Annotated in this window: 53 protein-coding genes (1 of these 53 cut by a window edge); 24 read left to right on the top strand and 29 right to left on the bottom strand. The window is 73.9% G+C overall.

Going from position 1 to position 57,130, the window contains the following annotated elements:
• Together B124_RS15630 and B124_RS15625 are read left to right on the top strand one after the other, a co-directional pair.
• On the top strand, positions 1 to 1,900 hold the 3' portion of the coding sequence (locus B124_RS15630) for a lysylphosphatidylglycerol synthase transmembrane domain-containing protein (RefSeq protein WP_496503438.1). It extends 809 nt beyond the left edge of the window; only the last 1,900 of its 2,709 coding nucleotides appear in the window; its start codon lies beyond the left edge, outside the window; its stop codon occupies positions 1,898 to 1,900.
• Positions 1,901 to 2,035: 135 nt separating this feature from the next.
• Positions 2,036 to 3,601 carry an alpha/beta hydrolase gene (locus B124_RS15625; protein ID WP_496503437.1) on the top strand — a complete coding sequence of 522 codons (1,566 nt, stop codon included), beginning with the start codon at positions 2,036 to 2,038 and terminating at the stop codon, positions 3,599 to 3,601.
• An 82-nt stretch (positions 3,602 to 3,683) separates the two neighbouring features.
• Here the strand turns inward: B124_RS15625 and moeZ are convergent, their stop codons facing one another.
• The 7 genes from moeZ to B124_RS15590 form a co-directional block, all read right to left on the bottom strand.
• Positions 3,684 to 4,862: an adenylyltransferase/sulfurtransferase MoeZ gene (gene moeZ, locus B124_RS15620; protein WP_496503436.1), complete on the bottom strand. Its 1,179-nt coding sequence runs from the start codon at positions 4,860 to 4,862 to the stop codon at positions 3,684 to 3,686.
• A 61-nt stretch (positions 4,863 to 4,923) separates the two neighbouring features.
• A complete protein-coding gene (locus B124_RS15615; protein WP_496503435.1) occupies positions 4,924 to 5,736 on the bottom strand; it encodes a spherulation-specific family 4 protein in 813 nt (270 codons plus the stop codon).
• On the bottom strand, positions 5,724 to 6,812 hold the full coding sequence (locus tag B124_RS15610) for an SDR family oxidoreductase (RefSeq protein ID WP_496503434.1): 1,089 nt from the start codon (positions 6,810 to 6,812) through the stop codon (positions 5,724 to 5,726). Before B124_RS15610 ends, B124_RS15615 begins: the two co-directional genes overlap by 13 nt.
• Positions 6,813 to 6,858: 46 nt before the next feature.
• Positions 6,859 to 7,059, bottom strand: coding sequence for a hypothetical protein (locus B124_RS15605; RefSeq protein ID WP_496503433.1), 201 nt, complete (start codon positions 7,057 to 7,059; stop codon positions 6,859 to 6,861).
• Between the two features lie 615 nt (positions 7,060 to 7,674).
• Positions 7,675 to 8,928 (bottom strand): glycosyltransferase, encoded by a 1,254-nt coding sequence (locus tag B124_RS15600; protein ID WP_496503432.1) that lies wholly within the window; start codon positions 8,926 to 8,928, stop codon positions 7,675 to 7,677.
• 175 nt (positions 8,929 to 9,103) lie between these two features.
• Positions 9,104 to 10,573 (bottom strand): DUF3152 domain-containing protein, encoded by a 1,470-nt coding sequence (locus B124_RS15595; protein ID WP_496503500.1) that lies wholly within the window; start codon positions 10,571 to 10,573, stop codon positions 9,104 to 9,106.
• A gap of 347 nt (positions 10,574 to 10,920) precedes the next feature.
• Positions 10,921 to 11,928, bottom strand: a complete 1,008-nt coding sequence (locus tag B124_RS15590) for an alpha/beta fold hydrolase (RefSeq protein WP_496503431.1) — start codon at positions 11,926 to 11,928, stop codon at positions 10,921 to 10,923.
• Positions 11,929 to 12,088: 160 nt separating this feature from the next.
• Between B124_RS15590 and B124_RS15585 the strand changes: the two genes are divergently transcribed.
• The 4 genes from B124_RS15585 (at position 12,089) to B124_RS15570 (ending at position 13,941) form a co-directional block, all read left to right on the top strand.
• Positions 12,089 to 12,340 carry a hypothetical protein gene (locus B124_RS15585; protein WP_496503430.1) on the top strand — a complete coding sequence of 84 codons (252 nt, stop codon included), beginning with the start codon at positions 12,089 to 12,091 and terminating at the stop codon, positions 12,338 to 12,340.
• Positions 12,341 to 12,502: 162 nt separating this feature from the next.
• A complete protein-coding gene (locus B124_RS15580) occupies positions 12,503 to 13,144 on the top strand; it encodes a TetR/AcrR family transcriptional regulator (protein ID WP_496503429.1) in 642 nt (213 codons plus the stop codon).
• A gap of 136 nt (positions 13,145 to 13,280) precedes the next feature.
• Positions 13,281 to 13,508, top strand: coding sequence for a DUF3107 domain-containing protein (locus B124_RS15575; protein WP_496503428.1), 228 nt, complete (start codon positions 13,281 to 13,283; stop codon positions 13,506 to 13,508).
• Between the two features lie 145 nt (positions 13,509 to 13,653).
• The gene (locus tag B124_RS15570; protein WP_496503427.1) at positions 13,654 to 13,941 is read left to right on the top strand and encodes a hypothetical protein; all 288 of its coding nucleotides are present in this window, start codon (positions 13,654 to 13,656) and stop codon (positions 13,939 to 13,941) included.
• 1 nt (position 13,942) lies between these two features.
• On the opposite strand, the gene B124_RS15565 is transcribed toward B124_RS15570, so the two are convergent.
• A complete protein-coding gene (locus B124_RS15565) occupies positions 13,943 to 14,770 on the bottom strand; it encodes a ferritin-like fold-containing protein (protein ID WP_496503426.1) in 828 nt (275 codons plus the stop codon).
• Between the two features lie 473 nt (positions 14,771 to 15,243).
• Here B124_RS15565 and B124_RS15560 point away from each other — a divergent pair, with 473 nt between their 5' ends.
• The 3 genes from B124_RS15560 (at position 15,244) to soxR (ending at position 18,391) form a co-directional block, all read left to right on the top strand.
• Positions 15,244 to 16,716 (top strand): DEAD/DEAH box helicase, encoded by a 1,473-nt coding sequence (locus B124_RS15560; RefSeq protein WP_496503425.1) that lies wholly within the window; start codon positions 15,244 to 15,246, stop codon positions 16,714 to 16,716.
• Between the two features lie 308 nt (positions 16,717 to 17,024).
• The gene (locus tag B124_RS15555) at positions 17,025 to 17,894 is read left to right on the top strand and encodes an alpha/beta fold hydrolase (protein WP_496503424.1); all 870 of its coding nucleotides are present in this window, start codon (positions 17,025 to 17,027) and stop codon (positions 17,892 to 17,894) included.
• A 41-nt stretch (positions 17,895 to 17,935) separates the two neighbouring features.
• Complete coding sequence (soxR, locus tag B124_RS15550; protein WP_496503423.1) at positions 17,936 to 18,391, top strand: redox-sensitive transcriptional activator SoxR; 456 nt, start codon at positions 17,936 to 17,938, stop codon at positions 18,389 to 18,391.
• 243 nt (positions 18,392 to 18,634) lie between these two features.
• Here soxR and B124_RS15545 read toward each other — a convergent pair whose 3' ends face one another.
• The 3 genes from B124_RS15545 to B124_RS15535 all read right to left on the bottom strand — a co-directional run bounded on the left by B124_RS15545 (position 18,635) and on the right by B124_RS15535 (position 21,144).
• Positions 18,635 to 19,480: a PHP domain-containing protein gene (locus tag B124_RS15545; protein WP_496503422.1), complete on the bottom strand. Its 846-nt coding sequence runs from the start codon at positions 19,478 to 19,480 to the stop codon at positions 18,635 to 18,637.
• A gap of 144 nt (positions 19,481 to 19,624) precedes the next feature.
• Positions 19,625 to 20,260, bottom strand: a complete 636-nt coding sequence (locus B124_RS15540; RefSeq protein WP_496503421.1) for a DUF6758 family protein — start codon at positions 20,258 to 20,260, stop codon at positions 19,625 to 19,627.
• Positions 20,261 to 20,502: 242 nt separating this feature from the next.
• Positions 20,503 to 21,144 (bottom strand): suppressor of fused domain protein, encoded by a 642-nt coding sequence (locus B124_RS15535; protein WP_496503420.1) that lies wholly within the window; start codon positions 21,142 to 21,144, stop codon positions 20,503 to 20,505.
• 504 nt (positions 21,145 to 21,648) lie between these two features.
• On the opposite strand from B124_RS15535, the gene B124_RS15530 reads away from it, so the two are divergent.
• Positions 21,649 to 22,758: a magnesium and cobalt transport protein CorA gene (locus B124_RS15530; RefSeq protein WP_496503419.1), complete on the top strand. Its 1,110-nt coding sequence runs from the start codon at positions 21,649 to 21,651 to the stop codon at positions 22,756 to 22,758.
• 39 nt (positions 22,759 to 22,797) lie between these two features.
• Entirely contained in the window at positions 22,798 to 23,319 is a 522-nt protein-coding gene (locus B124_RS15525) for a hypothetical protein (RefSeq protein WP_496503418.1), read from the top strand.
• Positions 23,320 to 23,380: 61 nt separating this feature from the next.
• Here the strand turns inward: B124_RS15525 and B124_RS15520 are convergent, their stop codons facing one another.
• Entirely contained in the window at positions 23,381 to 24,142 is a 762-nt protein-coding gene (locus tag B124_RS15520; protein ID WP_496503499.1) for a hypothetical protein, read from the bottom strand.
• 95 nt (positions 24,143 to 24,237) lie between these two features.
• Here B124_RS15520 and B124_RS15515 point away from each other — a divergent pair, with 95 nt between their 5' ends.
• On the top strand, positions 24,238 to 25,374 hold the full coding sequence (locus B124_RS15515; protein WP_496503417.1) for an Mrp/NBP35 family ATP-binding protein: 1,137 nt from the start codon (positions 24,238 to 24,240) through the stop codon (positions 25,372 to 25,374).
• Positions 25,375 to 25,468: 94 nt separating this feature from the next.
• Here the strand turns inward: B124_RS15515 and B124_RS15510 are convergent, their stop codons facing one another.
• From B124_RS15510 to sigE, 5 genes are all read right to left on the bottom strand, one after another.
• A complete protein-coding gene (locus B124_RS15510) occupies positions 25,469 to 26,116 on the bottom strand; it encodes a hypothetical protein (protein ID WP_496503416.1) in 648 nt (215 codons plus the stop codon).
• 163 nt (positions 26,117 to 26,279) lie between these two features.
• Positions 26,280 to 26,756, bottom strand: coding sequence for a sec-independent translocase (locus tag B124_RS15505; protein WP_496503415.1), 477 nt, complete (start codon positions 26,754 to 26,756; stop codon positions 26,280 to 26,282).
• 155 nt (positions 26,757 to 26,911) lie between these two features.
• Complete coding sequence (locus B124_RS15500) at positions 26,912 to 30,403, bottom strand: trypsin-like peptidase domain-containing protein (protein WP_496503414.1); 3,492 nt, start codon at positions 30,401 to 30,403, stop codon at positions 26,912 to 26,914.
• Between the two features lie 153 nt (positions 30,404 to 30,556).
• Positions 30,557 to 31,351 carry an anti-sigma factor family protein gene (locus B124_RS15495; protein WP_496503413.1) on the bottom strand — a complete coding sequence of 265 codons (795 nt, stop codon included), beginning with the start codon at positions 31,349 to 31,351 and terminating at the stop codon, positions 30,557 to 30,559.
• A complete protein-coding gene (gene sigE, locus B124_RS15490) occupies positions 31,348 to 32,148 on the bottom strand; it encodes an RNA polymerase sigma factor SigE (RefSeq protein WP_496503412.1) in 801 nt (266 codons plus the stop codon). Before sigE ends, B124_RS15495 begins: the two co-directional genes overlap by 4 nt.
• 354 nt (positions 32,149 to 32,502) lie before the next feature.
• Between sigE and B124_RS15485 the strand changes: the two genes are divergently transcribed.
• Positions 32,503 to 33,078 (top strand): O-methyltransferase, encoded by a 576-nt coding sequence (locus tag B124_RS15485; protein WP_496503498.1) that lies wholly within the window; start codon positions 32,503 to 32,505, stop codon positions 33,076 to 33,078.
• Positions 33,079 to 33,219: 141 nt separating this feature from the next.
• Here the strand turns inward: B124_RS15485 and B124_RS15480 are convergent, their stop codons facing one another.
• Positions 33,220 to 33,387 carry a DUF3117 domain-containing protein gene (locus B124_RS15480; protein ID WP_018834979.1) on the bottom strand — a complete coding sequence of 56 codons (168 nt, stop codon included), beginning with the start codon at positions 33,385 to 33,387 and terminating at the stop codon, positions 33,220 to 33,222.
• Positions 33,388 to 33,726: 339 nt separating this feature from the next.
• Here B124_RS15480 and B124_RS15475 point away from each other — a divergent pair, with 339 nt between their 5' ends.
• Positions 33,727 to 34,530 carry an enoyl-CoA hydratase/isomerase family protein gene (locus B124_RS15475; RefSeq protein WP_496503411.1) on the top strand — a complete coding sequence of 268 codons (804 nt, stop codon included), beginning with the start codon at positions 33,727 to 33,729 and terminating at the stop codon, positions 34,528 to 34,530.
• 126 nt (positions 34,531 to 34,656) lie between these two features.
• On the opposite strand, the gene B124_RS15470 is transcribed toward B124_RS15475, so the two are convergent.
• Positions 34,657 to 35,238: a DNA-3-methyladenine glycosylase I gene (locus B124_RS15470; protein ID WP_496503410.1), complete on the bottom strand. Its 582-nt coding sequence runs from the start codon at positions 35,236 to 35,238 to the stop codon at positions 34,657 to 34,659.
• Positions 35,235 to 35,750 (bottom strand): DivIVA domain-containing protein, encoded by a 516-nt coding sequence (locus B124_RS15465; RefSeq protein WP_496503409.1) that lies wholly within the window; start codon positions 35,748 to 35,750, stop codon positions 35,235 to 35,237. The genes B124_RS15470 and B124_RS15465 overlap by 4 nt, the downstream gene beginning before the upstream one ends.
• Before the next feature lie 209 nt (positions 35,751 to 35,959).
• Here B124_RS15465 and folP point away from each other — a divergent pair, with 209 nt between their 5' ends.
• Complete coding sequence (folP, locus tag B124_RS15460; protein WP_496503408.1) at positions 35,960 to 36,820, top strand: dihydropteroate synthase; 861 nt, start codon at positions 35,960 to 35,962, stop codon at positions 36,818 to 36,820.
• A 31-nt stretch (positions 36,821 to 36,851) separates the two neighbouring features.
• Here folP and B124_RS15455 read toward each other — a convergent pair whose 3' ends face one another.
• Entirely contained in the window at positions 36,852 to 37,592 is a 741-nt protein-coding gene (locus B124_RS15455) for an LOG family protein (protein WP_496503407.1), read from the bottom strand.
• A 189-nt stretch (positions 37,593 to 37,781) separates the two neighbouring features.
• On the bottom strand, positions 37,782 to 38,855 hold the full coding sequence (gene dapE / locus B124_RS15450; protein ID WP_496503406.1) for a succinyl-diaminopimelate desuccinylase: 1,074 nt from the start codon (positions 38,853 to 38,855) through the stop codon (positions 37,782 to 37,784).
• A 53-nt stretch (positions 38,856 to 38,908) separates the two neighbouring features.
• Between dapE and B124_RS15445 the strand changes: the two genes are divergently transcribed.
• Together B124_RS15445 and B124_RS15440 are read left to right on the top strand one after the other, a co-directional pair.
• Positions 38,909 to 39,844: a VldE C-terminal domain-containing protein gene (locus B124_RS15445; RefSeq protein WP_496503405.1), complete on the top strand. Its 936-nt coding sequence runs from the start codon at positions 38,909 to 38,911 to the stop codon at positions 39,842 to 39,844.
• Between the two features lie 286 nt (positions 39,845 to 40,130).
• Positions 40,131 to 40,502 (top strand): hypothetical protein, encoded by a 372-nt coding sequence (locus tag B124_RS15440; RefSeq protein WP_496503404.1) that lies wholly within the window; start codon positions 40,131 to 40,133, stop codon positions 40,500 to 40,502.
• A 133-nt stretch (positions 40,503 to 40,635) separates the two neighbouring features.
• On the opposite strand, the gene dapC is transcribed toward B124_RS15440, so the two are convergent.
• Complete coding sequence (gene dapC, locus B124_RS15435) at positions 40,636 to 41,742, bottom strand: succinyldiaminopimelate transaminase (protein WP_496503497.1); 1,107 nt, start codon at positions 41,740 to 41,742, stop codon at positions 40,636 to 40,638.
• A gap of 90 nt (positions 41,743 to 41,832) precedes the next feature.
• Positions 41,833 to 42,159 (bottom strand): ferredoxin, encoded by a 327-nt coding sequence (gene fdxA / locus B124_RS15430; RefSeq protein WP_027754067.1) that lies wholly within the window; start codon positions 42,157 to 42,159, stop codon positions 41,833 to 41,835.
• A 111-nt stretch (positions 42,160 to 42,270) separates the two neighbouring features.
• On the opposite strand from fdxA, the gene B124_RS15425 reads away from it, so the two are divergent.
• Both B124_RS15425 and B124_RS15420 read left to right on the top strand, forming a co-directional pair.
• On the top strand, positions 42,271 to 43,392 hold the full coding sequence (locus B124_RS15425; protein ID WP_496503403.1) for a GNAT family N-acetyltransferase: 1,122 nt from the start codon (positions 42,271 to 42,273) through the stop codon (positions 43,390 to 43,392).
• Positions 43,393 to 43,713: 321 nt separating this feature from the next.
• A complete protein-coding gene (locus B124_RS15420; protein ID WP_496503496.1) occupies positions 43,714 to 44,568 on the top strand; it encodes a transglutaminase-like domain-containing protein in 855 nt (284 codons plus the stop codon).
• A gap of 101 nt (positions 44,569 to 44,669) precedes the next feature.
• On the opposite strand, the gene B124_RS15415 is transcribed toward B124_RS15420, so the two are convergent.
• The 5 genes from B124_RS15415 to B124_RS15395 all read right to left on the bottom strand — a co-directional run bounded on the left by B124_RS15415 (position 44,670) and on the right by B124_RS15395 (position 50,903).
• Positions 44,670 to 45,806, bottom strand: coding sequence for an ABC transporter ATP-binding protein (locus B124_RS15415; protein ID WP_496503402.1), 1,137 nt, complete (start codon positions 45,804 to 45,806; stop codon positions 44,670 to 44,672).
• Between the two features lie 16 nt (positions 45,807 to 45,822).
• Positions 45,823 to 46,884 (bottom strand): ABC transporter ATP-binding protein, encoded by a 1,062-nt coding sequence (locus tag B124_RS15410; RefSeq protein WP_496503401.1) that lies wholly within the window; start codon positions 46,882 to 46,884, stop codon positions 45,823 to 45,825.
• Between the two features lie 10 nt (positions 46,885 to 46,894).
• Entirely contained in the window at positions 46,895 to 47,872 is a 978-nt protein-coding gene (locus tag B124_RS15405) for an ABC transporter permease (protein WP_496503400.1), read from the bottom strand.
• A gap of 100 nt (positions 47,873 to 47,972) precedes the next feature.
• On the bottom strand, positions 47,973 to 49,772 hold the full coding sequence (locus B124_RS15400; protein ID WP_496503399.1) for an ABC transporter substrate-binding protein: 1,800 nt from the start codon (positions 49,770 to 49,772) through the stop codon (positions 47,973 to 47,975).
• A gap of 90 nt (positions 49,773 to 49,862) precedes the next feature.
• On the bottom strand, positions 49,863 to 50,903 hold the full coding sequence (locus tag B124_RS15395) for an ABC transporter permease (RefSeq protein WP_496503398.1): 1,041 nt from the start codon (positions 50,901 to 50,903) through the stop codon (positions 49,863 to 49,865).
• 520 nt (positions 50,904 to 51,423) lie between these two features.
• On the opposite strand from B124_RS15395, the gene B124_RS15390 reads away from it, so the two are divergent.
• The 5 genes from B124_RS15390 to B124_RS15370 all read left to right on the top strand — a co-directional run bounded on the left by B124_RS15390 (position 51,424) and on the right by B124_RS15370 (position 56,782).
• Positions 51,424 to 52,362, top strand: a complete 939-nt coding sequence (locus B124_RS15390) for a hypothetical protein (protein ID WP_496503397.1) — start codon at positions 51,424 to 51,426, stop codon at positions 52,360 to 52,362.
• A gap of 195 nt (positions 52,363 to 52,557) precedes the next feature.
• On the top strand, positions 52,558 to 52,752 hold the full coding sequence (locus B124_RS15385) for a hypothetical protein (RefSeq protein ID WP_496495542.1): 195 nt from the start codon (positions 52,558 to 52,560) through the stop codon (positions 52,750 to 52,752).
• A 39-nt stretch (positions 52,753 to 52,791) separates the two neighbouring features.
• Positions 52,792 to 53,709, top strand: coding sequence for an N-acetyl-1-D-myo-inositol-2-amino-2-deoxy-alpha-D-glucopyranoside deacetylase (mshB, locus tag B124_RS15380; protein WP_496503396.1), 918 nt, complete (start codon positions 52,792 to 52,794; stop codon positions 53,707 to 53,709).
• Complete coding sequence (locus B124_RS15375) at positions 53,706 to 54,386, top strand: DUF6113 family protein (RefSeq protein WP_496503395.1); 681 nt, start codon at positions 53,706 to 53,708, stop codon at positions 54,384 to 54,386. The genes mshB and B124_RS15375 overlap by 4 nt, the downstream gene beginning before the upstream one ends.
• A gap of 308 nt (positions 54,387 to 54,694) precedes the next feature.
• On the top strand, positions 54,695 to 56,782 hold the full coding sequence (locus B124_RS15370) for a peptidoglycan binding domain-containing protein (RefSeq protein ID WP_496503394.1): 2,088 nt from the start codon (positions 54,695 to 54,697) through the stop codon (positions 56,780 to 56,782).
• The last annotated feature ends 348 nt before the right edge of the window (positions 56,783 to 57,130 follow it).

Here is a 57,130-nt window from a genome sequence, read left to right as displayed (position 1 = left end):
CCCCACCGGGCGCAACCTCCTCGCCGGCCTGCGCCGGGTCGGCTTCCGCCCGGTCAGCGCGCTGGTGCCGGAGGAGCAGCCGGACCTGGAGGGCGACGGCCGCGGGCGGCGGTTCGTCGTCACACTGGAGGACGGCCCGCCGCTGGACGTCACCGTCGTCGACCGCGAGCAGCAGGCCCAGGGCTTCTTCTACCGTGCCTGGCGCCGCCTGACCCTGCGCGGCGTCTACCAGCGGCGCAGCATGCAGTCGCTGCGGCAGGCACTGGAGCAGGAGGCGCTGCTGTCGTACGCGGCGATCGCCGCCGGCGCCAACGCCCCCAAACTCATCGCCACCTCCGACCTCGGCCCCGACGCGGTCATGCTCGTCTACGAGCACACCGGCGGCCGGCCGCTGGACACCGTCGCCGACGAGGCCCTCACCGACCGGCTGATGCGCGAGAGCTGGCGGCAGGTCGAGGCGCTCCAGTCGCGCCGTATCGCGCACCGCCGGCTCGACGGGAACGCCGTGCTGGTGACCCGCTCGGGCACGGTGATCCTCACCGACCTCAGCAACGGCGACATCGCCGCGGGCGACGTCGTGCTGCGCATGGACATCGCCCAGTTGCTCACCACCTTCGCGCTGCGCGTCGGCGCCGAACGGGCGGTCGTCGCGGCCGTGGACGTGCTGGGCCCGGACGCGGTCGCCGACGCCCTGCCGCTGCTGCAGCCGATCGCGCTGACCCGCGACACCCGCGCGGAGCTGCGCCGGCTCTCCCGCGAGCGGGCGGCGCGCGAGCGGGAGGCGGTCATCGAGGCATCGCGGGCGCGCAAGCAGCCGGCGGACGGGGACCGCAAGAGCAAGCGGGCCGCCAAGCAGGCCGAGAAGCGGGCGATCGAGGGCGCCCTCGACGAGGCCCGCGAGGAGGACGTGCTCACGCAGATCCGCCAGCACGTGCTGCTGATCCGGCCGCAGGCGCCGGTGGAGCCGGTGCGGATCGAGCGGATCAGGCCGCGGACGCTCGTCAGCATCATCGCGGGCGTCTTCGCCGCGTACTTCCTGCTGACGCAGCTCACCCACGTCCAGGTCGGCGACGTGCTGGCGCAGGCGAACTGGCGCTGGGCGGCGCTGGCCGCGCTCTTCTCCGCCGCCACCTACCTCGCCGCCGCGCTGTCGCTGCTGGGCTTCGTCCCCGAGCGGGTGCCGTACGGGCGCACGGTGCTGGCGCAGGTCGCCGCCTCGTTCGTCAAGCTGGTCGCCCCGGCGGCGGTCGGCGGGGTCGCGCTCAACACCCGCTTCCTGCAGAAGTCGGGCGTACGGCCCGGCCTGGCGGTGGCCAGCGTCGGCGCCTCGCAGCTCTTCGGGCTCGGCAGCCACGTGCTGCTGCTGCTGACCTTCGGCTATCTGACGGGGACGGAGCGGACGCCGTCGCTGTCCCCGTCCCGTACGGTCATCGCCGGCCTGCTCGCGGCGGCGGTGCTGATCCTGATCATCACCGCCGTACCGTTCCTGCGCAAAGCGGTGTCGTCGCGGATCCGGTCGCTGTTCGCGGGCGTGGTGCCGCGCATGCTGGACGTGCTCCAGCGCCCGCAGAAGCTGGCGGCGGGCATCGGCGGCATGGTGCTGATGACGCTGTCGTTCGTGCTCTGCCTGGACTCCTCGGTACGGGCCTTCGGCGGCGACCTCAGCTTCGCGAGCGTCGCGGTCGTCTTCCTCGCCGGCAACGCGCTGGGGTCGGCGGCGCCGACGCCGGGCGGTGTGGGCGCGGTGGAGCTGGCGCTCACGGCGGGCCTGACGGCGGCGGGGATGCCGAGCGACACGGCGCTGTCGGCGGTGCTGCTGTTCCGGCTGCTGACATTCTGGATGCCGGTGCTGCCGGGGTGGCTGTCGTTCACGCACCTGACCCGCAAGGGCGCGCTGTAGCGGGTACGGGGAGCGCCGCGCAGCGGTCCCGCGCACCGGCCCCCGGCCGCTCACCCGTACGCTGCGTGCAGCGCGCGGCGGTCCGCGCACCGCCGGACGATGGCAGTCCGCCACCGCCAAGACCGGGGAGCCGCTGTGCGGGCCACCAGACTGACCACCGCCGTCACCGCTGTCACCGCGGCCCTGCTGGCCGCCCTGGCCGCGGGCGGCTGCGGCATCGCGTCGTCGTCCGAGCGCGCCGGCGACCGGGAGACCGGGGCGGTCGCCGCCGGCATCGACTGGGGGGCGTGCAAGGACCTCCCCGAACCCGCGCCGGGGGCGCCGGTCACCAAGGCCGACTGGCAGTGCGGCACGCTCGACGTACCGCTCGACTACGACAAGCCGGACGGGGAGAAGATCGGCATCGCGATGATCCGCTCCGCGGCCACCGGGCCGCGGGCCGAGCGCATCGGCTCGCTGCTCTTCAACTTCGGCGGCCCCGGCGGCTCCGGCATCGACACCCTCCCGGGCCTCGCCGGCCAGTACAAGACGCTGCACAAGCGCTACGACCTCGTCAGCTTCGACCCGCGCGGCGTGGGCCGCAGCGACGGTGTGCGCTGCTACGGCGACCGCGCGCTCGACGCGTACTTCGCCGCCGACAACACCCCCGACGACCGGGCGGAGGAGAAGGCGTACCTCGACCGGATCCACGACTTCGCCGCCGCCTGCGAGAAGAAGGCGGGCAGGATCCTGCCGTACGTCGGCACCGCGAACGCCGCCCGCGACATGGACCTCATGCGCGCCGCGCTCGGCGACGACAAGATGCACTACTTCGGCATCTCCTACGGCACGGAACTGGGCGCCGTCTACGCCCACCTCTTCCCCGAGCGGATCGGCCGGGCCGTGCTCGACAGCCCCGTGGACCCGACGCAGAACAGCGCGCAGCGCTCACTGGCGCAGGCGAAGGGCTTCCAGCGGGCGCTGGAGAACTACGCCGAGGACTGCGCGAAGCAGGGCGATCAGTGCCCCCTCGGCGACGGCTCAGGCGACACGCCCGCGGTCGCCACCGGCGACGTCGCGGACCTGCTGAACCGGCTCGACGGCAAGCCGGTCCCGGGCACCTCGGGCCGCGAGCTGACAGAGTCGCTGGCGACCGGGGGCATCGCGCAGTCCCTGTACTCCAAGGAGCTGTGGCCGCTGCTGACGCAGGGCCTCACGCAGGCGGAGGACGACGACGGCGCGACCCTGCTGCTCCTGGCCGACGCGCTCAACGGCCGCGAGCCCGACGGGCACTACAACACGCTCCAGTCGTCGTTCCTCGCGGTCAACTGCGCGGACACCAAGGACCGCTACTCCACGGCCGACATCCGCGAGCGGCTGCCGGAGTTCCGCAAGGCGTCGCCGGTCTTCGGCGACTTCATGGCCTGGGGCATGGCCTCGTGCGACGGCTGGCCGGTGACGGGCAAGCGCTCGACGCCGCAGGCGGACGCGGTGGGCGCCGACAAGATCCTGGTCGTCGGCACCACCGGCGACCCGGCGACGCCGTACGAGGGCACCCAGGGGATGGTCGACGCGCTCGGCGGCGACGTGGCGGTGAAGCTGACGCGCGTCGGCGAGGGGCACGGGGCGTACGGCAGCGGCAGCCGCTGCACGCAGGAGGCGGTCGACACCTACCTGCTCGACGGCCGCGCGCCGCGGAACGACACGACCTGCCGGAAGTAGTCACCGCTTTCCGCGCCCAGACGCGCGCGTGCCGCCGCCGGAATCGCTCCGGCGGCGGCACGCTGTGTTCCTGCGCCGTACGTCAGTAGACCGGCTTCTCCGGCTCGATCTGGTTCACCCAGCCGACCACGCCGCCGCCGACGTGGACCGCGTCCGCGAAGCCCGCCGACTTCAGCACCGCCAGGACTTCCGCGGACCGGACACCCGTCTTGCAGTGCAAGACGATCTTCTTGTCCTGCGGCAGCCCCTCCAGGGCGTTGCCCATCAGGAACTCGTCCTTCGGCACCAGCCGGGCGCCGGGGATCGAGACGATCTCGTACTCGTTGGGCTCCCGGACGTCGATGATGTCGATGTTCTCGCCGTCGTCGATCCACTCCTTGAGCTGCTTCGGAGTGATCGTGGAGCCGGCCGCGGCCTGCTGCGCCTCGTCGGAGACGACGCCGCAGAACGCCTCGTAGTCGATCAGCTCGGTGACGGTCGGGTTCTCGCCGCAGACCGCGCAGTCCGGGTCCTTGCGGACCTTGACCTGGCGGTACTGCATCTCCAGGGCGTCGTAGATCATCAGCCGGCCGACCAGCGGGTCGCCGATGCCGGCGAGCAGCTTGATGGCCTCGTTGACCTGGATCGAGCCGATCGACGCGCACAGCACGCCCAGCACGCCGCCCTCGGCGCAGCTCGGCACCATGCCGGGCGGCGGGGGCTCGGGGTACAGGCAGCGGTAGCACGGGCCGTGCTCGGCCCAGAAGACCGACGCCTGGCCGTCGAAGCGGTAGATGGAGCCCCACACGTACGGCTTGCCGAGGAGCACGCAGGCGTCGTTGACCAGGTAGCGGGTGGCGAAGTTGTCCGTGCCGTCGACGATCAGGTCGTACTGCGCGAACATCTCCATCACGTTCGAGGAGTCCAGCCGCTCCTGGTGGAGCTGCACCTTCACGTACGGGTTGATGCCCAGGACCGTGTCGCGGGCGGACTCGGCCTTGGACCGGCCGATGTCGGCCTGGCTGTGGATGACCTGGCGCTGCAGGTTCGACTCGTCGACCTCGTCGAACTCGACGATGCCGAGCGTGCCCACGCCCGCCGCGGCCAGGTACATCAGCGCCGGCGAGCCGAGACCGCCGGCGCCCACACAGAGGACCTTGGCGTTCTTCAGCCGCTTCTGGCCGGACATCCCGACGTCCGGGATGATCAGGTGGCGCGAGTACCTGCGGACCTCGTCGACGGAGAGCTCGGGGGCGGGCTCGACCAGCGGTGGCAGCGACACGGGGACTCCGTAAGCGTGTGAGAGCACAGTGGTTCTTCCGGTAACAGTGCCACGCTCCTCCTCATTCCGAGACACCCTGTCCGAGACGCGAGACGAGGTCGTCCCAGTAGCCGGGCAGGGCCTCCCAGCCGGGCCGGTCGGTGAAGAACACGGAGGCCGCGCCCTGCCAGCGGGCGACCCGCAGAGCCTCGTCGAGATGCGTCGGGGGTACGCCGTGGACCAGGTGGCAGAACCGCTCGGCGGGGTGCTCCGCGGTCCACTCGGCCACCTGCGACCAGCGGTAGTCCGCCCACGCGCCCGCGAAGGTGACGAGCTGGTCGGCGGCCTCGGCGTAGCCGGCGTACGGGTGCGTGCCGATGCCGAGGACGACGTGGGCGCGCGGGGCGAGCGCGTCGAGCGTCGTCGTGACGCGCCGCACCTCCGCTAGCTGTTCGCGGCCGGCGGGGCAGCGGCCGAGGTAGAAGCCGTCGACGCGGTACCACTGAAGGAACCGGTGGGCGTCGCCGACCAGCGCGCCGAAGGGCCGCCGGCCGTGGCGCAGGTCGAGCCGGCCGAGGACGCGCACCCGCGCCGACTTCAGCCGGCCGGCGGCCTCCAGGCAGTGCGGGTCGGGCTGGGCGCCGGGCCCGCCGGCGACGTCGAGCACCGCCCAGTGGACGGCGCCGGCGGCGGCGGGCCGGGTCAGCTCGCCCCACTCGGCGGGGGCGACGAGGGGGTGGGCGTAGCCGGGGACGCCGAGGCCGAGGGGGGTCTCGGCCGGCTGCGGCGGGAGCCGCCACCGGCCCTCGGGCGCGGGCAGGGGCCCCGGCAGGTCACGCAGCACGGCGGCGCCACCGGCCGGTGCGCCGGCCCGGTCAGCTCTCAGATGCGGCATGCCGCCTCCATCCAGATATCCGCAAGGCTCTCCTCGATTCCGGTACGGGGCCGCCAGCCGAGGCGGTCCCGCGCCGTCCTGATGTCCGCCTGCTGCCAGGCGCCGCACCCGTCCGGATACGGATACGCCGCGGCGACCGCCGCCGGTTCCGTGCCGGGACCGCCGTTCGTGCTGTGGCCGGGGCCGTGCCCCGGTCCGTGCCCGGGTCCCGCGGCGTGCCCCACGTGGCCCATGCCGCCTCCCATCCCGTGCCCCGGGCCGTGGCCGCCGTGCCCGAGGCCGTGGCCGGCGCCCGCGGGCTGCGGGATCCGGCCGGTCAGCGTCGTGTCGTACTCGTGCAACTGGCCGCTGTACCCCGCGATCCGCGCCAGCGCCGCCGCTGCGTCCCGCAGCCGCACCGCGCGCCCGCCGCCGATGTTCACCACGCCCTGCGCCGCCGACAGCGACGCGGCGTGCACGGCTCGCGCCACGTCCCGTACGTCCACGAAGTCCCGCTGCGCGCCGAGCCCGCCGAGCTTCAGCTCGCCGTCGCCCTGCTGCATCGCCCGCCGCAGCGCCTCCGCCAGCCGGCCGAGCGGGGAGCCCGCGGGGGTGCCCGGGCCCGCGGGCGAGAACACCCGCAGCACGATCGCGTCAAGACCGGAGCCGAGCACCAGCTCGGTCGCGGCCAGCTTGCTCACCCCGTACGGACCGCCGGGGCGCGGCAGCGCGTCCTCGGCCGTCGACGAGCCGGCCGGTGAGGGCCCGTACTCCGAGGCGCAGCCCAGGTGCACCAGCCGCGCCGAGCACGTGCTGCGCCGCATGGCCTCGCAGAGGGTGGCGACGGCGACGGTGTTGTGCCGGGTCAGATCGCGGGCGCTGCCGCGGGTGGTGCCGGCGCAGTTGACGACGACGCCCGGGTGCACGGCGTCGAGGAACCGGGTCAGCGCGCCGGGGCTGCCGGACGACAGGTCGAACCGCACGTCGGCGTCGTCGCCGCGGCCGAGCGCGGTGAGCTGGACGGCAGGGTCGGCAAGCAGGCGGTCGGCGACGTAGCGGCCGACGAAGCCGGTGCCGCCGATCAGCAACACCCTCATCGCGCACCCCCGTCGTCCGAGGAGGGCGTGGCCAGTGGTGGTGCGGTCATCTCGTGTGCTCCTTGCGATGAGCTGATGCTCGGGTGAGTGCGCCGCCGGCGTACGCCAGCAGCGCGAGCGCGGCGACGCCGCAGGCGACCGCAGGCACGGCGGCCGTACGGGAACCTGCGGCGCCGGCGGCCAGCAGCTCGACCGGACGGCCGAGCGCGGCCAGCCCGGGAACCCGGGCGGCCAGGACCAGCAGCACCGCCGTGACCTGCGCGGCGCAGCCCGGCGGCGAGGCCGTACGCGGCGGCCCGGGGGAAGCCGTGCACGGCGAGCAGGCGGGCGAGGAAGAGAGGCCGGGGCCCGGCGGGGAGCGGGGGCTCGGCGCCGGGCGGGCGGGTCCGTACGTACATCTCCTCGGCGAGGGAGAACACGTCCCGGTGCCGACAGCGCACGGCGGCCCGGTCGGTCACGCCGTGCGCCTCGAGCCCGGCGGCGACCTCCAGCGGGTCGACGGCACGGCGGCACCACGCCCGGTGCCGGTCCATGAGCCCGCGTACGGGATCGCCTGCGGCGGGCGGTGCGTGGCCGGGCGTGCGGTGCGGGGGCTCGGCGGCGGCAGGCGGGGTGGTACCCGGCCGCGCGTCGGGGGCGTCCGGGGCGGGGCGCGTCGCGCCGGCGGCTGCGGCGCGCTGCGAAGCGGTTGCGGCGGGGGGATCCTGGCGGGGGCCGAAAGCTTCCTCCAGGCAGTCCGCCCGGTCTTCTGCCCGGTCTTCTGCCCGGTCTTCCGCCGGGTCTTCCGCCGGCGTCGGCGGCGTGCCCGCCCCCGTCCCGGGTGTCCGCGTCCGCGGCTCAAAGGCCGCTCTCGGACCGTCCGTCATCGGTCGGCCCCCTCAAGCACGGGGTGTGCGCCCGGGGCCGCCGCGTCCCGGTCGGGTGCCGGCGGTGCCGGCGCAGCCGCCAGGCGTGCTTCCGGGGGGTACGCGAAGGGGTGCGGGGCAGCGGCGGTGGCCGCCGGCGTGGGGGCCGGGCCGCGGGCGGCCAGGTCCAGGTAGATGCTCTCGAACGCCGCCGCGTTCCGCTCCGCCGCGAACAGTTCGAGCGCCCGTGCCCGCGCCGCCGCACCCAGGCGCGCCCGGCGCGCGGGGTCGCGGAGGAGCGCCAGGCAGGCGTCCGCGAGCGCGCGCGGGTTCCGCGGCGGGACCACGAGACCCGTGCCGCCGATGACCTCCCGTACCGCGCCGACGTCCGTCGAGACCGTCGCCCGGCCGCAGAACATCGCCTCCACCAGGCCCACCGGGAAGCCCGCCACGGCGCTGGAGAGCACCGCGGTCCCGCCGGTCGCGTACGCCGCCGCGCTGTCCGGCACCGCCGGGCCGCCGATCTTCTCGAACACCACCGCGTCGGGGACCTCGTCGGGGAAAAGGCGGGCGGCCAGCGCACGGCAGTGGTCGCGGTAGCCCGCGTGGGCGGCGGGCCGCCGCGCCAGCAGCCCCGGCAGCGCCGCCGTACCACCGGACAGCGCGTGGGACACGCCGACTCCGGCCAGCCCCCCGGCCGGCCCGCAGCCCTCCCCGTACCACCCGGCGCCCAACGGCCGCAGCACCCGGTCCAGTTGCGCCGCCACCGCCAGCAGCTCCGCGACGCGCGCCCCCCGCACCGCCGCGGGCGCGCCCGGCGCCCGGCACACCCGCTCCAGGATCCGCACCGCCTGCTCCGCGCGCAGCGCGCGCCCCGGCCCGCCCGCGTCCCTGGCCAGCTCCGCCAGCCCGTACAACCCGGAAGCGAAACGGTCCTGCCCGGCCCCGTCCCCGGATTCCTCCCCGGCGTTCCCCGCCGCCAGCGACCACGCCAAGTCCGTGAAGTGCCCGGCGAACCGGCGCCGTTCTGCGCGCCCGTAGCGGCGCTCGCCCGGCACCGGGCGCCACAGCGGCGCGACGTGCACCGCGCGCACCTGCGGTGGCAGCGGCACGAGCCCCGACGTCTCCTGCGCCGCATCCACCGCAAACGCGAAAACCTCGAACTCGTGGTGCGCAAGCCGGCGCACGAGCCGGTCGCACCACCCCGGCGACTCGCCCGCGGCGAACGGAAATCCGCCCTCCGCGACAAGGCCGATGCGCAACGAGAACACCCCCGAGACTGCTGTGACTGCATCCGGTGGGAGGACGGTACGCACGAGAGGGGGCAGCGCGATGGACGGTTGTCCGTCGTACCACCGGAAGGGGTGAATACCCGTGACTATTCGGGGTGTAGGGCGTTTTGCCCGCCGCCGTCAGCCGCGCGTCAGTCGCACGGTCAGCCGCGCGTCAGTCGCGCGGGAACGGCCAGGGGTTGGGCTTGCAGGTGGCGCCGTCCGTCGACAGGGTCTTCGTCTGCTGCATCATCACCGGCGCGAGCGCGCCGTCCCGCTCGCATCCGACGTGCCCGTGCCCGAGCCGGTGGCCGACCTCGTGGTTGATGAGCATCTGCCGGTACCCGTGGATGTCCTCGCCGAAGGTCCGTGAACCCTGCGCCCACCGGAAGGCGTTGATCATCACGCGCTCCGTGGCAGCGGAGTCGCAGGACACGTCCTCGTCGCTGGTGTCGAGGCCCGACTTGGCGCACCACTCGTCCGTGGTCCCCGGGCTGGCCAGGGTGATGACGAACACCGACTCCTCGCCCGGCCCCACGCGCTCGAAGGTGCGGTCGCCCCGGCCGCCCCAACTGCGCTCGTCGTTGAGGGTCTTGTGCACGGCTGACGCGAACAGCTCGCCGTCGAGCGGCAGTCCCTGCTCGACGTCCACCCGGTAGCGGACGACCTCGCCGCGGCCGGGCGCCTTGTCGCCGCCGGGCACCGCGGTGAGCTTGCCGGAGCCGGTGAGGTTGCGGCTGAGGGGGTACGTGGCCGCCATCTTCTCGGCGTACGTGGCGGGGACGGCCCGCGCGCCCCCGCCGCCGCCCGGGCTGTCGTCCTGGCTGTCGTCCTGGCTGTCGTCCTGGCCGGAGCCGTCCTCGCGGTCGCCGGAGCGGGAGGCGGCGTCGTCGGCGGCGCGCTGCTTGCGCGCGTCGGCGGCCGCGGCGTCGGCGCGCTTGGCGCGGCCGTCGGAGACCTGCCCGGCGATCGCGGCGGCGAGCGCGCACGTCACGACGGCGGCGGCGACGCCGGTGGCGACCCGGCCGCGGTTGGCCGTGCGCTGCCGGTGGCGCCGGTGGCCGCCGCCGGTGGACTGCAGGGCGGCGGCGACCTCGTCGGGCGGCCCGTCGCCGTCGTCGAAGCCGTCGCCGTCGTCGGACCAGGGCCAGCCGCGGTCGTCCTCCGCGGCGGGGGCCGGCCCCGGCACGTCGCCGGGGCGGCGCGCGTCGGGCTCGGCGGTGCGGCCGGGCCCGGGGCCGTCGAAGGCGTCGAGGTAGTCCTGCCGTACGGGCGTGGGCGTGGCGGCGACGGTGGCGGGGCGGGGCCCGCCGCCGGGCTGCTCGTACGGCGGCGAGCCCCACCCGCCGCCGGGCTCCCGGTGCTCGGGGTGGCCCAGGGGGCGCTCGCCGGTGTCGTCCAGGGGGACCGTGCGGGAGGTAGGGAGCGCACCCGGCATCCCGTGCGCGGGGGGCGGCCCCCCGGGCGCGGCAACGCGCCGCATCGACCCGGTGTCGGTGACCCGCGGCACGGCGCCCGTGCCACCGAACGGCCGCATCGACCCGGTGTCCGTGACCCGCGGCACCGCACCGGTGTCCCCGACCCGCGGAATCGGCCCCGTCCCGGCGGCCCGTGGCACCGGCCCCGTACCGGAAACCCGCGGCACCGGACCGGTGTCCGTCACCCGCGGCACCGGACCCGTATCGCTGATCCGCGGGATCGGCCCGGTCCCTCCGGCCCGCGGAATCGGGCCCGTATCGCCGAACCGCGGCATCTCCCCCGAGCCCATGACCGTCTGCCCGTGCCCCGGCACCTGCGGCACCGGACCCGTGTCGGACACCCTCGGCACCGGACCCGTGTCGCTGATCCGCGGGATCGGCCCCGTGTCCCCCCGCCGCGGCAGCGGCGGACGGGCCCCGGTCCCGGGCCTGCTCCCGGCCCCGGCCCCGGTCCCGCTGTCCCGCGCCTGCTTCTTGCCCTTGCCGGTCGCGCTGTGCCTGCCCACCGTGTGTGTCAGCTCCCGCCGGGGCTCGTGTCGGCGGCCCCTGTCTCGTACTCGTCCAGCAGTTCGGTGAACGCTCTGGCCACCACTTCCGGGTACTCCATCATGGCCACGTGCCCCGCCGCCGGCAGGGTCAGCAGCCGCGAGTTGCGGAACGCGGTCTTCGCCCGCCGCGCCATCCGGAACGAGACGAGCTGGTCGCGGCGGCCGTAGACGAGCAGCGTAGGCGCCAGCACCCGCTCGGCCAGCCGCCACAGCGAGTGCTGCCCGCCCAGGGTGTACGCGCCGACGACGCCGCGCGCCGACCGCTCCATGGCGTCCCAGTGGTACGGCAGCCGCATGCGCTGGGCGTACTCGCGCGCGTGCTCGGCGAAGCCTTCCGGGCTGACCCGCTGCGGGTCGCCGTAGCAGAGGCCGAGGATGGCGCGCGTGCGCTGCTCCGCGGTCCAGTCCCGGGTCAGCCGGGCGAAGAGCGCGGTGACGCCCGGCACGGCGAGCAGCGCCGTGGGCACCGCGGTGCGCTGCGGGGGCAGTTCGGGCAGCGCCGGGGAGACGAGGGTGAGGGTGCGCACCAGGTCGGGGCGGAGCGCCGCGACGCGGGTGACGATGGTGCCGCCCAGCGAGTTGCCGAAGAGGTGTACGGGGCCGCGCTCGGCGGCGTCGAGGTAGCGGATGACGGCGCGGGCGTGGCCGGAGAGTGAGTAGTCGCCGTCGTCGGGGGGCGGGGAGTCGCCGAAGCCGGGGAGGTCGACGGCGTCGCCGGCGAGGCGGCCGGCGAGCAGGGGACCGAGACCCGACCAGTTCAGCGCGGAGCCGCCAAGCCCGTGCACGTACACCGCGGGCGGCAGCCCCGCATCGGCCGGCGGGTGGCCGCGGACGGCGAGGGTGAGCCCGGGGAGCGTCACCCGCCGTCGCGTGACACCGCTCCCGGCCTGCGGGGAAGGGGGCGGCACGGCCCCGGAAGGACCGGGTGCCGGGGATGCTTCGTCGCCCGCCAGAGAGCGCTCTGTCGACGGCATGGGGGCAATGTTACGAGACAGTCACGCTGTGGTTCATGTGTTCGCTCTCACAAGCCGCCTCGCGGCGGAAAGCGCCCTCTCTTACGCTCGTATGGAGGGCATCGCCCGAAACTGTGCCCGAAGTCCGGGTGACGGACGACGCGGAGAGGGAGACGACGCCATGGCGGTCGACCCGCAGGATTCGGACACCTTCGACGAGCCCGGCCGCGATCCGGGCGCCGCCCGTACGGCGGACGACCCCGGGGAGCCGGACGAAGAAACCCCGGAGGCCGACGCCGCGGAGCAGCGCGCCGAGGTGGACCAGGGCGACGAGGACGTCACGCCGGGCGAGCACCACGGCGACGAGGTGAACCCCGCGGACGCCGCCGACCAGGCCCGCGTCGTCGAACAAAACGAGGACGAATACCGATGACCTGCGCTGCATTGCCCCGGTTCGACCCGGTCCTGGGCCGATGAAATTTCGCGCAGCGACGGAGCGCCTGACGATTACCCGCACGTACGATGGCACCTGCGGTCGGCCCGCCGGACAGGCCCGGCGTCCCGGGGGCGATCATCTGAGGAACCAGGAGGCGCAGTGACAGCCATGGAGCAGGCCGAGACGCGTCCACGCAGTACGAGGCTTCCCCGTCGGGCGCGCCGCAACCAGCTCCTCGGCGCGGCCCAGGAAGTCTTCGTCGCCCAGGGGTACCACTCCGCCGCCATGGACGACATCGCGGACCGCGCCGGCGTCAGCAAGCCGGTGCTCTACCAGCACTTCCCCGGCAAGCTCGAGCTCTACCTCGCCCTGCTCGACCAGCACTGCGACGCGCTGCTCAAGGCGGTGCGGGCGGCGCTCGCGTCCACGTCGGACAACAAGCAGCGCGTCGCCGCCACGATGGACGCGTACTACGCCTTCGTCGAGGACGAAGGCGGCGCCTTCCGGCTGGTCTTCGAGTCCGACCTGACCAACGAGCCCGCGGTGCGCGAGCGCGTCGACAAGGTCAGCCTGGACTGCGCGCAGGCGGTCAGCGAGGTCATCGCGGAGGACACCGACCTGCCGGTCGAGCAGGCGATGCTGCTCGCGGTGGGGCTGTGCGGCATGGCGCAGATCACCGCGCGGTACTGGCTCGGCTCCGGCCAGCCCATCCCGCGGGACGCCGCCGCCCGCCTGATCGCCTCGCTCTCCTGGCGCGGCATCGCCGGCTTCCCCCTGCACGGAGGCCCGGACCAGCCGTAGCACGGGCTGGCGGGGATGCCGGCGGGAGGCGGCCCGCGGCGGTGTTCGCTGCGGGCGTGCAGGCATCGGTCCCGCGGGGTATGCACGCCGGGTTAGTGTGCACACGTACATCCAACTGACCGAAAGGGATCAGGCCGTGGAGGTCAAGATCGGCGTGCAGCACGCCCCCCGTGAGATCAGCCTGGAGAGCGGGCAGTCCGTCGAAGAGATCGAGAGCGCGGTGGCGGACGCGCTCGGCGGCAAGACGGAGGTGCTGACCCTGGTCGACGACCGCGGCCGGAAGATCCTCGTGCCGTCGGGCCGCATCGCCTACGTGGAGATCGGCGCGCCCACCGCGCGCAAGGTGGGTTTCGGCGCCCTCTGAGGGCGGATTCCACCGCTTCACCGTTCGTCCGGCCCCCCGGTGCCCGTCACCGGGGGGCCGTCGTTTGCCCGCGTATCCATGCGGGTAGATCCGGAGCGTCCGATTCGACCCAGCAGTTGGGGACCCAACGAAGGGCGGGCGCGAGATGGTTCTGACAGCCGTGTGTTCCGCAGTCATCGGCCTGGCGATTGCGCTGGCCGCACTCTCCCGCTATCCGGATCGGTTCCGGCACCGGAATCTCACGCTGGCCACCGGCCCCGGGGCCGCCGTGCTCGGCGCCGCCCTGACCCACACGGTGCTCGGCGCGGGGAACCTGCCGATCGTCCTGCCGGTCGCCGGGGCGTTCGCGGCGGCGATGCTCTCGCTGCTGGTCAAGAACCCGGAGCGGAGCCGCCCCGCGGCGGCGTACCTCGCGGGGCGCCCGGTGCGCTGAGCTACGCCGAAAGACCCAGCGCCGCCATCCGCTTGGTGTGCGCCTCGGTGATGCGCGAGAACATCCGTCCCACCTCCGCCAGGTCGAACCCGTCGGCGACCCCGCCCACGAGCATCATCGACAGCGCGTCCCGCTCCGCCACCACGCGCTGCGCCTGGCTCAGCGCCTCCCCCATCAGCCGCCGGGCCCACAGCGCCAGCCGGCCGCCCACCCGCGGGTCGGCCTCGATCGCGCTGCGGACCTTCCCGACGGCGAACGTCGCGTGCCCGGTGTCGTCCAGCACGCCCAGCACCAGAGAGCGGGTGTCGGAGTCCAGCCGGACCGCGACCTCGCGGTAGAAGTCGCTGGCGATCGAGTCGCCGACGTACGCCTTGACCAGCCCCTCCAGCCAGTCGGACGGAGCCGTCTGGCGGTGGAACTCGTTCAGCGCGGCGGCGAACGGCTCCATCGCCCGCGCCGGGTCCTCGTCGATCTCCGCCAGCCGGTCCCGCAGCCGCTCGAAGTGATGGAACTCGGCGGCGGCCATCGCCGCCAGCTCCGCCTTGTCCGCCACGCCGGGCGCCAGCTTCGCGTCCTCCGCCAGCCGCTCGAACGCGGCCAGCTCGCCGTAGGCGAGGGCGCCGAGCAGGTCCACGACCGCGGCGCGGTACTGCGGGTCGGCGGCGGCCTGCGCCCAGTCCTCGGCGGCTACACCGGATGGGTTCCCGTTCTCACCGGTGTCCCCGTCGTCACCGGTGTCCCCGTCGTCACCGGTGTCCCCGTCGTCACCGGGGTTCCCGTTGTCACCGGGGTCCTGGGGGGTGGCTTCGTCGGCAGAGGCAGAGTCCATGGGGCGGAGAATAGCGGCCCGTGCGCACCTGGGAAGAGCCTGGTCAGCCAGTGGACTATGAGACATCGCACAACACGGCTGCACGATTTTAGGTAGAGTGGTATAGCACTCGCCGGTCACGGCGGGTCCCCACGCCGCGGGCGTGAGCCCGGAGGCGCGTGGGAAGCATGTACTGAAGGATGCCCGGTCGGTGGCCCGATCGGCTCCGACCCCGACCGCTCTCAGCGGGGCCCGTGCGGCCTGTCCCGCCGTACGGCACACCGCCGGAGGGAATTCTCGCGGCTGGAGCGCCCGAGAGACGGAAGAAGTGGTCCCGCGCCACCTCGCGCGGTACGACCCCCGTCCCCCGCCGCTCGCCGCGACCGACAGAAGAGGCAAGCATCCTGTCCACGTTTCGAGACCTGGGGATCCTCCCCGAGACTGCTGAGGCCCTGGAGGCCGTGGGAATCACCACTCCTTTCCCCATTCAGGAGATGACCCTTCCCGTGGCCCTCGCCGGCACCGACGTGATCGGCCAGGCCAAGACCGGTACGGGTAAGACGCTCGGCTTCGGCCTTCCCCTGCTGGAGAAGGTCGTCGTCCCCGCCGACGTCGAGTCCGGTCGCGCCGACCCCGGCGCCCTGACGAACGCCCCGCAGGCGCTCGTCGTCGTCCCCACCCGCGAGCTGTGCGTGCAGGTCACCAACGACCTGCTGACCGCCGGCAAGGTCCGTAACGTCCGGGCGCTGTCGATCTACGGCGGCCGGGCGTACGAGCCCCAGCTGGAGGCGCTGAAGAAGGGGGTCGACGTCGTCGTCGGCACCCCCGGCCGCCTCCTCGATCTCGCCGGGCAGCGCAAGCTGGACCTGTCGAAGATAAAGGTGCTGGTGCTCGACGAGGCCGACGAGATGCTCGACCTCGGCTTCCTGCCGGACGTCGAGAAGATCATCCAGCAGTTGCCCGCCAAGCGGCAGACGATGCTCTTCTCGGCCACCATGCCGGGGCAGGTCATCGGCCTCGCCCGGCGCTACATGTCGCAGCCCACCCACATCCGCGCCACCGCGCCGGACGACGAGGGCGCGACCGTCGCCGCCGTCGAGCAGCACGCCTTCCGGGCGCACTCGATGGACAAGCCCGAGATGCTGGCGCGCATCCTGCAGGCCGAGGGCCGCGGGCTGACCATGATCTTCTGCCGTACGAAGCGCACGTGCGCGGACGTCTCCGAGCAGTTGGCCCGCCGCGGTTTCGCCGCCGGCTCGGTCCACGGCGACCTGGGCCAGGGCGCGCGCGAGCAGGCGCTGCGCGCGTTCCGCAACGGCAAGGTCGACGTGCTGGTCTGCACGGACGTGGCGGCGCGCGGCATCGATGTCGCCGGCATCACGCACGTGATCAACTACCAGACGCCGGAAGACGAGAAGACGTACCTGCACCGCATCGGCCGCACCGCCCGCGCGGGCGCGTCCGGCACGGCGGTCACGCTGGTCGACTGGGACGAGATCACGCGCTGGCATCTGATCAACAAGGCGCTGGACCTCAACCTGGAGAACCCCGAGGAGACGTACTCCACCTCCCCGCACCTGTACGAGGCACTGAGCATCCCGGAGGGTACGAAGGGCGTGCTGCCGCGCGCCGAGCGCACCCGCGCCGGGCTCGGCGCCGAGGAGCTGGAGGACCTGGGCGAGACCGGCGGCGGACGCCGCGGCGCGGGCGCGCGCCGCGGGGGCGCCGCCGAGGAGCGTCCCAAGCGCACCCGTACGCAGCGGCAGCGCCGCCGCACGCGCAGCGGGCGCCCGGTGGCGGAGGAGGCCGCCGAGGCCGCCGAGGCCACCACCGGCGCAGCGGCGGAGACCGCACCGGAGCCGGCCGCGACCGCACCGGACGCGGCAGCCGCACCCCGCAAGCCGCGCCGCCGCCGTCGCCGCACCCGCAGCGGCAGCGGCAGCGCGGGCACGCCTGCGGCGGAGTAGCAGAACCCTTCCGGGCCCGGGCCGTACGTCACGACGTACGGCCCGGGCCCGCGGTGTGTCCGCGGGCGGGGCGAAGCCGCTGCACGAGCCGCACGCGCGAGCGGCGACCGGTACCCGGCCGCGCCACGGCGCGGCGGTATCCGGCACCGCGGCCTCCCGCGCCCCGCCACGGCGGGCGCGGCGAAGTCGCTGCCCGCCGGCACGCGCGGCGGTACCGTGGCGCCGCCCCGGCCGGAGCCGGCGCCTCCGCCCGCCCGCGCAGCGGGGTGGGTGCCCGGGGTGCGTACGGCCGGGGCTAGGGTCGGGGGATGAGCAAGCCGCCGTTCGTCACGTTGCCGGCCGGGGCCGAGGCCCTGAAGGTCGAGACCCCGCGCGGGGTGTTCGCCGCCCTGCGGGCCGGGCGCCCCGTACGCGGGACCGCGCTTCTGCTGCCCGGGTTCACCGGCAGCAAGGAGGACTTCATCGCCCTGCTCGAACCGCTCGCCACCGCCGGCTACCGCGTGATCGCCGTCGACGGCCGCGGGCAGTACGAGTCGGAGGGCCCCGCCGACGAGGCCGCGTACACGCAGGACGAACTCGCGCAGGACGTCCTCGCGCTGGCCACCGCGCTGGCCACACCGGACGACCCGCCGCCCCACGTCCTGGGGCACTCCCTCGGCGGCCACATCGCCCGGGCCGCCGCCCTCCGTGCCCCCGGCGCGTTCTCCTCGCTCACCCTCATGAGCAGTGGCCCGGGCGCCGTCTGCGACGAGCAGCAGTCCCGCGCCAAGCTCCTCGGCGACACCCTGGCCACGCACGACATGGAGACCGTCTGGCAGGCCATGCGCGCCTTCGACCCGCCCGAGGCCGCCGACGCGCGCACCCCCACCGCCGTGGAGGACTTCCTGCACCGCCGCTGGCTCGGCACAAGCGCCGGCCAGATCATCGCCACCGCCCGGCAGTTGCGCGAGGAGCCCGACAGGACCGCGGAGCTGGCCGGCCTGCCGCTGCCCGTCCACGTGCTGACGGGCACGTCGGACTACGTCTGGCCGGTGGCCGAGATGGACGACATGGCGCGCCGGCTACGCGCCCACCGCACCGTCATCGACGGTGCCGACCACTCCCCCAACGTCGACCGCCCCGCCGAAACCGCCGCCGCGCTCGCCGCGTTCTGGTCGGCGGACCGGCCCGCGGAGTGACGAACCTCAACCCCGGTTGAAGTCGAGTTACCCTGGCGGACATGACGCAGCACCTGTCCCCCCGCGCCAGCGAAGCCACCATCGGCGAGCTGTCCGACCGCAGCGGAGTCCCCCGGTCCGCGCTGCGCTTCTACGAGCGCCAGGGCCTGATCAACAGCCGCCGCACCACCGGCAACCAGCGCCGCTTCTCCCGGGACACCCTGCGCAGGGTCGCGTTCATCCGCGCCTCGCAGCGCGTGGGCATCCCGCTGGCGGCGATCCGCGAGGCGCTCGCGGTGCTGCCCGAGGGCCGCACCCCCAACCGCGCGGACTGGGCCCGGCTGTCGGAGGGCTGGCGCAAGGACCTCAACACCCACATCCGCCGCCTGGAACGGCTGCGCGACAACCTCACCGAGTGCATCGGCTGCGGCTGCCTGTCACTCGACAAGTGCGCCCTCGCCAACACCGACGACCGCCTCGGCGAACGCGGCCCGGGCGCCCGCGGCCTGGGCGTGTGACGCGGTACGCGGCTCACGTACCGAGCTCCGCCACAGTGCCCCGCCCGCGCTGCCCGGCCCGCGGAGTTGCGCGCACTCGGCACGCCCGCCGAGTGCGCGTAGGTGAGCGGAAGTCGGCCCCGGCGGGCGATTCGCCCTGGTTTAGTGGGCGGGTTACCCAGAGTTTGGCACGGCGAGGCGCATCCAGAACGCCCCCGGGGCAGATGCGTCGCCGGCTGGCCTACGGCCCGGCCCGCGCCGCGGTCAGTGCTTGACCGGGGCGGCGCCCGTGGCGCGGTCGACGATCTGTTCGTAGACCTCCGGGGCCGTCGTGAACTCGCCCAGGCGGCACGTCTTGCGGGCGCCGTGGTAGTCGCTGGAGCCCGTGGCCAGCAGGCCCAGGTCGGCGGCCGTGCCGCGGAGGCGGGTGCGGGTCTCCTCGTCGTGGTCCATGTGGTCCACCTCGATGCCGTCGAGCCCCGCGGCAGCCAGTTCCGCTACGGCGCTCTCCGGCAGGCATACGCCGCGCTTGACCGCCAGCGGGTGGGCGAAGACCGCGACGCCGCCGGCGCCCTTGATCAGGCGGATGGCGTCGAAGGGGTCGAGTTCGTGCTTCTCCACGTACGCCCGGCCGCCGGAGCCGATCCACTCGTCGGTGAACGCGTCCTGCACCGAGTCGACGACGCCCGCCTCGATCATCGCGCTGGCCACGTGCGGCCGGGCGATGGCGCCTTCGCCGGCGATCTCCTGCACGCGCTGCCAGGTGATGGGGACGCCGAGTTCGATCAGCCGCTCGGTCATCAGCCGCGCCCGGCGCACCCGGTCGTTGCGCACGGCGTCGCGCTCGCGGGTCAGCTCCGGCTCCTCGGGGTCGAAGAGGTACGCGAGCATGTGCAGGCTGATGCCGCCGAGGTCGCAGGACAGCTCCATGCCGGGGACGAGGGTCAGGCCGGCGGGCAGCGCCTCGATCGCCTCGGCGTGGCCGCCGACGCCGTCGTGGTCGGTGAGCGCGACGACGTCCAGGCCCTCGGCCGCCGCCTTGCGCACCAGCTCGGCGGGGGTGTCCGTACCGTCCGAATCGGCGGAGTGGGTATGCAGGTCGATGCGCACGGACGGTACCTCGCACAGGCTCGGGGTCGCGGAAGGCACCCAGCTTACGGGCCCGGGCAGGTGTCCAACTGGGGAAGGGGCCGCTTCCGGGCACCCGGCCCGCACCGCCCGTACGACGGCACCCCGTACGACAGCACCGCCGTACTACAGCAGCCGCGGCGACAGCGCCCCGCACGGCAGCAGCTCGATCTCCGCGCCGGCGTCCCGCAGGTCGGTGAGCACCAGCTCGTCGTAGAGCAGCAGGCCCGACTGCTCCGGCCAGACGACCGCCCACAGCCACAACCCGCGGGCCTCCCCGGCGAAGACGGCCCGGTCCGCGGGCACCCCGCCGACGTGCCACAGCGGCGTGGGCCGGCCGGCGGCGATGACCTTGGCGTCCGGCGGCTTGTCCGTGCACATCCCCGGCCCGGGGTCGGGCCCCTGGACGCCGGCGAAGCGGGCGCCGAGACCGACGCCCAGTTCCTCGGCGACGAGGATCAGCTCGCCGGGGCCGCCCAGCGGGCCGGGTCCCGAGCAGGCGACGGCGGTGGCCCGGCCGCCGCTGCGGTCGTCGCCCGCGTTGGCGACACCGGTGAACAGCCAGCCCAGGGGCAGCGGCCACGGCATCCACACCGGCACCTGGGCGCGGTGCACCACCACCCCCAGCGCTTCGACGCTCGGCGGTATGACGGGCTGCAGCGGCTGCACGGGTCCGTGCTGCTCGCACTGCCAGGAGTCGGTGAAGAGACCGGGCGCCCGGACCCGCCCGCCGCACTTCGGGCAACTGGGTTCGCCCCTCATAAGTCCTTACGGTCCTCCCCGGCCGCGGCGCCGTCAAGGACGATCACCCGTCCGGGGCCGCCCGGCCGGCCGCCCCGGGGCCCGCGCAGGCAGCGCCGCCCCGGCCCCGCACGAGATGCGCCGTGCGAGGCGCCGTAGGACTGCCGCGTGCGAGCCGCCCGTACGACGGCCGCGTGCGTCGCACCCCGCACGACGGCCGCCCGCCGGCACCCGTGCGGCGCCTGGCGCCGCCCCACCCGCCGCTACGCGCCCAGGTCCACCCCGCGGCGCAGCGGGTCGCGCAGGTCCGTGCCCGCCGTGAGCCAGCGCTCCTGCAGCGCCGCCGCCCCGTGCACCCTCTTCCACGCGGCCTCGTTCGGCGTCATCGGCAGCAGCGGCAGGAACCGCACCGGCTCCGTGGGGGTACCGCCCACGCGCGGAGCGCTGTGGGGGAGTTCCGGCAGCGTCACGTCGTCGACGAGCCCGCCCGGCTCCGCGACCAGCACCGCGCGGAACGGCGCCCCCGGCCACAGCGGCTCCCCCACCTCCAGCGACGCCCCCGGCGCCACGACGACGCCCTCCACCTGTGGCGACGCGGCGAGGACGGCGAGCGGGCGCAGCACCTTGTCCGTGTCGGCACGGCCGGCCCGCACGGTGAGCAGCAGTTCGGCGCGCGGACCGCGCAGGGGGTCGGCCAGCGCCTGCGCGGGGTCGGTCATGGGCTGCCTGGACATGCCGAGGGTGGCGTAGCGCAGCAGCGGTTCGCCCTCGGCCGTCGTCGAGGTGAATCGCATCACCTCGATGCGGTCCGTCCCGACGAAGGTCACGGACGCCCGCGCCCCGGGCTCGCCGAACGCCCCGGTCAGCCGCCGTTCCACCTGCTCCAGCACGTCGCCGTACGCCATGGGCCCCAGCCTAGGACGCCGTCGGACCGCCGGCGCCGGCCGGCCTGTTCACCGGCGGCTGGTAACCTTATGTGCCGGCTTGATGCGCGTCGTACGGACGGCGCGGACCCGGCCTCGGCTCAGGCACGTAAGCAGCACAGGCACATGAGCAGCACGCGAACGGCTTCGACACACTCGCCCTTCGACAGGGCCCGGCCGGAGGAGGTGGGGACTGCGGTGGATCCCAGCCGACCTTGCAGTACCGACAGCTCTCCCGCCCGGCCCGGCGTTCGCTGACCTTCGCTGGCCCTCCCCGCACACGCGCCCTGCGTACGCGCGGGGACCTCCCGGCCGGCTCCCGGCCCCGCCGTTCGGCGTCTGGCGGCTGAGCACGCACTTTTCCCGTCATCCACTGACGCGCCGTCAGCGCGCTCAGCGGTGCCCGCTTTGTGGGTGTACCTCTCGTAGATCCCCATTCCCGGCAGCGTTGGCCCGCGCCCGGCAGGAGCGTGAAGGAGTCCGACCATGTCGATGATCCGTGACCTGCGAGCCGTCGTCCGCCCCGCCCGCAAGACCCGGGGGCAGTCCGCCCACGGCTACGACCCCACCCGCGACCCGGCCGCCGGCAGCGCCGTCGTCGACTGCGCCGTCTACCGCCGCGGCCGGCGCGTCGGCGAGCGGCTCTCCCCCGCCCAGGCGATGCGACGCGTACGCGCCGAGGGCGGCTTCGCCTGGATCGGGCTGCACGAGCCGACGGAGCGCGAGTTCGCCGGCATCGCCCGGGAGTTCGGGCTGCACCCGCTGGCGGTGGAGGACGCGATCGACGCGCACCAGCGGCCGAAGCTGGAGCCGTACGAGGACTCGCTGTTCACCGTCTTCAAGACGCTCCACTACGTCGAGCACGCCGAACTCACCGCCACCAGCGAGGTGGTGGAGACCGGCGAGGTGATGTGCTTCACCGGCCAGGACTTCATCATCACCGTCCGGCACGGCGGCCAGGGCTCGCTGCGGGCGCTGCGCGCCCGGCTGGAGCAGGACCAGGAGCTGCTGGCGACCGGCCCGTCCGCGGTGCTGCATGCCATCGCCGACCAGATCGTCGACAGCTACATCGTCGTCGCCGACGCCGTCCAGGAGGACATCGACGAGGTCGAGATCGACGTCTTCTCGCCGAGCGACGGCCGCAGCGGGCGCGGCAGCGACGCCGGGCGGGTCTACCAGCTCAAGCGCGAGGTGCTGGAGTTCAAGCGGGCCGTGGCGCCGCTGCTGCGGCCGACGCAACTGCTGTCGGAGCGGCCGATGCGGTTCGTCGACCCGGAGATCCAGAAGTACTTCCGGGACGTCGCGGACCACGTGGCGCGCGTACACGAGCAGGTGGTCAACTTCGACGAGCTGCTCAACTCCATCCTCCAGGCCAACCTGGCACAGGCCACGGTGGCGCAGAACGAGGACATGCGGAAGATCACGTCGTGGGCGGCGATCTTCGCCGTGCCGACGATGATCGCCGGGATCTACGGCATGAACTTCGACCACATGCCGGAGACCACGTGGGAGTTCGGCTATCCCATGGTGCTCACCCTGATCTCCGGCATCTGCCTGGCCATGCACCGCGGCTTCCGCCGCAACGGCTGGCTGTAGGGGTACGGGCCCGGGGCCCGGCGGCTACGCTCGTACGCCATGGAGCCGATCGCCGCCGCCCTCGCAGAAGAAGCCGCCAGGAAGTCCGCGCTCGTGTGGATCGAGGGCCCCGACGGCACCCAGCGCGCGCTGTGGCACGTCTGGCACGACGGCGCCGTACTCCTCGTCGGCGACGGACCGGCCGAGCAGCCGCTGGGCGGGCTCGGGCTGGCCGACGGGGGCCTGGTGACGGTGCACGCGCGCAGCAAGGACAAGGGCGGCCGGCTGGTCGCGTGGCCGGCGCGGGTGGCCGAGCTGGCGCCGGCGAGCGAGGCGTGGCGGTCGGCGGTGGCGGAGCTGAAGGGCAAGCGGCTCAACGCCGTGGACGCCGACCACGTCGCCGAGCGGTGGGCCCGGGAGAGCCGGGTGCTGCGGCTGACGCGCGAGGGCACGGCGGTCGCCGGGGACGCGCTGCCGTCCGGCTCGCTGGCGGCCCCGCCGCCGGAGACCCCGGCGACGACGCGGCAGCCGCCCTCGGCGCTGCGGGGGCTGCTGTTCGGGCGGCGGGGGCGGCGCGGCTGAGGCGCGTAGCTGAGACGGCGTAGCTGAGACGGTGCGAGGGTGCTGAAGGGCTCGACGGCCGTCAGCTTGCCGAGATCTGCTTCCCGTAGTCCACGACGTCCTCCTTGCGCGGGGCGTTGACCTCGAACTCCTCGTCCCAGTCCACGAGTCGCAGCTCGCCCGCGTCCCCCGCGCGCTCCAGCAGCAGCGGGTACGGCCGCCCCTCCAGGGCCACCTCCAGCGCCCCGCCCGCGCCGTCGTCTGCCGTCACCCGGATCGTGGTGACGCCGTCGACCTCGCCGTTGTCCTCCGCGGCGAGCTCGCCTTCGAGCTTCAGCAGCCCGTCGAGCAGCACCTTCATCTCGGTGAAGCCGCTGAGCTGCTTGTACGCGGTGTCCCCGGGCGGCACCTTCACGTACTTGCCGTCGAGTTTCTCCGCCGCCGCCAGGTCGGCCTCCGACGGCTTGCCGCCGCCGTCCTCGCCGCCGTCCTCGCCGCTGGCCCCACCGTCCTCGCTGGCCTCGCCGTCGCCCTGGTGCAGCCAGAACTCGTCGCCGGCCTTCAGGAAGAGGTCGTCCTCGTCGCGCAGCAGCGAGAACGTCACGCCGCCGGTGGACACTTCGCCGACCCCGCCGGCCGCCGAGAGCCTCATGTCGAGCTTGACCGGCTCGCCGTTGCTCACCAGCGTGCCCGCCAGCCGCACCGAACTCGCGCCCGCCGCCGCCTTCTCCGCCTTGGCCGTGATGTTCTCAGGAGCCAGCCCTCCGACGCCGTTCTCGCCCGCCTGCGGACCGTCCTCGCCGCAGCCCGCGAGAAGGGTGGCGGAGACAGCGAACAGCACTATCCGGAAGGCCGATCTCCTCATCACGTGCGGCAGCGTACCGGGCCCCGGGTACCTGGTTTTCCCCGCCCGCGGTACTCGGCCGTACGCTGGGGGGCATGGCTGTCACAGAAGAGGCGGTGCGCGCCGCGCTCGCGACGGTGAACGACCCGGAGATCCACCGGCCGATCACCGACCTCGGCATGGTCAAGTCGGTCGAGATCGGGGCAGACGGCTCGGTGGCCGTCGAGGTCTTCCTGACCATCGCCGGCTGTCCGATGCGGGAGACGATCACCTCGCGGGTCACCGACGCGGTCGGAAAGGTCGCGGGTGTGACGTCCGTCACCGTCGGTCTTGACGTGATGAGCGACGAGCAGCGCAAGGCGCTCGCCGCGACCCTGCGCGACGGCAAGGCGGAGCGCGAGATCCCCTTCGCCCAGCCCGGCTCGCTGACCCGGGTGTACGCGGTGGCGTCCGGCAAGGGCGGCGTCGGCAAGTCGTCCGTGACGGTCAACCTGGCCGCGGCGATGGCGGCGGACGGGCTGAAGGTCGGGGTCGTCGACGCCGACATCTACGGCCACTCCGTACCCCGCATGCTCGGCACCGACGCCCGGCCCACCCAGGTCGAGGACATGATCATGCCCCCGACGGCGCACGACGTGAAGGTCATCTCCATCGGGATGTTCACGCCGGGCAACGCGCCGGTCGTCTGGCGCGGCCCGATGCTCCACCGCGCGCTGCAGCAGTTCCTCGCGGACGTCTTCTGGGGCGACCTCGACGTGCTGCTTCTCGACCTGCCCCCGGGCACCGGCGACATCGCGATCTCCGTCGCGCAGTTGATGCCGAACGCCGAGATCCTCGTCGTCACCACGCCGCAGCAGGCCGCGGCCGAGGTCGCCGAGCGGGCCGGGGCGATCGCCGTGCAGACGCACCAGAAGATCGTCGGCGTGGTGGAGAACATGTCGGGCCTGCCGTGCCCGCACTGCGGCGAGATGGTCGACGTCTTCGGCACCGGCGGCGGCAAGCAGGTCGCCGAGGGGCTGACGCGCACGACGGGCGCGGAGGTGCCGGTGCTCGGCGCGATCCCGATCGACGTGACGCTGCGGGCCGGCGGCGACGAGGGCAAGCCGGTCGTCCTGACCGACCCGGACTCCCCGGCGGGCGCGGCGCTGCGCGGCATCGCGGGACGGCTCGGCGGCCGGCCGCGAGGGCTCGCGGGGATGTCGCTGGGCGTCACGCCGCGCAACAAGTTCTGAGCGCGTACGCCCGCAGGGGGCGTACGCGCCCGGCGCTACGGAGCAAGGGGGGCGCGGTCCGTACGCGATCCGCGCCCCGGACCGCCGCGAGCAGTCAGCCGCGGCGGTCTTCGTACGCCGTGATGTCCTTGATCGCCGAGAACCCGAGCCCGTACGCGCTCAGCCCGCGGCCGTACGCGCCCAGGTGCACCTGGTTCTGCGTCGTCCCCGCCAGCACCCAGCCGAACTCCGACTCGCGGTAGTGGAACTGCGTCGCCTCGCCGTCGACCGGCAGCGACAGCGCCGACCAGCCGGAGCCCTCCAGATCGTCGGCCAGCTCCCAGGCCACCGACGTCTGCTGGTCCAGCCACTCCTCGCGCATCGCGCGCTCCAACTGCGTCGGCCAGGTGCACGACAGCAGCCCCGAGCCCGCCAGCCAGGCCGCGGACGACACGGACGTCGCCTCCAGCACCCCGGTGCCGTCCGCGCTGCGCCGCACGGGGCGGCTCGCGACGGTCACGACCACCGCGAAGCGGTGCTCGCGCATGCCGGCCTCGGCGAGATACGAGGGCATGTCCCCGTGGCCCACCGTGCCGTGCTCCACCTCGCCGTCGCCGCCCCCCGTCGACTGCAACCAGCGCGGTCCTGCGAACGCGTCATCCAGCCCGTACCAGGGGAAAGACGCCCGCATAAAGCTGTCCACCAGGCGTGGCTCAGACTCCTGAACCGTCCCCCCGGGCTCCGCCTCGCTCGTCATCTCCATCAGCGTGGTGCCTCCTCGTGGCCTGGACCTGTCATCCGCGGTCGCCCCCCGCCGGGACACGCGCCCGGCCTGGCACACCGCATGCCGGGTGGTCACCCAGACACACGGGAGGATATCCACCTGCATACGCTAGGACAGGCAGGTGGTCTGATATGTGAGCCGATCAGGTGGCGTCCGAGTCATACGGCGGGCGCTCGGCGGTGACCGTCTTCTTGCCGTCACCTGCGGCGCCGCTCCCGCCGCCCGTACCGCCTGCGCTGTCCTTCGTCAGGCTCAGCGGCTTGCCGCTCGCGGCACCGTCGTCCTCGATGTCCCCCACGGCGCGCGCCGCCTCACCGACCTCGGCGACCTCCTTCTTGAGGTCGAAGCCGTTGCGGATCTCCTTCAGACCCAGGTCGTCGTTGTCGAGGAGGTGCTTCTTGGCGAAGTTCTTCGGGTTCAGGTCCTCGAACTCGAAGTCCTTGAACTCCGGGCCCAGTTCCTTGCGGATGTCCTCCTTGGCGCTGTCGGAGAACTCCCGGATCTTGCGGACGAACCGCATCGTGTCCTGGATGACCTTGGGCAGTTTGTCGGGGCCGAAGACGATCGTGGCCAGGATGATGAGAGCGATCAGCTCGAGGGGTCCTATGTCGAAGAACACCTGGCACTCCTTGCTGTCCTGTCGTCGGCCCGCTGCCGGCAGGTCCGGGCGACTCTCACGGTACCTGGCGACCCTGCCCCACCGGGAGTACCGCATCGGCCGCGGTGGACTGGTCCACCGCGGCAGATGGGGGTGTTTGACGGTGTTTGGCGGGATCAGTCGGTGGAGTCGCCTTCGCCGAGGGTGACGTCGACCGTCAGTTCCTCGCCGTCGCGCTCGACGGTCAGGCTCAGCTCGTCGCCGGGGCTGCGGCTGCGGATCTTGACGATCAACTCCTCGCCGTTGTGGACGGCTTCGCCGTCGACGCCGGTGATGACGTCCCCCGGCTGGATGCCCGCGGCCTCGGCGGGGCCGCCCGGGGTGACCGGCTCGGTGCCGCCCTCCGCCGCGGAGGAGCCGACCTGGGCGCCGTCGCCGGTGTACTGCATGTTGAGCGTCACGCCGATGACGGGGTGCGTGGCCTTGCCGGTGTTGATCAGTTCCTCGGCAACGTCCTTGCCCTTGTTGACCGGGATGGCGAAGCCGAGGCCGATGCTGCCGCCCTGCTCGGTCTGCGGCTCGCCGCTGCCGTTGTCGGCGGCGCGGATGGCGCTGTTGATGCCGATCACGCGGCCCTTGAGATCGAGGAGCGGGCCGCCGGAGTTGCCGGGGTTGATGGGGGCGTCGGTCTGCAGGGCGTTGACGTACGAGATGTCGCTGCCGTCGCCCTGCTCGCCGCCGGCGGTGATGGGGCGCTCCTTGGCGCTGATGATCCCGGAGGTGACGGTGTTGGGCAGGTCGTACGGGGCGCCGATGGCGACGACCGGGTCGCCGACGGCGACGGAGCGCGAGTTGCCGAGCGGCAGCGGCTTCAGTCCGGAAACGCCCTTGACGCGGACAACGGCGAGGTCGTAACCGGCGTCGCCGCCGACGACCTCGGCGGACTTGGACTCGCCGCCGCTGAACGTCACCGTTATGTCGCCGCCCTCCTCGGCGGGCTGCACGACGTGGTTGTTGGTCAGGATGTGCCCGCGCTTGTCGAGGACGAAGCCGGTGCCGGTGCTCTGCTCGGCGGCGCCGCTGACGCGCAGCGTCACGACCCCGGGCAGCGCGGACCGGGCGATCCCGGCGACGCTGCCGGCCGGCCGCTTGCCGCCGCCGTCGGCGGCGGAGGACTGGTCCAGCTCGAGCTGGCCGGTGGTGCCGTTGCGCTCGATATAGCTGCCGAGGGCACCGCCGATCCCGCCGGCGACGAGCGCGATGACGAGCGCCCCGACGAGGGTGGCCATACGCCCCTTGCGGCGCTCGGGCGCGTGCGCCGCGTGTGCCGCGTGCGCGGGCGCCCAGGGGTCGTACCGCTGCCACTGGGCGGTCGGGGCGTTGTGCGGCTGGGCGCCGTAGGGCGCGGGCCCGCCGGGGCCGCCGGGAGCGGCGGGGCCGGGGGTCCGCCCGGGACCGTCAGCGCCGGGAGCACGGGGGCCGCCGGGAGCGGGGTGGCCGTGCGCGGTGGGCGGCTGCCCGCCGGGGGCCCGCCCGGGGCCGCCCGGTGCGGGCACGCCGCCGCCGGGCGGCTGCGCGCCGTGCGCGGGAGCCGGCCCGCCGGGCGTACGGGGCCCGCCGTGCGGGCCGGGAGCGCCGGGGTGGCCGGCCTGGGGGCCGGCACCGGGGTAGCGGGGGTGGGGGTCACCGGCCGCGGGCCGCCGCGGTACGTCGCCCTCGGCCGCCCTCCGGGGACCCGGAACCTCGCCGGAGGGGCGCGGTTCGGAGTCGGAGATGACACCGAGCTGCGTGGTGTCGTCGTCCTGAACGGAACCCCCGGGCGCCGACCCTGCTGCGGCCCGGTCGCGCCCCGCGTCACCGGACACCCCGGGAGCGTCGGCCGCCCGATCGGCACCGGGATCACCCGCATCGCCGGCCCGGCCGGGAGCCCCGGTCGCCGACCCGGCCACGCCCCGGTCGCGACCCGCGTCGACGAACACCCCGGGCTCGTCGGCCGCCCGATCGGCAACGGGATCACCCGCGTTGCCGGGCCGGCCGGGAGCGCCCGCCTCCGACGCGGCGGCGCCGGCCGCGGGCGCGGCGCCGAAGTCGCGCTGCACGGACGGCCCCGGCTCGTCGGCCCCCGGCACAGAGACGCCGGTCTGCGGGCCACCGGCGTCCCCGGACCGTCCGGGAGCGCCCGTCCCCGAGGCGACATCGTCGCCGCGCGGACTGGTCGCCGGACCAAGGCCATCCGGGGAGCCCTGCCCGGGCACTTCGCGGTGGCCGCCGCCCGGCTCCGCGTGCCCGGCGGCATCCTCCGGGCTCTGCCCGAGCCCGCCGCCGAAGCCGCCCGGCCGCCAGGCGGAGTCCACCGCCGCGGCGTCGTCCGCGTCCGGCGCCTTGGCGGGCTCCTGTCCGCCGGAGGCGGCCGTACGGTCCCCGGCCGAGGGATCGTGCGGCTGGGCGGGCACCGCGGCGTCCTGCGGGCCGTCTGCGGGCGCCGCCGGTGTCTCGCGGCCGTCCCGTTCTTGGTGCTGCGGCAGCGCGGCCCGGCCGGCTCGGGCGCCCGCTACGGCGGACACCGCGGCGGGTATGCCTCTGCCGCCCGACGAGCCCTCGCCACCGGCCTCCGCGGCACCCGGGTACGGCCGCACACCGGCCTCCCAGGGCCGCGCGTCCGGCCCCCCGGCACCCGCCGCCGGGCGCCGCCCGCCCGCGGCCCCGGCCCCCGCCGGGAACGCACCCGACTCCGTGGCCTGCCCGCGGGTCTCCGCAGCCCGCGCCGAGGGAAGATCCGCGCCCTGCCCGGCCCTCTCGTCCGCACCCGGCGCGCCAGCCGGCGCACCCGCCGCGGACGCGGCAGCGTCCGGCGTCGAGCCCGGCGCGACCGCCGCGCCGGTCGCATCCGCCGACGAGCCCGGCCCCGCCTGTGCACCCGGGTCCGCCTCCGGGCGCTGTGCATCGGCGGCCCCTGGCCGTGCCGGGAACGTGCGCGGCCCGCCGGTCTCCTCTGCCCGCTCCGCAGGCGCACCCGTGTCCGTCGTCGGGTCCGGCGTATCCCCGGCGCGGGGGCGCGTCGGTAGCGCACCCGTCCCCTGCCCGCTGCTCTCCGCGGCCTGCGCCCCGGGAAGATCCACGGCCGTGCCCGAGCCGGGGGAGGCATCCCCGCTCCGCCCGGCCGTCTCGTCCGCACCCGGTGCGCCGGCCGACGCACCCGCCGCGGACGCGGCAGCGTCCGACGCCGGCTCCGTCCCGAATACGGCGTCGGCCCCCGGGGCCGCCGGGGTGCCGGTCTCCGGGGTCGGCGCGGCCGGTTGCCCGCCCGTCGCCGCAGCATCCCGCTCGGCTACGCCCTGCCCCCTCGCGCTCTCCCCGCTCTCAGCGGCGGAGACCCCGGCGTCCGCCGGCCCCGCGTCCGCCGCGCCCCCCGCCGGGGACGCCGCCGGGGACCTGCGCTCCCTGTGGTACTCGTCCTCCCCGTCGCGCCACTCCCGCAGCGCCTGCCGCACCCGGCGCAACTGGTCCACCTCCGGGTCGTACCCCGGTGGTGGGCCCGCGTCCGACGGCGGGGCCGCCGGTGGCGCGGAGGTGTCGGAGTCGGCGGGCGGTCCGGCGGTGTCCGACTCGGCCTCGCGCGGAGGCTCGCCGGGCTCCTGCCTCCACCAACTCGGCTTCCCCTGGTCCATGTTCTCCCCACACGTTCCGCATGCGACTGGGCGCGGACCGTCGCGGCCCGCAGTTGTTGCTCACCCGCCGGGCAGGCCCTAGCGATTCAATCAGGTGCATGCGGTCCAGCGCATCGCCCCGGGGCCGTCGCCTGGCCGGTCCCGGGAGGGGCATCACCGCGGGGGTGGGGTATTCCCGCTCATAGCGGTCTGCGGCGCGGACGTCGCCGGCTCGGTGACCGCGAAGACCGACAGCAGCGGCGGCTGCGGCGTCGCGGTCGTCGCCGCCGTTGCCGAGGCGGCGAGCTGCGCCGGGCCGCTCTGCATGCCGTACGGCACGACGGGGCCGGCGTCCTGCGCGCCGCCGGAGGTGGAGAGCTGGGGGTCGTACGAGTAGCGCGCGGGCACGCCGCGGTCGCCGGGGGTGACCGCCGGGGAACCGGCGGGGTCCACGACCGCCTCGATGGGCAGCGCGCCGCCGAGGGCGAGGGCGGCGAAGGAGACCGCGCCGGCGGCGGCGAACGCGAAGCGCCGCCCGCGGGCGGCGGCGGGCCGCTCGACCTCGTGGATCGGGAATCCGGGGCCGCCGTCAAGCACGGCGCCGTCGAGGACGCCGCCGCCGAAGCCGCCGGCCCGGGCGCCGCGCACGCCGCCGGTCCTGCCGCCCGTACGCGCGCTGCCGCCGGGCCGGTCCGCGAAGGGCGACCGGCGGGCGGCGTCGTCGAGGTCGACACCCGGCAGGTTCTCCAGCCGGGCCAGCAGCCCGTCCGAGGGAGGCGGCGGGGCGGCGGCGGAGAACACGCTCTTGAGCCGGCGCTGCTCGTCGGCCTCGGCCTTGCACCGCGGACACGTCGCCAGATGCGCCAGGACGCGGTCCCGGGAGTCATGGGGCAGCTCCCCGTCGACCAGCGCCGCCAGCGCTTCGCCCAGGTGCTGCTCGGCGGGCGACACCCCGCCCACGCTGCTCACAGCGTTCCGCCCTCCTCGTCCGAGCCGTGGGCGCCCTGCCCCGCCCCGGCGAGCGAGCGCTGCTCGGCCCTCGCCTCCGGGGAGCGGTGCTTGAGCGCCTTGCGCAGGTGGGAACGGCCGCGGTGGATCCGGCTGCGGACCGTGCCCAGCTTGACGCCCAGGGTGGCGGCGATCTCCTCGTACGACAGTCCCTCGATGTCGCACAGCACCACCGCTGCCCGGAACTCGGGCGCGAGGGTGTCCAGCGCCTGCTGGACGTCGGCGTCGAAGTGCGTGTCGTTGAAGTGCTGCTGCGGCGACGGCTCGCGGCTGGGCAGCCGCTCGGCGGCGTCGTCCCCGAGCGCGTCGAACCGGATGCGCTGCTTGCGGCGCACCTGGTCGAGGAAGAGATTCGTGGTGATGCGGTGCAGCCAGCCCTCGAAGGTCCCCGGGGTGTACGTCGACAGCGACCGGAAGACGCGGATGAAGACCTCCTGCGTGAGGTCCTCGGCGTCGTGCCGGTTCCCGGTGAGGCGATAGGCGAGACGGTAGACGCGACCGCTGTGGGTGCTGACGATCTCCTCCCACGAAGGCGGAGTCCACCCCTTGGACGACGCGTCGTCGGCCGGGAACGCGGAGAATCCGGCAACGGTCACGGTGTCGGCGGCGTGGCTGCGGTCGTCAGCATTGTCGGTCACGGATTTCGGCTCATCCGGTGCTCGGGACCCCCGGCGGAATCGCCGCGGGCCGCCCCGGTCGCCGGACGCGGCCGCACCTCCCCTGGTGGCTCTGGTGGTGTCCAGTAGGCCCCCTACCATATCCACCTCGCCCGTTAGCTCCGGATAAGCTCTTCCGACCGGGATTTTCCCGCATTCAGCGGAACCGTCCCCGCCGGCATCCTTACCTCGTCCGTATCACTTCCGTCTCCCCCAACGCACGGTCCGGCCAGCAGGTTCCCAGGGGCAGCGGATACAGTCACGCTTGCGACGGATGCAGGTGCAGGTGCCAACGGGGAACAGGAGAAGGCGATTACCGGCAACCGGCTGGCGAGCTGGTCGTTCGCGGAGGCGTACGGCACGGACGGTGCCGCGGACGCCGACAGCGGCCGGGCCGGGGCGGCCTCGGGCGACCCGGCGGCCTCGACGCGTGCGCAGGGTTCGGCGACGGCTGCGCTGCACTGGGCGCGCCAGCGGGCCCTGGAGGCGGGGCTGCGGCAGGTGTCCGCGGGCGCGGGCGCCGCGCTGCGGCTGCTGGCGGCGACGGCGGGCGCCAAGGCGGTGGTCGAGATCGGCACCGGCACGGGGGTCTCCGGCATCCACCTGCTGCAGGGCATGCGCCCCGGCGGGGTGCTGACCACCGTGGACCCGGAGCCGGAGCGGCAGCAGTTCGCGCGCCAGGCGTTCCGGGCGGCGGGGTTCGCCGCGAACCGGGCGCGGATCATCGTCGGCCGGGCGCTGGACGTGCTGCCGCGGCTGGCGGACGGCTCGTACGACATGGTCTTCTGCGACGGCGACCCGCTGGAGTGCCTGGAGTACCTGGGCGAATCGTTGCGCCTGCTGCGCCCGGGCGGCGTCGTGTGCTTCGAGGGCGTCTTCGCGGACGGCCGCACGGTGGACTCGGCGGCCCAGCCCGACGAGGTGCAGAAGCTGCGCGAGCTGCTGCGTGCGGTGAAGGAGAGCCGGGAGCTGATGCCCGCGCTGCTGCCGGTGGGGGACGGGCTGCTGTGCGCGGTCAAGCGCGAGGCGTGACCGACGTCACGCATGCGCGGGACGGCGCCGGGTCAGCCGGCGCCCGGTCAGGCCCCTGCCCCTGCGAGACGCCTGAGGGCGATCCGCCCCGGCCACCGTGTGGCCGGGGCGCATGCCGGGTTCTTCCGGACCTCGGTCCGACTAGCTGACGACCTTCTTCAGGGCGTCGCCGAGCGCGTCGGCTTCATCGGGGGTCAGCTCGACGACGAGCCGCCCGCCGCCTTCGAGCGGAACGCGCATGACGATGCCCCGCCCCTCCTTGGTCACCTCGAGCGGGCCGTCGCCCGTCCGCGGCTTCATGGCCGCCATGCTCGTTCCCCTTCCTGAAACCAGCTCTTCGTTGAAGCTTCGACGGCCCGTGGTCAGGCTCGTCGCCACCGGCATCGAACACAGTGCTTCTCGCCCATTATCCCGCATTGCCGGTCCTGATGACCAACATCGGTCCGCATACTCTCGACGACGTCCGACCGCAAAACCCCCCAATTCCCGCCAGAGGCATGCGATACTGCGCCCTTCCCGGCGGGGGCACGCCGCGATTCGATTTGACGCACGTCACATGTCGCGGAGGCGTGATCTCCGCCATGCTGGCCGCACCGGACGAGATGCGGCACAGTCCCGGTCACCCCGGGGCGCAGCGAAGGGAAGAACATGGCGGACACCGTGCTGTACGAGGTCGCCGACGGGCTCGCGACCGTCATCCTCAACCGCCCGGACGCGATGAACGCCCTTGACACCGAGACCAAGAACGCCCTGCGCGACACCCTGCGGCGGGCGGCGGAGGACGACGCCGTACGGGCCGTGCTGCTCACCGGCGCGGGGCGGGCGTTCTGCGTGGGGCAGGACCTCAAGGAGCACGTCGGCACGCTTGCGGCGACCCGGGCCGCGCAGCGTACGGACCACGCGATGGACACCGTCGCCGAGCACTACAACCCCATCGCCGCCACCATCGCCGGCATGCCGAAGCCGGTGGTCGCGGGCGTCAACGGGGTCGCCGCGGGGGCCGGCGCGGGCTTCGCGTTCGCGGCGGACTACCGCGTGGTGGCCGACAGCGCGTCGTTCAACACCTCCTTCGCGGGCGTCGCGCTGACCGCGGACTCCGGCGTCTCCTGGACCCTCCCCCGCCTCGTCGGCCACGGCCGGGCCGCCGACCTGCTGCTCTTCCCGCGCCGGATCCCGGCGGCGGAGGCGCTGGCGCTGGGCATCGCGAACGTCGTCGTGCCGGCGGCGGACCTGGCCGCGGAGGCGGCGGCGGTGGCCCGCCGGCTCGCGGCGGGGCCGACGGGGGCGTACGCGGCGATCAAGGAGTCGCTGGCGTACGCGGCGGGGCACGGGTTCGCGGAGACGCTGGCGAAGGAGGCGGAGCTGCAGTCGCGGGCGGGCGCGTCGGAGGACCACAGGATCGCGGTGGAGTCCTTCGTGGCGAAGGAGGAACCGCGCTTCACGGGCCGGTGACCACCGGCGCCGGCAACGGCGGGTACGCGCCAGCGCGCGTCGCGCCGGAACGGCTGCCCCCGGGGCTCACGCACCCCGTGAGCGCCGGTGCGCTACGAGCGTGGCCGCGCACCGCCCGCCGCAGGGCTACCGCGCGTGGCAGTCGGCGAGGTGGTCGTCGACCAGGCCGCACGCCTGCATCAGCGCGTACGCCGTCGTCGGCCCCACGAACCGCACGCCGCGCCGCTTCAGCTCCTTGGCCAGCGCCGTTGACTCCGGCGTGGTGGCCGGTACGTCCGCGAGCGTGCGCGGGACGGGGCGGCCGGCGGGGTCCGGGGCGTACGACCAGATCAGGGCGTCCAGCTCGCCGGGGGCCCAGGTGGCGAGGGTCTGGGCGTTGGCGATCGTGGCCCGCACCTTCAGCCGGTTGCGGATGATGCCGGGGTCGGCGAGCAGGCGGCCCTCGTCCTCGGCGCAGAACGCCGCCACCGCGGCGATGCGGAAGCCGGCGAAGGCGGCCCGGAAGCCCTCGCGGCGGCGCAGGATGGTCAGCCAGGACAGCCCGGACTGGAACGCCTCCAGCGACAGCCGCTCGAAGAGCGCGTCGTCGCCGTGCACGGGCCGGCCCCACTCCTCGTCGTGGTACGCGACGTAGTCCTCGGCGGACAGCCCCCAGGGGCAGCGCAGCAGCCCGTCGGGCCCGGCCACGGCCCCGCCGTCGGCGCTCACGGCCGCCCGTCCCGGCCGCCGCGCGGGTCCTGACCGCCGAGTTCGTACCTGCCGAGGTCGTGCCCGCCCAGCTCCCGGCCGTCCATGCCCCGGCTGCCCGTCTCACGGCCGTCCAGGGCCGGGTCGCCGTTGCCCCGGCCGCCCGCGTCCGCACCGCCGCCGCCGAGACCCGGCCGGTAGTCCGGCGGGGCGCCCGGCCCCGGGCCGCGGTACGCCGCCGCGTGCGCCCCCGCCAGCGCCGCCTCCAGCTCCGCGATGCGCGCGTCCCGCTCCGCCAGCTCCGCGCCGACGCGGTCCAGCGCGTCGTCCACGTCGTCCATGCGGTATCCGCGCAGCGCGACCGGCAGCCGCAGCGCGGCGATGTCGGCGCGGCCCAGCGGGCGGTCGGACGGCAGCGGGTCATGGAGCCGCTCCGGCTGCGGCTCGGTGAGCTCCTCCTCGCCGTTCCCCGCCAGCACGACGGTGACCGCGGCGACGACCGCGACCATGGCGATGAGCATGAACCAGAACACGATGTCTCCGAAGTGGACAGCCCGGGCGCCCGGTGGCCGCGCCCGGTGCGCCGGGTGGCTGCGCCCCACCATAGCCGGGGCCGCTGACAGCCCCCAGGGCCCGGCCCGACGGGCCGCACCGGCACCGTGACCGGCCGCACCGCGCCCGCGGGCTATGGTCGCGTAAGGAGCCCGGGGCCGTCGCCCCGGAGGGTGTCTGAGGAGGCAGCATGCTGCGACTGGGGTCGCGCACTTTCGCCGCGCACGAGCCGGTGATCATGGCGATCGTCAACAGGACCCCGGACTCCTTCTACGACCAGGGCGCCACCTTCCGCGACGAGCCGGCGCTCGCCCGCGTCGAGCAGGCGGTCGCGGAGGGCGCGGCGATCATCGACGTCGGCGGGGTGAAGGCCGGCCCCGGCGAGGAGGTGTCGGCCGCGGAGGAGGTGCGCCGCACGGCGGGCTTCATCGCCGAGGTGCGCCGCCGCCACCCCGACGTCGTGATCAGCGTGGACACCTGGCGGCACGAGGTCGCCGAGGCCGCCTGCGCGGCCGGCGCCGACCTGCTCAACGACGCCTGGGGCGGCGTCGACCCGCTGGTCGCCGAGGTCGCCGCCCGGTACGGCGCGGGGCTCGTGTGCACCCACGCGGGCGGCGTACGGCCGCGCACCCGGCCGCACCGCATCGCGTACGAGGACGTGATGGCCGACATCCTGCGGGTCACCCTGGGGCTCGCGGAGCGGGCCGTGGAGCTGGGCGTACGCCGCGACGCGATCATGATCGACCCCGGTCACGACTTCGGCAAGAACACCCGGCACTCGCTGGAGGCCACCCGCAGGCTCGGCGAGATGACGGCGGCGGGGTGGCCGGTGCTCGTCTCGCTGTCGAACAAGGACTTCGTCGGCGAGACGCTGGACCGGCCGGTCAAGGAGCGGCTGGTCGGCACGCTCGCCACCACGGCGGTCTCGGCGTGGCTGGGGGCGCAGGTGTACCGGGTGCACGAGGTGGCCGAGACCCGGCAGGTGCTGGACATGGTGGCCGCCATCGCGGGCCACCGCCCGCCCGCGGTCGCGCGCCGCGGGCTCGCCTAGCGTCCCCGTACCCCCCGTACGGGCACGGGCCCTACGGCGTCTCCTTCGTGACCAGCGCCACGGCCTCGGCCACGTCGTCCGTGATGTGGAACAGGTCGAGGTCCCGCTCCGCGGCCTTGCCGCCGTCCACGACGGTCTTGCGCAGCCAGTCGACGAGCCCGCTCCAGTACTCGCTGCCGAAGAGGACGATCGGGAACCGCGTCACCTTCTTCGTCTGCACCAGGGTCAGCGCCTCGAACAGCTCGTCCATCGTGCCGAAGCCGCCGGGGAGCACCACGAAGCCCTGGGAGTACTTCACGAAGCACGTCTTGCGCACGAAGAAGTAGCGGAAGTTCACCCCGAGGTCGACGTATCTGTTGAGCCCCTGCTCGAAGGGCAGCTCGATGCCCAGCCCGACGGACAGCCCGCCCGCCTCCAGCGCGCCCTTGTTCGCCGCCTCCATCACCCCGGGCCCGCCGCCGGTGATCACCCCGAAGCCGGCGTCGACCAGCCCCTTGCCGATGGCGGCGCCGGTCGCGTACTCCTTGCTGTCCGGCGCCGTACGGGCCGAGCCGAAGACGCTGATCGCGGGCCCCACCTCGGCGAGCGCGCCGAACCCCTCGACGAACTCCGCCTGCATCCGCAGCACCCGCCACGGGTCCTCGTGCACGTACTCCGCGGCGCGCTCCCGGGTGTCCAGCAGGTGCTGGTCCATCGTCCCGCGCTGGATGCGGCTGCGGCGGCGGACGACGGGGCCCAGCCGCTGCTCGTGGAACTCCTCCCGGTTGCCCACAGGCGCGCTCCCTTCCTCGTTGTCTCTGGTGATTCCTCGTGTTTCCGTACGACTCTTCCCGTACGACGATCTCCGGGCCCAGGCTAGGCGAAGCGGCTCGAAGCCAGGTGAACACCGGCAGGAATCCGGGCGGAACACCCGGTGACGCGGCCTTGCCCCACAGCCTCACGGCTTCAGAGCCTCACGGCGTCACGCGGTGAGCCAGGCCCGCAGCCGCTCTTCGCAGTGGTGGATACGGGCCGTGTGCACGTGCTCGTCGCGCTTGTGCGCGCAGTTCGGGTCGCCGGGACCGTAGTTCACCGCCGGGATGCCGAGGGCCGTGAAGCGGGCGACGTCGGTCCAGCCGTACTTCGGCCGCGGGGTGCCGCCGACGGCGGCGGTGAACGCGGCGGCGGCGGGGTGGGCGAGGCCGGGCAGGGCGCCGGGGGCGCTGTCCTCGACGGTGATCTCCGCGACGCCGCAGCCGGCGAAGTACTCCCGTACATGGGCGATCGCCTGCTCCTCGGAGCGGTCCGGGGCGTAGCGGAAGTTGACCGTGACCTCGCAGACGTCGGGCACGACGTTGCCCGCGACGCCGCCCGAGACGCGGACGGCGTTGAGGCCCTCGCGGTACTCCAGGCCGTCGATGACGGCGTGCCGCGACTCGTACGCGGCGAGCCGGGCCAGCACGGGGGCGGCGGCGTGGATGGCGTTGGCGCCGAGCCAGCTCCGGGCGGAGTGCGCGCGTTCGCCCTCGGTGCGCAGCACGGCGCGCAGCGTGCCCTGGCAGCCGCCCTCGATCTCGCCGTCGGACGGCTCCAGCAGCACGGCGAAGTCGCCGGCGAGCCAGTCGGGGTGGCGCTCGGCGAGGCGGCGCAGGCCGTTGCGGGAGGCTTCGACCTCCTCGTTGTCGTAGAAGACGAAGGTGAGGTCGCGGTTGGGCGCGGGCACGGTGGCGGCGATGCGCAGTTGGACGGCGACGCCGGACTTCATGTCGGAGGTGCCGCAGCCCCACAGGACGCCGTCCTCGTACGTGCCGTCCAGGCGCGAGGGCACGTTGCCGACGACGGGGACGGTGTCGATGTGCCCGGCGAGCACGACACGCTCGGCGCGGCCGAGACCGGTCCGCGCGACGACGGCGTCGCCGTCGCGGTCCACCTGAAGGTGGCCGAGCCCGCGCAGCGCGGTCTCGACCGCGTCGGCGAGGTGCTTCTCCGCGCCGCTGACGGAGGCCGTGTCGACGAGCTGTGCGGTGAGCCGTGCGGCATCGAGCGTCAAGTCCATGGCGACGACCCTACGGCCCGTCCCGCCGCACCCCTCGCGCTACGGTGGGGCGCGTGCCCGCCTCCGACGTCCTCCGCCGCCGCCTGCTCCGCGCCCTCGTCGCGCTCGCGGTGCTCGGCGGTGTGGGCGCGTATCTGCTGATCCACCTCAACACCGGCGGCGGGCCCGCGCCGCGCTGCGAGGTGCGCGGCAAGGGCGACGGCGAGGCGTACGAGCTGGATCCGGAACAGGCCGCCAACGCCGCGACGATAAGCGCCGTGGCGTCCTCCCGGCGGCTGCCGGAGCCCGCGGTGACCATCGCGCTGGCCACGGCCATGCAGGAGTCGCAACTGCGCAACATCGGGCACGGCGACCGCGATTCGCTCGGTCTCTTCCAGCAGCGCCCGTCCCAGGGCTGGGGCACGGAGGAGCAGATCCTCGACCCGGTGTACGCCACCGGCAAGTTCTACGAGCGCCTGGTGGAGATCCCCGGCTACTCCCGGCTGCCGCTCACCGACGCCGCGCAGCGCGTCCAGCGCAGCGGCTATCCGCAGGCGTACGCGAAGCACCAGCCGGCCGCCGCCCGGCTGTCCGCCGCGCTCACGGGCCGCCACGGCGGCGCCTTCACCTGCACGACGGCCAAGGGCGGCACCCGCGCCGGCGACCCCGCGCTGCTGCGCAAGGCGCTGCGCCGGGAGTTCGGCGCCGGCGTGCTGCCGGAGGCGGACGCCGCCGGCAAGGAGGCCGGGGGGACGAGCGGGGGCGACGGCGGGCAGGTGCTGGTGCTGCCGGTCGCCGGGGACTCCGCGGGCAGCGCTGCGGACGCGACGCGCCGCGGCTGGGAGCTGGCGCACTGGGCGGTGGCGCAGGCGCCGCGGCTGCGCGTCGCGCAGGTGTCCTTCGCGGGCCGCGAGTGGCGGGCCGAGGACTCGGCCGAGGGCTGGCGGAAGGCCGAGGGCGCGAACGCGGAGGCGGGCGCGGCGTCCGTCCGGATCGTCACCGAGCCGTAGCGCGCCCTCCTTCGTACGGGCGAAGCCGGTCAACCCGGACTGACGGCGGGATGCCGTTTCCCGTTCTTTTCCACGATCCGGCAAATCCCCGGTGAGCACGGGTCTCCGCGTCGTCGAACGACGCTCGCACCGACCCGCTTTGCCCGGCTTTCTGGCGAAGCAGATTATGCGACGCATTACCAACTCTTTACGTGGGGCAGCCGCAACCTTCGGGCGCCTCACGCGGTAGTCACAGCGTCCGCCCGGCGGACGTGCCCAGTCAGTAACCCTCCGTCAAAGGAGCACCATGTCTCAGCCCCTGAAGCGCCACCTCGCCCGGGTCGCACTCGTCGTCGCCGCCGGTGCCGCCCCGGTCATCGGCGCCGCGGGTGCCGCCAGCGCCGTCTCGCTGCCCAGCACGAACGACCTGAGCCCGATCAGTGCCCTGGAAGCCGGCACGCTGCCCCAGACCCTCTCCCAGACCGGCAGCGATGCACTCGCCGCCGGTGGCGACACCGCAGCGAAGCTCGGCGAGAGCGCAGGACCGACCACCGAGCAGGCCCTGACCGCGCTCCAGGACACCACCGGCAAGACCGTCGAGCAGGGCCAGAAGGCGGTCGGCGACACCGCTGCGGGCCTGACCCCCGACCTGCCCACGTCGGCGCTGGGAATCGTCTGAGCCCGCTCCGGCCGACCCACGAGGCCGCCGGCGGCCCGCGGAGCCGTCCTCCGCGGGCCCGGCGCCTCGCCGGGCCCGCGCCGGGTCCGCCGGCGGCGCTGCGGCGCCCTCGGCCCCGTAGCGCCGGAATCCGCTAGCCCCGCAGCGCCCCCAGCCGCGCCACGGCGGCGGCCACGCGCTCGTCCGTGGCCGTGAACGCCACCCGTACGAACCTCTCCCCCGCGGCCCCGTAGAACTCCCCCGGCGCCACCGCGATCCCCAGCTTCGCCAGCTCCGCGACCGTGTCCCAGCACGGCTCGTCCCGCGTCGCCCACAGATACAGCGACGCCTCGCTGTGCTCGATCCGGAAGCCCGCCCCCGTCAGCGCCTCGCGCAGCGCGGCCCGCCGGCGGGCGTAGCGCTCGCGCTGCTCGGCCACGTGCCCCGCGTCGCCCAGGGCGGTGATCATCGCCTGCTGCACCGGCTTCGGCACCATCATCCCCGTGTGCCTGCGCACCGCGACCAGCTCGCGCACCAGCGCCGCGTCGCCGCCGGCGAACCCCGCGCGGTAGCCGGCGAGGTTGGAGCGCTTCGACAGCGAGTGGACGGCGAGCAGGCCCTCGTACGAGCCCTCGCTGACCGACGGGTGCAGCACGGACACCGGGTCGGTCTCCCAGCCCAGCTCCACGTAGCACTCGTCGGAGGCGACGAGCACCCCGTGCGCCCGCGCCCACGCCACCGTGCGGCGCAGCCCGGCCGCGTCCAGGGTGCGTCCCGTGGGGTTCGACGGGGTGTTCAGCCAGAGCAGCTTCAGGCGCGCCGGGTCGAGGTCCGCGACCGGATCGGCGTACGTCACCGGCTCCGCGCCCGCCGTCAGCGCCCCGATCTCGTACGTCGGATACGCGAGCCGCGGGTACGCCACCTGGTCCCCCGGCTCCAGACCCAGCATCGTCGGCAGCCAGCCGACCAGCTCCTTGGTGCCGATCGCCGGCAGCACCGCGTCCGGCGCGAGCCGGGCCCCGAGCCGCCGGCCGAACCAGCCGGCGATCGCCTCGCGCAGCGCCGGGGTGCCCCAGGCGAGCGGATAGCCGGGGCTGTCGGCGGCGTCCGCGAGCGCGGCCCTGACCACCTCGGGAACGGGGTCGACGGGGGTGCCGACGGACAGGTCGACGATGCCGCCCGGATGGGCGGCGGCAGCGGTCTTGTAAGGCTCCAGCCGGTCCCAGGGGAAGACGGGCAGCCGGTCGGTGACGGGTCGCACTCTCACGTCCTCAATCGACGCAACAGCCCCCGCCGATCAGCCCGGAGCGGACGGGGCGGGGGCACTGCGTATCGCCGTGGTTCTCAGGTATTACTCGTCGTGCTCCTGCGGCGGGAGGGCCGCGACGATCGGGTGGTCCCGCTCGATCAGGCCGAGCTTCGAGGCGCCACCAGGCGAGCCGAGGTCGTCGAAGAACTCGACGTTCACCTTGTAGTAGTCCTTCCACTCCTCAGGAGTGTCGTCCTCGTAGAAGATCGCCTCTACGGGGCAGACCGGCTCGCACGCACCGCAGTCGACGCATTCGTCCGGGTGGATGTACAAGAACCTCTGGCCCTCGTAGATGCAGTCGACGGGGCACTCCTCAATGCAGGCCTTGTCCTTGAGATCCACACAAGGCTCTGCGATGACGTAGGTCACGCTGTCGTTCCTCCTCGATCAGGCTGGCGGCGCGGGAGCGCGGCGTGTCGATGCCCGCACCTAGTATCTCCGTTCCGGGGCACGGAGCGAACAAGAGGGGCGTGGAGAGCTGTGGAATTCACCACTGGGGCGCGGCTCGAAGTCCGTATCACCCCCGCTGACGTGGGAAAACGCGTTTCGGTACGGCGGCTGACAGATGCCTGCGAGGCGGACGCGCGGTTCACGGACGCGGTCGGCGTGCTCACATCGTGGGACGCCGGGGAACTCCGTCTCACCAGGCGGAACGGCCAGGTAGTGCGGATTCCGGAGGCCGCCGTGGTGGCGGCGAAGGTGGTGCCGGCCGCGCCGGCGCGGCGGCGCGGCCCGGCGGCGACGGCGGCAGAACTGACCCGGGTGGCGGCACGGGGGTGGCCGCCGGTGACGAGCGAACGCCTGGGCGACTGGGAGCTGCGGGCCTCGGACGGCTTCACGAGCCGCGCCAACTCGGTGCTGCCGCTGGGCGGCCCCGGGCTGCCGCTGGACGCGGCGCTGGCGCGGGTGACGCGGTGGTACGGGGAGCGGGGGCTGCCGGCGCTGGTGCAGGTCGCGACAGGCCCAGCAGGCCCAGCAGGCCCAGCAGGGACGGCAGGCACAGCAGGCACGGCAGGCACAGCAGGCACGGAAGGGACGGCAGGGACGGCGGGCACGGCGGAGCCGCTGGCGGCGGAGCTGGACGCGCGGGGCTGGACGGTGCAGCGGGCGGCGCTGATGCAGGTGGGCGAGCTGGCGCCGGTGGCGGACGCGGACCGCGGCCCGGAGAGGGGCCCGGACGGGGGCCCGGACAGGGGCGGCGCAGAGCGGGTGGAGCTGTCCCGTACGACGTCCGCGGCGTGGTTCTCGCTCTACCACCGGGCCGCGGAACTGACACCGGCCGCGCGCACGGTGCTCGAAGGCGGCCCGTCGGTGTGGTTCGCGACGGTCCCGGGGCCGGACGGCGCTCCGGCGGCGATCGGCCGCTGCGTGGTCGACGGCCGCTGGGCGGGCTTCGCGGCGGTCGAGGTCGCCCCCGCCCACCGCCGCCGCGGCCTGGCGACGGCGGTGATGGCGGCCCTGGCCGCCCGCGCCCTCGAGGAGGGCGCCTCGGCGGCGTACCTCCAGGTGGAGCCGGACAACGCCCCGGCCCTGTCCCTCTACGCGGGCCTGGGCTTCACCACCCACCACGCCTACCACTACCGCCACCACCCGACGGCGTAGCGGGCGGTGGACAGCCCTGCGGCCGGCACGAGCCGGCGCCCCCTGCAAGGCACGCCCGGACCGGCACAACCGTGCGGGAGACAGCACAGGGGGCAGACCCGTCAGGCACCCCGTGGACGGTAGGTCACAGCCGCCTGCCGCCCGCGGCGCACAGCCGCCCCGCAAGGCGCGGCAGGCGCAATGCCTGCACTCCACCGCTCCACCGCCACGCCGACCAGCCGCGGGAGGCAGCCGCACCCGGCGGAGCCCCCGTGGCAGCGCGCCGCAGGCGGCCCTGCACGGGCCGTGCGCCGGCGGGCGTCGCACAATGGGGTGATGAGTATGTCCGGGGTCGGCCACCGGGCCCGGTTCGCGGAGGAGGCCCGCGTGCCGCGGCCGGACCTTGCGCTGCTCTGCCTGCTCGTCGCGGCCGAGACCGACCCCGCCCTCGACGAGGGCGGCATCGACGCCGTGCAGGTGGAGCTGGACGAGCTGGCCGGGCAGTTGCCGTACGCACCCGGAGGGCCCCGCGCATGGGCGCGGGCCGCCGCCGGACTGCTCGGCGAGCGCTACGGGTTCCACGGGACGCCCGGCGACTACCGGCGGCTGGAGTCGTCCCAGCTCCACGAGGTGCTGCGCCGCCGCCGCGGGCTGCCGATCATGCTCTCCGTCGTCTGGATGGAGGTCGCCCGCCGCGCCGGAGCGCCGGTGCACGGCGTGGCCCTCCCCGGGCACTTCGTCGTCGGCTTCGGCCCGCCCCCCACCGGACCCGCCGCGCCCGCCGCGGGCGACTGGGTGCTGGCCGACCCCTTCGACGGCGGCCGGCTCCTCTCCCCCGACGACGCCGAGCGGCTCGTCGCCGAGGCCACCGGCGGCGAGCCGCTGTCGCCCGCGATGCTCGTACCCGCCGACCCGCTGGGCATCGTGCTGCGCATCCTCAACAACATCCGCGCCTGGGCCGCCCCCCGCCCCGAGCGGTCCGACGTCCAGCTCGCCGCCGTCGAACTCGCCCTGCTGCTCCCCAGCCACCCCGCCCGGCTGCGCCACGAGCACGCCCAACTCCTCATCGCCCGCGGCGACTTCACCGCCGGGGCGGCGGAGCTGGAGGAGTACGCCTCGGTGATAGCGGCGATGGAGCCGCAGGCCGCCGACGCCCTGCGCCGCCAGGCCCGCGCCGCCCGCGCCCGCCTCAACTGAGCACGGCTCCGGGCAGCCCGCAGCAGCCCCCGGGCGGCACCGGGCCCACGGCAGCGGGGCCGGTGCCCGACGGCACCGGCCCCGCTGCGACTGCGTACGCGCTACTCCTTGACCGCAGCCCCGTCCGCGCTGTCCTCCAGCGCCGCCAGCGCCTTGTCCATGATGACCACTTCCTCGCGCTCCACCGTCGGCTCCTCCGGGAAGTGGCACGCCGTCAGGTGCCCGGCGTTGTTGCCGCCGATCTGCACCAGCGGCGGCTCCTGCTGCCCGCACAGGTCCTGCGCCTTCCAGCACCGCGTGCGGAACCGGCAGCCCGACGGCGGGTTGATCGGCGACGGCACGTCCCCCGCCAGCCGGATGCGCTCCCGCGGCGCCTCGTCCTCGTCGTCCGAGAGGGTCGCCTCCGGGACGGCCGAGAGCAGGGCGTGGGTGTACGGGTGCCGCGGCCGGGCGTAGATGTCGTCCCGGTCGCCGATCTCGACGATCTTCCCCAGGTACATGACCGCGACGCGCTGCGAGAAGTGCCGCACGATCGCCAGGTCGTGCGCGATGAACAGGAACGCGATGCCCATCTCCCGCTGCAGCTCCTGCAGCAGGTTGACGACCTGCGCCTGGATCGACACGTCCAGCGCCGAGACCGGCTCGTCCGCCACGATCAGCTTCGGCTGCAGGGCCAGCGCCCGCGCGACCCCGATGCGCTGCCGCTGGCCGCCGGAGAACTCGTGCGGGAAGCGGTTGTAGTGCTCGGGGTTGAGGCCGACGGTCTCCAGCAGCTCGCGGACCCGCTTCTCCCGCCCGCCGGGCGGGGTGATCCCGTTGACCTCCATCGGGCTGCTGATGATGGTGCCGACGGTCTGCCGCGGGTTCAGCGACGAGTACGGGTCCTGGAAGATCATCTGGATCTCGGACCTGATCGGCGCCATTTCCTTGCGCTTGGCGTACGTGATGTCCTGGCCGCGGTACGTGATCTTGCCGCCGGTCGGCTCCAGCAGCCGCGTCAGCAGCCGCCCGGTCGTCGACTTGCCGCAGCCGGACTCGCCGACCAGGCCCAGGCTCTCGCCGGCACGTACCTCCAGATCGACACCGTCGACCGCCTGTACCGCGCCGACCTGCCGCTTGATCGGGAAGCCGCCCATGATCGGGAAGTGCTTCGTGAGCCCCTCGACGGTGAGCAGCTCCTCGCCCGTCGCTGGCGCGGTCCCGTCCTGCGGGCCGGGGAGGGTGAGTTCTTCGCTCATGGTGGTCAGTCGCTCCCTAGCCCAGCCGGGGCTTGATCTGCTCGATGAAGATGTCCTGCTTCTGCCCGGCGCTCAGATGGCAGGCGGCCCCGCGGCCCTCGGGCAGCGCCGGCCGGTCCGTACGGCAGGCGACGCCGCCCACGTCCCCCACGAAGCCGCACCGCGGGTGGAACGGGCAGCCAGGCGGCGGGCTCAGCAGGCTGGGCGGGGTGCCCTTGATCGGCGACAGCGGCACGTTCACGTCCGACGACAGCCGCGGCATGCTGCTCAGCAGGCCCCAGGTGTACGGGTGCTGCGGCTTGCGCAGCACCTCGCGGGTGCTGCCCCGCTCCACGGCGCGCCCCGCGTACATCACCAGGATGTCGTCCGCGACGTTCGCGATGACGCCGAGGTCGTGGGTGATGAAGACGATCGCGGAGCCGAACTCGTCCTGCAGGCTCCTGATCAGGTCGAGGATCTGCGCCTGCACGGTCACGTCGAGCGCGGTGGTCGGCTCGTCGGCGATCAGCAGGTCGGGGTTGCAGACCAGCGCCATCGCGATCATCGCGCGCTGCCGCATGCCGCCGGAGAACTGGTGCGGGTAGTCGTCCGCGCGCAGCTTGGGGTTGGGGATGCCGACCTTGTCCAGCATCTCCACGGCCCGCTGGTGCGCCTCGCGCTTGGAGACGCCCATGTGCTTGCGGTACGGCTCGGCGATCTGCCGGCCCACCGTGTAGAACGGCGAGAGCGCGGTCAGCGGATCCTGGAAGATCATCGCCATCTTGTTGCCGCGCAGCCGCTCCAGCTTGCGCTCGGGCGCGCCGATCAGCTCTTCGCCGTCGAGGCTGATGGAGCCCTCGATGTTGGTGAACATCTGGTTGTGCAGGCCCAGCACGGTCAGGTTGGTGACCGACTTGCCGGAGCCGGACTCGCCGACGATGCCCAGGGTCTTGCCGCGCTCGACGTCGAAGGAGAGACCGTCGACGGCCTTGACGACGCCGTCCTCGGTGGTGAACTGCACGCGCAGGTCCTGCACCGAGAGGAAGGCACCGCCCGCGGACGGAGCGGAACCTTCCGATTCCTTGGTCAGGGTGGTCACTGCTCTTCTCCTAGGACAGACGGATGCGCGGGTCGATGAAGGCGTACGCCGCATCGACGATGACGTTCATCAGGATGATCATGGCGGACGAGAACATCAGCACGCCCATGAGCACCGGCAGGTCCGCCTTGAAGACGGAGCTGATGGAGAGGTTGCCGATGCCGGGCAGCGAGAACGTGAACTCGGTGATGATCGCGCCGCCCAGCAGGCTGCCGAGGTCGATACCGAAGATCGTGACGACCGGGATCAGGGCGCCGCGCCAGGCGTAGCGGAAGAAGACCGTGGGTCCTGACATGCCCTTGGCCTTGGCCGTCCTGACGTGCTCCTCCTGCAACTGCTCGATCATCGTGGACCGCACCATACGGGTGTAGTTCGACGCGAAGATCGTGGACAGCACCGCCCAGGGGAGGATCAGTCCGACCGCCCACTTCCACGGGTTGTCGGTGATCGGGTGGTACACCGGGTCGCTGAAGATCCCGCTGCTGTACACCAGCGCCCACAGCACGAGCGGGCCGATGAAGTAGATCTGCAGCGAGCCGATGACCAGCGAGCTGCCGCTGACGAACTTGTCGAGCGCGGTGCCGCGCCGCCAGGCTGCGACCATGCCCGCGCCGACGCCGAAGAAGAGGAAGACGAGGGCCGCGCCGATGGTGAGCGACAGGGTGGTGGGGAAGCGGTCCGTGATGAGGGTCAGGACGTTCTCATCGTGCACGAAGGAGCGGCCGAGACAGGGCGCGGGGCAGTCCCCCGTCGGGTAGGAACGCCCGGTGAAGAAGCCGGAGATGAAGTGCCAGTACTGCACCCAGACCGGATCGCTGAGGCCGAGGGTGTCGCGGATGATTTCGAGGTTCTCCGGCGTGCACTTCTCCCCGCAGGAGATGCGGGCGGGGTCACGCGGGATGGCGAAGAACAGGAAGAAACAGACCGCGCTGAGGATCAGCAGGATGATCAATGCGCCGATTGTCCGGCGAATCAGGAAACGAAGCATGACTGTGGGCTGCTTTCGAAGGACAAAGCGGCGACGTGGACTGAAAGGTGGGTGCGCGGGGCCCGCCGATCGGGCGGGCGCCCGCGCACCCGGAGTGGTGCTACTGCTTCAGGTAGAGCTTGCGCAGGTCGATGTCACCGATGACGTCGTCGTACTGCACGCCGCCGATGTTCGAACCGTAGAGCTGGATCTGCTTGTAGTACGTGATCGGGATGTTGGAGATCAGGTCCTCCACCACGTACTGGGAGAGCTTGTTCCACTCCTTGGCCGCCTCGGCCGGGTCCGTGATCGTCTGGATCCGGTCGATTTCCTTGTTGACGTGGTCGTCGTTGGTGTGCGAGTAGTTCGACGAGCCGTCCTGGATCTGGCGGCCGTCGTACAGCGGCGGGACCACGGTGCTCGCGGACGGCCAGTCGGCACCCCACGCGCTCACGTACATGTCGAACTCGTTGTCGACGAGACCGATCTGGTCGTAGTACGTCTCGGCCGCGATCTCCTTGCGCTGGACGTCGAAGCCCGCTTCCTCAAGCGTGGCCTCCATCGTCGGCGAGTAGTTCTGGCCCTCGGGGGTGTTGATGTAACCCCAGGTGAGCTTGTAACCGGTCTCGCCGGCGTCTTCCAGGATCTTCTTGGCCTTGGCCGGGTCGCCCAGCGGCTTCGCCAGCTTGCCGAAGGGGTCGTAGCCGTCCTCGTAGCCGGAGACGGTCGGGCTGATCAGACCGCCGGCCAGCTCGTGGCCCTGCGGGCCGCCGAACGCCTGCTGGTACGGCTGGATGGGCAGCGCGTACGCGATGGCCTCACGGACCTTCTTGTTCTTGACCCGGTCCATGTTGATGGCCATCTGGGAGACGTACGGCTGGTAGCCGTTGACCGAGCGCTTCAGCGCCTCGGCGTCCTTGTTCAGCTTCGGCAGCGAGGCCGCGTCCACGGCGTTGCTGAAGCTGACCGAGTCCTTGTTGACACCCTTGTCGGCCATCAGCCGCTCGGTCGAGGTCTCGTACTGGATGTTGAACGTGATCTCGTACTTGTCCGGGTAGGCGTTCCGCGTCACGTCGGTCGCCGGGTCCCAGTGCTCGTTCTTGACCAGCGTCATCGACTTGCCGGTCTTGAAGGACTCGATCTTGTACGGACCCGCCGTCATCGGGGTCTTGTCGTACTTCTCCTGGGTGTCCTTCGCCTCGGAGACCATCGAGTAGCCCGGCATCGCCAGGGCGTACGGGAGGTCCGGCTGCGGCTTCTTGAACTTGAAGACGATGGTCTTGTCGTCCGGCGTCTCCAGGATGGAGTCCGGCAGGTGGTCACCCTTGTACGGGCCGTCGGGCAGGATGTCGCGGTACTCGGTGCCCGGGGTGTCGGCCAGCCACTGCTGGATGTAGACCGGACCGTCGTTGATGAACTCGGCGAACTGCCGCTCGAAGGTGTGCCGGACGTCCTTGGCCGTGATCGGCGTGCCGTCCGCCCACTTGATGTTGTCCTTGAGCGTGTACGTCCAGGTCTTGCCGCCGTCGGAGGGCTTGCCGCTGTCCGTGGCGAGGTCGCCGACCAGGGTCTGCTTGCCGTTGAAGTCGGCCTTGTAGCCGGTCAGCCCGCGGTGGATCAGCCGCGCCAGGGCACCCTCGTCGGAGACGTATATCTGCCCCGGGTCGAGGTGCGCGAAGCTGTCACGCTGCGGGACGTTGATCGTGCCGCCCTCCTGGGCGCCCTTCACCTCGGGGGCGGGGCCGGTGGACGCCTTGGCGTCACCGAACGGGATCTGCGCCTGCTGCTCCGCGGCCTTCTTCTTCTCGTCCTGCTGCGCGTCGGTGTTCTCCGAGCCGCTGCTGCAGCCGCTGAGGGCCAGAGCCCCCGCGGCGAGCCCCGCCACTACGGCGTGCGATCTGCGTGCACCCCTGATTTTCACTGTCTACCACCCTGTCTGTCGGTCTTGACTTGCTGTGTGCGTGTTCACACCCGTTGCCACGGCGGTCGCACCCTGGCGGCGGTACGAACGTCAGCGCGCGGCCTTCGGATCGAACGCGTCGCGGACAGAGTCCCCCAGCAAGTTGAAGGCCACCACGAAGATCACCATGGCGATGCCGGGGAAGAACATGAACGTGGGAACGGTCTCGGACACGTCCGCGGCCCGGGAGAACATCAGCCCCCAGTCGGGGGTCGGGTTCACCAGGCCGACGCCGAGGAACGACAGTCCCGCGGCGTTCGTCACGACGAGCGGCAGCTCGAAGGTTCCCTGCACGAGGATGGGTGTGACGAGGTTCGGCAGCATCTCCTTGCGGATGATCCGCCAGTTCGACGCGCCGCTCACCTTGGCGGCTTCGACGAACTCGCGTTCACGCATCGACAGCGCAACACCGCGCACGATGCGGGCCATGCGCATCCAGTTCAGCGCCGCGAGCACGCCGATCAGCACCGCGACCCGCAGCCAGGTGGGCGTCGCGTCCTCGGGAGCGACGAACATCGCGGTGATGACGGGCATGAACGCCACGAAGAACAACTGGCTCGGGAACGCCAGCATCAGGTCGGTGAAGCGGCCGATCAGCGTGTCGGTGCGACCGCCGGTGAAGCCGGCGGCCACCCCCAGCAGGACGCCGACGGTCACGGTGAGGATCGTCACCGCGACGGCGATGCCCAGCGAGGTCCGGATGCTGTAGATCAGCAGCGTGAAGACGTCGCGGCCGAGGATGGGCTCAAGGCCGAACCAGAACTCGCCGCTGATTCCGCCGTTGGGCTCGATCGGGTAGCCGAGAGGATCGAACAGCTCGGGCTTGCCGCTGGCCGAGTTGTACAGCGTGTACGGCGACTTCCCGTACAGCTTCGAGATCAGCGGGGCCGCGATCGCGATCAGCGCGAAGAGGCCGACGACATACGCGGACACCACACCCGCGCGGTCGCGCTTGAAGCGCTGCCACATCAGCTGACCGGGCGATTTGCCGATGTGCTCGGCGGTGCCCTGGTCCTCGCCCCCCTCTGCCTTGACGGGTTCGAGCGTTGTGGGCTCGGACCCCGTCGGGGCAGCCTCGGATGGACTCGTCATTGGCGTTGTGCTCCCGAACCGGATGAGAGCCGCAGCGCCCGTGCACGCTGCGGTGGTTGACGGGACTGTCGCAACCGATTCATCCCCCAGTCAAGAGGGTGACGGGGGAAGCTGAGGTGCGGAATCGCTTCTTGAGCGTAAGTTTTGCAGATTGAGGTCCGCACGTGCTTGACAAGCCGCCTTAGTGGGCGGCATATCCGATATAACACCTTGAAGGCAGGTAACACGCCGGCAACCCGCCCGTCGTCTCACCGATATACGAACGCGTCACACTCGGGAGCGTACGGCCGTGCGGGTGCCGTCGCCCGGCCGGCTCCGGGGCCCGGCGCCGGATCCGGCCGGGTTCCCGGCGCCGCCCGCCGTCTGCCGGCCGGTCCCGCCGGGGGTGTTGTCGGGGGCTGCGGGGAGGTGTAGACCTGGGTGCCGTGTGGGCCCAAAAGGCGCACGGTTGCGTATCGGGGGTCTTCCGGCGATGGAACAAGGACACATACTGGGTCGCGGCGCGCGCGTTTTCGGTGCCGTGTGCTGCGCACTCCTCGCCCTGCTCTCACTTGTGTGGACGGTCCGCGACATCGACATCGCGACGAGCCTGCCCGACCTGTGGTGGTCCTGGGCGGGCTCCCCCGGAGCCACCGCCGAGGGCCACTGGGGCACCTCTCTCTACGACCCCGTCCTCGTCGGCGTGTACGCCGTCGCCGGCGTCACCGCCCTGCACTCCACCGCCGCAGCCGGCGCCCTCGGCGCGGCGGGGGCCGTGACGATCCTGCTGCGCGCCCCCGCGCTGTGGACGCTGACGGCCGACTGGATGCAGGACGTCGACCAGGGCCTGCGCAACCGCGCCTTGCTCTCCGCCGGCGTCGCCGTCACCCTCGGCGCGGTGCTGCTCATCTCCGTCGCCGCCGGCCGCCGGCCCTCGGTGGCCACCGGCGCCGACTACCTCCTGCCCGACGAGCAGCCGCCGCGCCGGCCCTCCCGCGGCGCCGCGGCCACCGGCACGGTCGTCCTCGCCGTCGCCGCGCTGGCGTTCGCCGCCTGGGAGGTGCGGCTGGCCACGACCCTCGGCTGGGACGACTACGGCTACCTGCTCAGCGGCGAGCACACCACGTACGCGCTGCTCCAGCCCCCGGTCGCGTACGGCAAGTGGGCGGTCGCCGCCCTCTGCTGCGTCGCCGCCATGGCCGCCGCCCAGCGCGCCCCGCTCTCCCGACCGCTGGGCATGACCGCCGGCGCGCTCGTCCTGGGCTGGGGCGCCGCCGACACCTCCCGGTACCTCAAGCACGAGGTCTTCGAGAACTTCGGCGCACTGAGCACGGAGCACCAGTTGCAGGCCGTCACCGGCATCGGGCTGCTGCTCGCCGGCTTCGTCATCCTCTTCGCGCTCGCCGGCCGCGGGGAGCGCGACCCCGTGGCGGAGCCGCTCTCCCGCTGGCAGGAACCCTCCTCCCCGCCCCCCTGGTAACCGCCCGGCGGCAGCCGCGCCACCCGCTGGCGGCGCCCCCGCGCCGCCCGGCGACGGGCACTCGCGTGCGACCCCTTCATGCGCCGGTGCGCCGAACGATGCACAGGCGCCGATAGTTATGATCCTTGCGCGCGACGGGCATGCATCACGTGGCCGTCAGACGACCCGACCACAGGTCCCGGGAGGTGAGCCGCTGTGGCTCTGTCGATCTCGCTGGTGCTGCTGCTTGCGATCATCGTCTACTTACTCATCAAGAAGAGTGGGCTGAAGGGCGGGCACGCCGTCGTGTGCATACTGCTGGGCTTCTACCTCGCGAGCTCGTCGATGGCGCCGACCATCGACGACGTGACGCAGAATGTCGCGGACATGATCGAGAGCATCGAGTTCTGACCCCGGAAGACCTCCCGTCCGCTCGTCTAGGCTTCCTCCATGAGCAGGGAGCTTCCGACGCGCAGGCTGCTGTTGGTGCACGCGCATCCGGACGACGAGACGATCACCACCGGCGCCACCATGGCGCGCTACGCCGCCGAGGGCGCCCTCGTCACCCTGGTGACGTGCACCAGGGGTGAGGAAGGCGAGATCATTCCGCCCGGCCTCGCCCACCTGGGACCCGAGCGGGACGACCGGCTCGGGCCGCACCGGGCCGGCGAACTCGCCGCCGCCATGCAGGCGCTGGGCGTAAGCGACCACCGCTTCCTCGGCGGTCCCGGGCGGTTCCGCGACTCCGGGATGAGCGGCCTCGACCAGAACGGCCGCCCCGGCACGTTCTGGTCCGCCGACGTCGACGAGGCGGCGGGGCTGCTGGTGCCGGTGATCCGCGAGGTACGTCCCCAGGTGCTGGTCACGTACGACCCGCAGGGGGGCTACGGCCACCCCGACCACATCCAGGCCCACCGTGTCGCCACGCGCGCGGCGGAGCTGGCCGCGGACGCGGTCTACCCGGCAGGCCCGGCAGACCCCGCGGATGCCGCGGACCCGTGGGCGGTGGCCCGTATCTACTGGATCTGCATCGCGCGCACCGCGGCGGAGAAGGGCCTGGCGGAACTGGCCGCGACGGGCCACCCCTTCCCGGGCACGGCGACCGTCGCGGACCTGCCGGGCGTGGTCGACGACGGCGAGGTCACGGCGGCCGTGGCCGGGGGCGTGTACGCCGCGGCGGCGAAGGCCCGGGCGCTGGCGGCGCACGCGACGCAGATCACCGTGGCCGACGGCTCCTTCGCCCTCTCCAACGGGCTGGGCCAGCCGATCCTGGCCACGGAGCAGTTCCAGCTCGCCGGCGGCGCGGACGCCGCGCGGCGCGAGCCGGGCACGGTGGAGACCGACTTGTTCGCGGAGGTGGCGGCGTGAGCGCCAAGAAGCGGGCCGCACGCCCCAAGCCGGCCGCGGACGGCGGCAGTCGGGGCGCCACGGGCGCCAGCCGCGCGGACAAGGGCAGCGGCGGCGCAGGCGGCAGGGGTACAGCCCACGGAAGCGCCCGCGGCAACGGCACGGGCAGCGGAAGCGCCGGCGGCACGGGCGCAGCCAACGGAAGCGCCCGCGGCAAGGGTACGGGCAGCGGCGGCGCGGACAAGCGCAGCCGGGCCGGCACCGTCACCACGAGCTCCCCCGCACGCCGCCCCGCCGCCCCGCCGCCCGGCAGCGCCCTCGCCCAGCCGGTGACGCTCGGCCGCGTACTCACCTACCTGGCTGCCCTGGTGCTCGGCGCCCTCGTCGGGCTCGCCGGTTCGCTCGTGCAGGCTGCCTGGTCACCGGGCGGGATGCTGCTCGCTCTCGCCGCCGTCGGCGGGCTCTGCTACGGCGCCGGGGTGGCCACCGACGGCCGGGGCGCGGGCTTCACGGCGGGCGGCGGCTGGTTCCTCGCGGTGATCGTCATGTCGCTCAACCGCCCCGAGGGCGACTTCGTCTTCGCTTCCGGCCTCGGGCCGCAGCTCTTCATCTTCGGCGGGATGCTGATCGCTGTGATCTGCACCACCTTGCCGCGGCTCCTCGCCGCGGCGGACCCGCCGCCCCGACTCCCCGAGTGACGTGCTCTGTTGGGCCTCGACCGCGGTCAACTCCGCCTCCGGGCGGGTGGCTGAATGCGGTTGCGGGGCCGCAGTGTCGGAACGGACAAGTATGGTGGTGCGCGCCGCCGAGCTGCCCGCGGGTGCCATGACGGGCGGCGGAGCACTACGGGAGACCTGCCGTGAGCCGAGAGAATGACAGTCCGCCATCCGGTCCCGAGGGACGCGGCGACGCCGCTTACCCGCCGGGGACCCCGCCGTACGCGGGACCGGACTCGCCGACCGCTGGGGGTACCGCGCAGGCGCGAAGCGCAATGGAGGAGCCCCCCGTGCCCGCTCCGGGCACCGGAGCCGGCCGGGACGGCGACGCGGGCGTTCCCGCGACCGAGACGACGCTGACGACCCGGATCCGGATCAACATCCCCGGCTCCCGGCCGATCCCGCCCGTCGTGGTGCGCCAGCCCTTCGAGGGCGGGGCGGAGGAGCCCGAAGCCGCCGCCCCCGCGCCGGCCCCCGGCCCGGCGGAAGCCGCCGCGGCGTCCGCGAACGGGCAGGGCGGCGGCAGCGCCAAGCCGACGACGAGCGACTGGTTCGCCCCGCGCAAGGCGCCGAAGGACCCGGCGCCTTCCCCGGCGGCACCCGAGGCTGCTCCGACGGGGCCCGCGGGGCCGCCGTCCGCGCAGCCCCCGCCGCCCCCGATGACGCCGCCCTCGGGCCCCACGAGCACCGCGGACGGCTCCGGGATGCAGTTCCCCGCCTTCGCGCCGCCGCCCGGTGAGCCCGGAGTGCCGCCTGGCACCCCGCCCGCCGGCGTCCCGCAGGCGCACCCGGCGCCCGGGGACACCGGAGCGGTGGACGTGCCGGTGAGCGAGAGCGGCCACGGCTTCGCCGGTGACGACCCGGCCAACGCCCTGCCCGTACGCCCCACTTCGGGCGGCGCGCCCCGCGGCGGCCTCGGCGGACCCGGCGGCGTGCCCTCAGGACCGACGTCGGGCCCCGCCACCGGCAGCATGCCGCTCAAGCCCGCCGCCGCCCCGCCCGCCGGCCGCACCCTGCGCGGCTCCGCCGCGCCGCAGGCCCCCACCGGCGGCATGGGCGACACCGCCGTAGGCGGCATCCCCACGGTGCCGGCAGGCCCGGAACCCACGCCGGCACACGGCGTGCCGCAGGGCCCCGGCCACACCCCGGCCCACGGCGTGCCGCAGGCTGGCCCGCAGGGCCCCGGTCCCGGGCACACTCCGGCGCACGGTCACCCGCAGGGCGGCCTCGGCCCGGAAGGCGCGCAGTATCCCCAGGAGGCCGCGCCCACACCGGCGTTCACCCCCGCCGGGCAGCCGCCCTCCGGCCCCGGCTCCGGCGCCGCACCGCCCCGCGGCCCCGGCGCCGCGCCGGGCAGCGACGGGCCGCCCGTGCCGCCGCCCGCCCCTGCCGCCGCCCGCTCCCGCTCCGGGAGCCCGTCCAGCCGGGGCCGCGGCGACCGCAAGAAGCTCGCCATCATGGCCGGCGCCGGCGTCTTCGGGGTGCTCTGCATCGCGTACGGCGCGGGGCTCGTCCTCAACAACGACGACGTGCCCAAGGGCACCACCGTCCTCGGCGTCGACATCGGCGGCAGCTCCCGCGACCAGGCGGTGGCCAAGCTCGACGCGGCCGTCGAGGAGCGGACGAAGGAGCCGATCGTGCTCCGCGTCGGAGACCGGGAGGAGAAGCTGACGCCGGAGTCGGCCGGCCTCGGCATCGACACCGCGGAGAGCGTCCGCTCGGCGATGGGCAGCGACTACAACCCGGTGTCCGTGATCGGCTCGCTCTTCGGGGGCTCCCGCGAGGTGGACCCGGCGATGGTCGACGACACGGACAAGCTCCGGGCCCGGCTGCAGGAGATCGCCGACGAGGCGGGCGGCGGCAAGGACGGCATGATCCGCTTCGTCGACGGCGAGGCCGTGCCCGTGAAGGGCGAGCCGCACGAGGCCGTGGACGTGGAGAAGTCCGTCAGCGTGGTGCAGGAGGCGTTCGACGAGCGCGCCGCCGGCGGCGGCAACGAGCCGGTGACCCTGCCGGTCTCCCAGCAGGAACCGGCCGTCAGCCAGGCCGAGTTCGACAGCGCGATGAACGGCTTCGCCAAGACCTCCATGTCCGGCTACGTCACGGTGCTGGCGGGCGACCGCGCCATCGAGTTCAGCCCGGAGAACTCGATCTCCGAGTTCCTGACGATGCAGGCGACGCCGGACGGCAAGCTGGCGCCGAAGTTCGACCTGGAGAAGCTGGAGGAGCTGTACGGCAGCACCTTCGACGGGCTCCTCGTCCAGCGCGGCGACGGCAGCAAGACGGAGATCACGCCGAACGACGTGGCGAGCGCCATGATGGGCCCGCTGCGCGAGACCGACCCGGAGAAGCGGGTGGGGATCATCGACGTCGCGTAGCCGCGTACCGCCTCCGGCGGGGGCGGCCCGGCGCGGACGAGGCACCGACGACGTACGGCGAAGGGCCCCGAGAATGGCGGGTTCTAGTGATCCCCGCAACACCCTGGAGTTCAGGGAGTTGCGGGGATCGTGGGTTTTGAGGAGCTGAGGGCGAGGTTCTTCGAGGCGCTGGGGCGCGGGAACGGCAGTGTCGCGGGTGCTGCTCGGGCGGTCGGGGTGAATCGGCACACGGCGGCTGGGTGGGCGCGGAAGGCCGGGGTGCGTGGCCGTGGGAAGTCGGGCAGGGGCGGGCATCCGGGGCGGGCGGAGTATGACCGGCTGCGCGCGGCCGGGGTGCGGCGGCGGGAG

The sequence above is a fragment of the Streptomyces sp. CNP082 genome (assembly GCF_059570535.1).
The sequence above is the reverse complement of the archived record's forward strand: the minus strand, read 5'-3'. Positions and strand labels throughout refer to the sequence as shown.

Coding starts and splice junctions, on each gene's coding strand:
- B124_RS15615 (WP_496503435.1), bottom strand. CDS start 5,736: ATGCCGCATCTGAGAGCTGACCGGGCCGGCGCACCGGCCGGTGGCGCC.
- B124_RS15610 (WP_496503434.1), bottom strand. CDS start 6,812: ATGAGGGTGTTGCTGATCGGCGGCACCGGCTTCGTCGGCCGCTACGTC.
- B124_RS15590 (WP_496503431.1), bottom strand. CDS start 11,928: ATGCCGTCGACAGAGCGCTCTCTGGCGGGCGACGAAGCATCCCCGGCA.
- B124_RS15585 (WP_496503430.1), top strand. CDS start 12,089: ATGGCGGTCGACCCGCAGGATTCGGACACCTTCGACGAGCCCGGCCGC.
- B124_RS15570 (WP_496503427.1), top strand. CDS start 13,654: ATGGTTCTGACAGCCGTGTGTTCCGCAGTCATCGGCCTGGCGATTGCG.
- B124_RS15565 (WP_496503426.1), bottom strand. CDS start 14,770: ATGGACTCTGCCTCTGCCGACGAAGCCACCCCCCAGGACCCCGGTGAC.
- B124_RS15560 (WP_496503425.1), top strand. CDS start 15,244: ATGACCCTTCCCGTGGCCCTCGCCGGCACCGACGTGATCGGCCAGGCC.
- B124_RS15555 (WP_496503424.1), top strand. CDS start 17,025: ATGAGCAAGCCGCCGTTCGTCACGTTGCCGGCCGGGGCCGAGGCCCTG.
- soxR (WP_496503423.1), top strand. CDS start 17,936: ATGACGCAGCACCTGTCCCCCCGCGCCAGCGAAGCCACCATCGGCGAG.
- B124_RS15540 (WP_496503421.1), bottom strand. CDS start 20,260: ATGAGGGGCGAACCCAGTTGCCCGAAGTGCGGCGGGCGGGTCCGGGCG.
- B124_RS15535 (WP_496503420.1), bottom strand. CDS start 21,144: ATGGCGTACGGCGACGTGCTGGAGCAGGTGGAACGGCGGCTGACCGGG.
- B124_RS15530 (WP_496503419.1), top strand. CDS start 21,649: ATGTCGATGATCCGTGACCTGCGAGCCGTCGTCCGCCCCGCCCGCAAG.
- B124_RS15525 (WP_496503418.1), top strand. CDS start 22,798: ATGGAGCCGATCGCCGCCGCCCTCGCAGAAGAAGCCGCCAGGAAGTCC.
- B124_RS15515 (WP_496503417.1), top strand. CDS start 24,238: ATGGCTGTCACAGAAGAGGCGGTGCGCGCCGCGCTCGCGACGGTGAAC.
- B124_RS15510 (WP_496503416.1), bottom strand. CDS start 26,116: ATGGAGATGACGAGCGAGGCGGAGCCCGGGGGGACGGTTCAGGAGTCT.
- B124_RS15500 (WP_496503414.1), bottom strand. CDS start 30,403: ATGGACCAGGGGAAGCCGAGTTGGTGGAGGCAGGAGCCCGGCGAGCCT.
- sigE (WP_496503412.1), bottom strand. CDS start 32,148: ATGGTAGGGGGCCTACTGGACACCACCAGAGCCACCAGGGGAGGTGCG.
- B124_RS15480 (WP_018834979.1), bottom strand. CDS start 33,387: ATGGCGGCCATGAAGCCGCGGACGGGCGACGGCCCGCTCGAGGTGACC.
- B124_RS15475 (WP_496503411.1), top strand. CDS start 33,727: ATGGCGGACACCGTGCTGTACGAGGTCGCCGACGGGCTCGCGACCGTC.
- folP (WP_496503408.1), top strand. CDS start 35,960: ATGCTGCGACTGGGGTCGCGCACTTTCGCCGCGCACGAGCCGGTGATC.
- dapE (WP_496503406.1), bottom strand. CDS start 38,855: ATGGACTTGACGCTCGATGCCGCACGGCTCACCGCACAGCTCGTCGAC.
- B124_RS15440 (WP_496503404.1), top strand. CDS start 40,131: ATGTCTCAGCCCCTGAAGCGCCACCTCGCCCGGGTCGCACTCGTCGTC.
- B124_RS15420 (WP_496503496.1), top strand. CDS start 43,714: ATGTCCGGGGTCGGCCACCGGGCCCGGTTCGCGGAGGAGGCCCGCGTG.
- B124_RS15415 (WP_496503402.1), bottom strand. CDS start 45,806: ATGAGCGAAGAACTCACCCTCCCCGGCCCGCAGGACGGGACCGCGCCA.
- B124_RS15405 (WP_496503400.1), bottom strand. CDS start 47,872: ATGCTTCGTTTCCTGATTCGCCGGACAATCGGCGCATTGATCATCCTG.
- B124_RS15395 (WP_496503398.1), bottom strand. CDS start 50,903: ATGACGAGTCCATCCGAGGCTGCCCCGACGGGGTCCGAGCCCACAACG.
- mshB (WP_496503396.1), top strand. CDS start 52,792: ATGAGCAGGGAGCTTCCGACGCGCAGGCTGCTGTTGGTGCACGCGCAT.